Below are 55,727 nucleotides of genomic sequence, written 5' to 3' on the forward strand. Positions count from 1 at the left end.
TAGCGGTCCGCCTGACGCCAGACAGTCTCGGACTGGGGCTCAACACCGGCAACGCCGTCGAACACCGTCACGGCACCGTCGAGGACGCGGAGCGAACGCTCCACCTCGACGGTGAAGTCCACGTGGCCCGGGGTGTCGATGATGTTGATGGTGTGGTCGACATCGTTCAGCGGCCAGTGACAGGTGGTGGCAGCAGAGGTGATCGTGATGCCACGCTCCTGCTCCTGCTCCATCCAGTCCATGGTGGCGGCGCCGTCGTGGACCTCACCGATCTTGTACGACACACCCGTGTAGAACAGGATCCGCTCGGTGGTCGTCGTCTTGCCCGCGTCGATGTGAGCCATGATGCCGATGTTGCGCACCTTGGCCAGGTCAAGTGAAGTGGTAGCCATATCGGCTCAGTCTTCTCTCGGTCTCGATGTGGGTAGCGACTACCAGCGGTAGTGCGCGAAGGCCTTGTTGGACTCGGCCATCTTGTGGGTGTCCTCACGCTTCTTGACGGCAGCGCCAAGACCGTTCGAGGCGTCGAGCAGCTCGTTCATGAGGCGCTCGGTCATGGTCTTCTCGCGGCGGGCGCGGGAGTAACCCACGAGCCAGCGCAGCGCGAGCGTGTTGGCGCGACCGGGCTTGACCTCGATCGGCACCTGGTAGGTGGCGCCACCGACACGGCGGGACTTGACCTCGAGGGTCGGCTTGATGTTCTCCAGCGCGCGCTTCAGCGTGATGACCGGGTCGTTGCCCGACTTCTCACGCAGACCCTCCATGGCGCCGTACACGATGCGCTCGGCGGTGGAGCGCTTGCCGTTCAGCAGCACCTTGTTGATGAGGGAGGTCACCAGAGGAGAACCGTAGACCGGGTCGATGATGACCGGGCGCTTCGGGGCGGGGCCCTTACGAGGCATTCTTACTTCTCCTTCTTGGCGCCGTAGCGGCTGCGGGCCTGCTTGCGGTTCTTGACACCCTGGGTGTCGAGCGAACCGCGGATGATCTTGTAACGAACACCAGGCAGGTCCTTCACACGGCCGCCACGCACGAGCACGATGGAGTGCTCCTGCAGGTTGTGTCCCTCACCCGGAATGTAGGCCGTGACCTCGATGCCGCTGGTCAGACGCACACGCGCGACCTTACGGAGGGCCGAGTTCGGCTTCTTCGGGGTGGTCGTGAACACACGCGTGCAGACGCCGCGACGCTGGGGCGAACCCTCGAGTGCGGGCGTCTTGTTCTTCTCGACCTTGTCCTGCCGGCCCTTCCGGACCAGCTGCTGGATCGTAGGCACTACTTCTCCGGTTTCTGTGTGCCGAGTAGTAAAGCTAACCTGGAACATTTCCCGACCCACGCGGTCGGGTGTGTCGAATACTGTGAACTCCCGCCGCCAAGCGGGAAGGGCGCAGATTACGGTGGCCCGTCACGGACTCCCGCAGCGGCTGACGACACGCACAGGAGCCCAGGCACACCCCAGGCACAAGGTCTGAGCGTACCTACCTCATCGGGTTCGGTCAAAACAAATGCAGTCCACCGCGACACGCCGGACTTCTCGCACCCCCGAACCATCCATGCGCGGCCCGCTTCCGGCCGGTCCATGTTCATGCACCACTCGCTTGGAGCGGCAGAAGCCGCCGGTGCCCGAGGAGCGTCGTCGGGGAACCCGTAGGGGCCGCCCACGCCCGGCACGCCGTACGTCCCCCCAGCAGGCGCCCGAGGCCCCTTACGGGCTCGCCCTGGGCAGCCACCCTCCCCGGGCCGGCCGCTGTGATGCTTCGGCGACATCCGACAGGCCGTAACAGCCCATCCGCTGAGCACGGCCGAGCACTCCCGGAAACGGCGAAGGGCGCCCACCCCGCCGAAGCGGAGCGGGCGCCCTTCGTCAGACGTACGCCTTACTGGTTGTACGGACCGTAGTCGTAGTCCTCCAGCGGAACGGCCTGGCCGGAGCCCGTGCCGAACGGCGAGTAGTCGATGTCGTCGTAGCCGACGGCCGAGTACATCGCGGCCTTGGCCTCTTCGGTCGGCTCGACCCGGATGTTGCGGTAGCGGGACAGACCCGTACCGGCCGGGATGAGCTTACCGATGATGACGTTCTCCTTGAGGCCGATGAGGCTGTCGGACTTGGCGTTGATCGCCGCATCCGTCAGGACTCGGGTCGTCTCCTGGAAGGAGGCGGCCGACAGCCAGGATTCCGTCGCCAGCGAGGCCTTGGTGATACCCATCAGCTGCGGACGGCCGGAGGCGGGGTGACCGCCCTCGGTGACCACACGACGGTTCTCGGTCTCGAACTTCGAGCGCTCGACGAGCTCGCCCGGCAGCAGCTCCGCGTCGCCGGACTCGATGATCGTCACACGGCGCAGCATCTGCCGGATGATGATCTCGATGTGCTTGTCGTGGATCGACACACCCTGCGAGTTGTAGACCTTCTGGACTTCGCCGACCAGGTGGACCTGGACCGCACGCTGACCGAGGATCCGCAGCACGTCGTGCGGGTTGGTGGCACCGACGGTGAGCTTCTGGCCCACCTCGACCGCGTCGCCCTCGCCGACCAGGAGACGGGCACGCTTCGAGATCGGGAACGCCGTCTCGTCGCTGCCGTCGTCCGGGGTGACGACGAGCTTCTTGGTCTTCTCGGTCTCCTCGATACGGACGCGGCCCTTGGCCTCCGAGATCGGGGCGACACCCTTCGGCGTACGGGCCTCGAAGAGCTCGACGACACGGGGCAGACCCTGGGTGATGTCGTCACCGGCCACACCACCGGTGTGGAAGGTACGCATCGTCAGCTGGGTACCGGGCTCACCGATGGACTGGGCGGCGATGATGCCGACCGCCTCACCGATGTCGACCAGCTTGCCGGTGGCCAGCGAGCGGCCGTAGCACATGGCGCAGGTGCCGACGGCGGACTCACAGGTCAGGACCGAACGGGTCTTGACCTGCTCGACACCCGCGTTGACCAGCTGGTCGATGAGCACGTCACCGAGGTCGACGCCCGCCGGGGCGAGCACCTTCCCGTCGACGACGATGTCCTCGGCCAGGCAGCGCGCGTACACGCTGGTCTCGACGTCTTCCGCCTTGCGCAGGACGCCGTCGGCGCCGCGCGTGGCGATGTCGAGCTTGAGACCGCGCTCGGTGCCGCAGTCCTCCTCGCGAATGATGACGTCCTGGGAGACGTCGACCAGACGACGGGTGAGGTAACCGGAGTCGGCGGTACGGAGGGCCGTGTCCGCAAGACCCTTACGAGCACCGTGAGTCGAGATGAAGTACTCCAGCACCGACAGGCCCTCACGGAAGGAGGCCTTGATCGGACGCGGGATCGTCTCGTTCTTGGCGTTCGACACCAGACCACGCATACCCGCGATCTGACGCATCTGCATCATGTTTCCTCGGGCACCCGAGTCAACCATCATGAAGATGGGGTTCGTCTTCGGGAAGTTCGCGTTCATCGCCTCGGCAACCTCGTTGGTCGCCTTGGTCCAGATCGCGATGAGCTCCTGAGTGCGCTCTTCCTTCGTGATGAGACCGCGCTCGTACTGCTTCTGGACCTTCTCGTCCTGCTCCTCGTAGCCCTTGACGATGGCCTTCTTGGCCTCGGGCACGACGACGTCGGAGATGGCCACGGTGACGCCGGAACGGGTCGCCCAGAAGAAGCCGGCCGCCTTCAGGTTGTCGAGCGTCGCCGCCACGATGACCTTGGGGTAGCGCTCGGCGAGGTCGTTGACGATCTCGGAGAGCTGCTTCTTGCCGACCGAGTAGTCGACGAACGGGTAGTCCTCGGGCAGCAGCTCGTTGAAGAGCGCGCGGCCCAGCGTCGTACGCAGACGGAAGCTGTCGCCCGTCTGGTACTCCGGCTCACCCTCCTCGGCAACCGGCGGGGTCCAGCCGCGCGGCGGGATGGTGCCCACCGGGAAGCGGATGTCCACGCGCGACTGCAGCGCGAGCTCGCCGGCGTCGAACGCCATGATCGCCTCGGCGACGGAGCCGAACGCGCGGCCCTCGCCCTTGGTGTCACGGAGCTCACCGTCGGTGGTGAGGAAGAACAGACCGAGGACCATGTCCTGGGTCGGCATCGTCACCGGACGGCCGTCGGCGGGCTTGAGGATGTTGTTCGAGGACAGCATCAGGATGCGGGCCTCGGCCTGCGCCTCCGCGGAGAGCGGCAGGTGCACGGCCATCTGGTCACCGTCGAAGTCCGCGTTGAACGCGGTGCAGACGAGCGGGTGGATCTGGATGGCCTTGCCCTCGACCAGCTGCGGCTCGAAGGCCTGGATGCCGAGGCGGTGCAGCGTCGGCGCACGGTTCAGGAGAACCGGGTGCTCGGCGATGACCTCTTCCAGGACGTCGTACACGACCGTGCGGCCGCGCTCGACCATGCGCTTGGCGCTCTTGATGTTCTGCGCGTGGTTCAGGTCGACCAGGCGCTTCATCACGAACGGCTTGAAGAGCTCCAGCGCCATGGCCTTCGGCAGACCACACTGGTGCAGCTTCAGCTGCGGGCCGACGACGATGACGGAACGCGCCGAGTAGTCGACTCGCTTGCCGAGCAGGTTCTGACGGAAACGACCCTGCTTGCCCTTGAGCATGTCGGACAGCGACTTCAGCGGACGGTTGCCGGGGCCCGTGACCGGGCGACCACGACGGCCGTTGTCGAAGAGCGCGTCGACGGCCTCCTGAAGCATGCGCTTCTCGTTGTTCACGATGATCTCGGGGGCACCGAGGTCAAGGAGTCGCTTCAGGCGGTTGTTGCGGTTGATCACGCGGCGGTACAGGTCGTTCAGGTCGGAGGTCGCGAAGCGGCCACCGTCCAGCTGCACCATCGGACGCAGGTCCGGCGGGATGACCGGCACGCAGTCGAGCACCATGCCCTTGGGGCTGTTGCTGGTCTGCAGGAACGCGGAGACGACCTTGAGGCGCTTGAGCGCACGGGTCTTCTTCTGGCCCTTGCCGGTACGGATGATCTCGCGGAGGCGCTCGGCCTCCTCCTCGAGGTCGAAGGACTCCAGGCGCTTCTGCAGGGCAGCGGCACCCATGGAGCCGTCGAAGTACGTGCCGAAGCGGTCACGCAGCTCGCGGTAGAGCAGCTCGTCACCTTCGAGGTCCTGGACCTTGAGGTTCTTGAAGCGGTTCCACACCTCGTCGAGGCGGTCGATCTCGCGCTGCGCACGGTCGCGCAGCTGCTTCATCTCGCGCTCAGCACCTTCGCGCACCTTGCGGCGCACGTCGGCCTTGGCACCCTCGGCCTCGAGCTCGGCCAGGTCGGTCTCGAGCTTCTTGGCGCGGGCCTCCAGGTCGGAGTCGCGACGGTTCTCGATCTGCTGACGCTCCACCTGGACGTGCGCCTCGAGGGAGGGCAGGTCGCGGGTGCGGCGCTCCTCGTCCACGAACGTGATCATGTACGCCGCGAAGTAGATGACCTTCTCGAGGTCCTTCGGGGCGAGATCAAGCAGGTAGCCGAGGCGCGACGGAACGCCCTTGAAGTACCAGATGTGCGTGACAGGGGCGGCCAGCTCAATGTGGCCCATCCGCTCACGACGCACCTTGGCGCGAGTGACCTCGACGCCGCAGCGCTCGCAGATGATGCCCTTGAAGCGGACACGCTTGTACTTACCGCAGTAGCACTCCCAGTCCCGGGTCGGACCGAAGATCTTCTCGCAGAAGAGTCCGTCCTTTTCAGGCTTGAGGGTGCGGTAGTTGATGGTCTCAGGCTTCTTGACCTCGCCGTGGGACCAGGTCCGGATGTCGTCCGCGGTGGCAAGGCCGATCCGCAGCTCGTCGAAGAAGTTGACGTCGAGCACTGTGCGTCAATCCCTCTTTCGGGGTTGTGCCCCTCGCGTGAGCGAAGTAAGGCGCTTCATCATGGTCTGAACGGTCCCGGGGATGGCCGGGGGCTCCTTGTGCGAGCCCCCGGCCAGGCCCGTCAGACCTCTTCGACGCTGCTCGGCTCGCGCCGGGACAGGTCGATACCGAGCTCCTCCGCCGCGCGGAAGACGTCCTCGTCGGTGTCGCGCATCTCGATGGACATGCCGTCCGAGGACAGCACCTCCACGTTGAGGCAGAGCGACTGCATTTCCTTGATGAGCACCTTGAAGGACTCGGGAATGCCCGGCTCGGGAATGTTCTCGCCCTTGACGATGGCCTCGTAGACCTTCACGCGGCCGGTCACGTCGTCGGACTTGATCGTCAGGAGCTCCTGGAGGGCGTAAGCGGCACCGTAAGCCTCAAGCGCCCACACCTCCATCTCACCGAATCGCTGACCACCGAACTGAGCCTTACCACCCAGCGGCTGCTGGGTGATCATGGAGTACGGACCGGTCGAACGGGCGTGAAGCTTGTCGTCGACCAGGTGGTGCAGCTTGAGGATGTACATGTACCCGATCGAGATCGGGTCCGGGAACGGCTCGCCGGAGCGGCCGTCGAACAGGTTGGCCTTGCCGGACGGCTGGACCAGGCGGTCACCGTCGCGGTTCGGGATCGTGGCCTCGAAGAGACCGGAGATCTCGTCCTCACGGGCACCGTCGAAGACCGGGGTCGCGACGTTGGTGCCGGGGGCGACCTGGTCGGCGCCGATGGCCTGCAGGCGCTGGGCCCACTCGTCACCGAGGCCGGAGACGTCCCAGCCGCGGCTGGCGAGCCAGCCGAGGTGGATCTCCAGGACCTGTCCCGGGTTCATTCGGGACGGGACACCCAGCGGGTTGAGGATGATGTCGACCGGAGTTCCGTCCTCGAGGAACGGCATGTCCTCGATCGGAAGGATCTTCGAGATAACACCCTTGTTGCCGTGGCGGCCGGCGAGCTTGTCACCGTCCGTGATCTTGCGCTTCTGCGCCACGTAGACACGAACCAGCTGGTTCACGCCCGGCGGCAGCTCGTCGCCCTCTTCACGGTCGAAGACGCGGACGCCGATGACCTTGCCGATCTCACCGTGCGGCACCTTCAGCGAGGTGTCGCGCACCTCGCGCGCCTTCTCACCGAAGATCGCGCGGAGCAGGCGCTCCTCCGGCGTCAGCTCGGTCTCACCCTTGGGCGTGACCTTGCCGACGAGGATGTCGCCGGCGACGACCTCGGCACCGATACGGATGATGCCGCGCTCGTCGAGGTCGGCGAGGACCTCTTCGGAGACGTTCGGGATGTCCCGGGTGATCTCCTCCGGGCCGAGCTTGGTGTCACGGGCGTCGACCTCGTGCTCCTCGATGTGGATCGAGGAGAGGACGTCGTCCTGCACGAGGCGCTGCGACAGGATGATCGCGTCCTCGTAGTTGTGACCCTCCCACGGCATGAACGCCACGAGCAGGTTCTTGCCGAGCGCCATCTCGCCGTTCTCGGTCGCGGGACCGTCGGCCAGAACCTGGCCCTCGATCACGCGGGCGCCCTCGTCCACGACAACCTTCTGGTTGACGGAGGTGCCCTGGTTGGAGCGCGAGAACTTCGCGAGGCGGTACGTGGTGTACGTGCCGTCGTCGTTGGCGGTGGTGATGTAGTCCGCGGAAACCTCCTGGACCACACCGTCCTTCTCCGCCTTGAGCACGTCGCCCGCGTCAGTGGCGCAGCGGTACTCCATGCCCGTGCCGACGAGCGGCGCCTCGGACTTAATCAGCGGCACGGCCTGACGCATCATGTTCGCGCCCATGAGGGCACGGTTGGCGTCGTCGTGCTCGAGGAACGGGATCATCGCGGTCGCGACCGACACCATCTGGCGCGGCGAGACGTCCATGTAGTCGACGTCGTCGCCCGGGATGTAGTCGATCTCGCCGCCACGACGGCGGACCAGGACGCGGTTCTCGGTGAACCGCATGTCCTCGCCGAGGCCGGCGTTGGCCTGGGCGATCACGAAGCGGTCTTCCTCGTCCGCGGTCAGGTAGTCGACGTCGTCGGTGACGACACCCTCGACGACCTTGCGGTACGGCGTCTCGACGAAGCCGAACGCGTTGACGCGACCGTAGGAGGCCAGCGAACCGATCAGACCGATGTTCGGGCCTTCAGGCGTCTCGATCGGGCACATGCGGCCGTAGTGGGACGGGTGCACGTCACGGACCTCGAAGCCGGCCCGCTCACGCGAGAGACCACCCGGGCCGAGCGCCGACAGACGGCGCTTGTGGGTGAGACCCGACAGCGGGTTGTTCTGGTCCATGAACTGCGACAGCTGGCTGGTGCCGAAGAACTCCTTGATGGAGGCGACGACCGGCCGGATGTTGATCAGGGTCTGCGGCGTGATCGCCTCGACGTCCTGAGTCGTCATGCGCTCGCGGACGACGCGCTCCATACGAGCCAGACCCGTGCGGACCTGGTTCTGGATGAGCTCGCCGACGTTACGCAGACGACGGTTGCCGAAGTGGTCGATGTCGTCGGTCTCGACGACAATCGAGACACCGCTGTCGCCAACGGTCTCGGTCTCACCGGCGTGCAGCTTCACCAGGTACTTGATCGACGAGATGATGTCCTCGACGGTCAGGACGCCGGCGTCCAGCGGGGCTTCGCCGCCCAGCTTCTTGTTCACCTTGTAGCGGCCGACCTTCGCGAGGTCGTAGCGCTTCGGGTTGAAGTAGAGGTTCTCGAGCAGCGTCTGCGCGGCCTCACGGGTCGGCGGCTCGCCCGGACGCAGCTTGCGGTAGATGTCGAGGAGCGCGTCGTCCTGGCCCTGGGTGTGGTCCTTCTCCAGGGTGGCGCGCATGGACTCGTACTCGCCGAACTCCTCGAGGATCTGCTCGGTCGTCCAACCGAGAGCCTTCAGGAGAACGGTGACGGACTGCTTGCGCTTGCGGTCGATGCGGACACCGACCATGTCGCGCTTGTCGATCTCCATCTCGAGCCAGGCACCCCGGGACGGGATGACCTTGGCCGAGAAGATGTCCTTGTCGGACGTCTTGTCGATCGAGGAGTCGAAGTAGACGCCCGGCGAGCGGACGAGCTGCGACACCACGACACGCTCGGTGCCGTTGATGACGAAGGTGCCCTTGTTGGTCATGAGCGGGAAGTCGCCCATGAAGACCGTCTGGGACTTGATCTCGCCGGTCTCGTTGTTGGTGAACTCGGCGGTGACGAAGAGCGGGGCGCCGTACGTGAAGTCGCGCTCCTTGCACTCGTCGATCGAGTTCTTCGGCGGCTCGAAACGGTGGTCGCGGAACGTCAGGGACATCGACCCTGAGAAGTCCTCGATCGGGGAGATCTCCTCGAAGATCTCCTCCAGACCGGACTTCCTGGGGACGTCCTGTCCGCTGTCCAGAGCCGCCTCGACACGAGCCTTCCACGCGTCGTTGCCGAGCAGCCAGTCGAAGCTTTCGGTCTGCAGCGCAAGAAGGTTCGGAACCTCGAGGGGCTCCTTGATCTTTGCAAAGGAAATGCGCAGCGGGGCGGTGCTGGCGCCGTTGTTCGTATTCGCGGTCGAGGCAGTGCGCGAGGCGGCCAAGAGGGGGTCCTTCCGAGGGCTCGGACTCACTACGCGCGTACCGGTCCCAAGCTGGCACGGAGGCAGAAGCTTCCCGAATCGGCCGGTGAGGGCCAGGTCAGGACGGTTTCAGTCCACGGTGCTGGAGCGAGGGCATGCCCCTGGTGACGGGCAGGGAGCAGCTAACAGGCAGCGCAAAGGGTCAGTGTAGCCACTTGGCTCACTGATGTCCAGTGCGGGTTTTTTGAGACCCTCGTTGTCCTCAACGACCCTCGTCAGACCCTCGTTGTTCTCAACAGCTGCAACACGTCACCACGTCACTCGTGGCGCGCACATCCTTACTGCCCTCTTCGTCGTCGATCCATGCCTCGGATCCGGATCGTTGTGACGACGCGTCCTGAGAATTGCGCGCTGCGTGCGGTTCGTCAAGGCCCCCTCCTGTGCGAACGGGGCTGCCCCGACTCCCGCGCTCACCAGCAGGCACCCGCAGGCACCGGTTCCAGGCGCCGGTTCCAGGCACAACGAAGATCACCATACTCGTCGGGACCGTCAGTGCAAGGCAGCCGAACTGGAACGCCGGGCGGCCGTCCGGAAAGCCCGAAGGGCGACCACCCAGTTGGGTGATCGCCCTTCAGTGCGTTCGCGTTACAGCCCTGCGCGAGAGCCGCTCAGCAAGGAGTCAGCAGACTCCCGAGGTCACTTGACCTCGACGGAGGCGCCGGCGCCCTTGAGGGACTCGGCAGCCTTCTCCGCGGCGTCCTTCGCGACCTTCTCGAGGACGGGCTTCGGGGCGCCGTCGACGAGGTCCTTGGCCTCCTTGAGGCCCAGGGAGGTGAGCTCGCGCACGACCTTGATGACCTGGATCTTCTTCTCGCCGGCGCCGGTGAGGATGACGTCGAACTCGTCCTGCTCCTCGGCAGCCTCGGCGGCCGGGCCACCGGCGGCGGGGCCGGCAACGGCGACGGCCGCGGCGGCGGTGACGTCGAACTTCTCCTCGAAGGCCTTCACGAACTCGGAGAGCTCGATGAGGGTCATCTCTTCGAACTGCGCGAGCAGGTCGTCCTGGGACAGCTTCGCCATGATGGCGTCCTTCCACTAATTCGGCAGGTGCCGGAGTTACATGTAGGCGGGCGTACGTTCGGCCCGCTGCGACCGTCGCCCTGGCGGGCAGCGATCATTGCGCGAGCCGAGTTACTCGGCACCGCCCTGCTCGTCGCGCTTGACGCGAAGCGCCTCCGCAGTGCGGACGAACTTCGACGGGAGCGCCTGGAAGACCTGAGCAGCCTGAGTCTGCTTGCCCTTCATGGCGCCCGCCAGCTTGGCGAGCAGAACCTCGCGGGACTCGAGGTCCGCGAGCTTCTTGATCTCATCGGCGGACAGCGCCTTACCGTCAAGGACACCGCCCTTGATGATGAGGTTGGGGTTGTCCTTGGCGAAGTCACGAAGACCCTTCGCCGACTCCACCGGGTCACCGGTGACGAAGGCAACCGCTGTCGGACCCGTGAACAGGTCGTCCAGCGTGTTGATCCCGGCCTCGTTGGCCGCGATCTTGGTCAGCGTGTTCTTCACCACGGCGTACTCGGAGTTCTCACCGAGAGAACGGCGCAGCTGCTTGAGCTGGGCCACGGTGAGACCCCGGTACTCGGTCAGCACGGCGGCGTTCGAGCTGCGGAACTTGTCCGTGAGCTCGGCTACCGCGGCAGCCTTGTCGGGCGTCGGCATAGAGCGTCGGCCTCCTTCCGGGTGATGAGGACCGCTCAGAAGGGGCTGTACAAAACAAAACGCCCCGGCGCAGGCGCACGGGGCGTAGCTCGACCGGCTGTGCTCAATGAAGAACAGCGTCCGGGAACTTTCCACAGTCACCTGCGCAGGTCGTCTGCTTTCAGCAGATCCTTCGGTCGCCGGTTCCTCTCGCGAGGGCACGGCAACGACCAGCGGTCTTTGGCTTCCTGAGGAGATTACGTGACGGGGTCCGCCTCAGGCAAATCCGCCCTTGTCGGCCCCGCGCCGGGGCACTCAACCGCTGGTCGCGCGCGGTCCGCTCGCCCTGGCCGTCGCCCTCTCCACCGTCATGCAGTGGGCTTTCGACTGACGACGTCCTTGAAGTCGACCGTGTCCCGCGCCGGCGGGCGCTCGGCCGAGGCGCGGGCGCCGTAGTCGGCGTAGTGCACGGTCCCGGAGAAGGCCCCGGAGTCCGTACGGGCCCGCTGGACGCGCTTGACCAGGAGGTGCCCGCGGTCGATCCAGACGTCGACGCGCTGCCCGTCGGCCGTGCCCGTGTAGTGCGTGGCGCGGACGCCGCGCACGGTCTCCCGGCCCACCTCGCGCGCGTTCCGCGAGGACAGCAGCAGTTTCAGGGAGGCCGCCGGTGAGAGGTCGGCCCCGGGGTCGTACGGGTATCGGATCCAGTGCTTGCCGTCCGACAGCGCGGCGAACCTGTCGGTCATGCGCGTGTAGTACGCGTCCGGCAGGAAGCGGGACTGGGACGGGGAGCCGCCCATGAGCCGGGTCGTCGAGGCCATCGAGCCGCCGGTCGCCGTCACCCTCAGGGTGCCGCGCAGCCCGCCCGACCAGCACAGGACGCCCACGCTGCGCGACGACAGGCTGGTGCCCGTACTGCTGGTCGCCTCGATCCTCGCGGACCCGGCGGCGGCGACCTCCGAGCGGGCGGCCCGCAGCGCGCCGGTGACGCTCCCGTCGCCCGTGGGCGCCTCGTGCGCGCCGCAGGACACCAGGCCGGCCAGCGCCAGGCAGACCGTCGCGCGCCGCACCCATGTCCTGCCGTTCATACGCTCCCCCCCGCCAAGCCCCGGACCGACCCCGCACGCTAGCGGAGCCCACCGGTGCCGGAGGGCGTTAGCGGGAAAACGGGAACGGGCCCCGCACCTCGAAAGGTGCGGGGCCCGAGCCGACTTGGCTGAGCTGTCAGGCTCAGACCGCAGCCGGGTCCTCCTCGACGAGGAGGTTGCGGGTGCGGTTCGGGTCGAGCGGAACGCCGGGACCCATCGTGGTGGCGATGGCGGCCTTCTTGATGTAGCGACCCTTGGCGGCGGACGGCTTCAGACGAAGGATCTCGTCCAGGGCCGCGCCGTAGTTCTCCACCAGCTTGGCGTCGTCGAAGGACACCTTGCCGATGATGAAGTGGAGGTTCGAGTGCTTGTCGACGCGGAACTCGATCTTGCCACCCTTGATCTCGTTCACGGCCTTGGCCACGTCCGGGGTCACGGTGCCGGTCTTCGGGTTCGGCATGAGGCCACGGGGACCGAGCACGCGGCCGAGGCGGCCGACCTTGCCCATGAGGTCCGGGGTGGCGACAACGGCGTCGAACTCGTTCAGGCGGTTGCCCTTGGAGATCTCGTCGATGAGCTCGTCGGAGCCGACGATGTCGGCGCCAGCGGCTTCCGCGGCCGCAGCACGGTCACCGGTCGCGAAGACCAGGACCCGGGCGGTCTTGCCGGTGCCGTGCGGGAGGTTCACGGTGCCACGGACCATCTGGTCGGCCTTGCGCGGGTCGACACCCAGACGCATGGCGACCTCGACGGTGCCGTCGAACTTCGTCGCGGAGGTCTCCTTGGCGATACGGACGGCCTCGAGCGGGGCGTAGAGCTTGTCCCGGTCGATCTTCGCGTCCGCAGCGCGGAGAGTCTTGCTGCGCTTCACTTCTACTCCTGGAGTTCAGGTATGGAGTTCGTGGTGCGGACCAGCGCTGGCCCTACCACAGAAAGGTCAAACGGGGTGAGGATCAGCCCTCGACCGTGACGCCCATGGAACGCGCGGTACCGGCGATGATCTTCGCCGCGGCGTCCAGGTCGTTGGCGTTGAGGTCGGCCATCTTGGTGGTGGCGATCTCGCGGACCTGCGCGTCGGTGATCTTCGCGACCTTGGTCTTGTGAGGCTCGCCGGAGCCCTTCTCGATGCCCGCGGCCTTGAGGATCATCTTGGCGGCCGGGGGCGTCTTGGTGATGAAGGTGAAGGAGCGGTCTTCGTAGACCGTGATCTCCACCGGGATGACCCAGCCACGCTGCGACTCGGTCGCGGCGTTGTAGGCCTTGCAGAACTCCATGATGTTGACGCCGTGCTGGCCCAGCGCGGGACCAACCGGCGGGGCCGGGTTGGCGGCACCGGCCTGGATCTGGAGCTTGATAAGCCCCGTGACCTTCTTCTTCTTGGGAGGCATTGCTCTCTCCGGGTCCTAGTGAGAGTTTTCAGCCGACCACCCGGTCATCCGGATGGAGGCATACCGCACAACGATAACGGGTATCTGTGTGCGGCTAAAAACCGAGCAGGTCAGACAGGCTGTGAGAGCCCGTCTGACCTGTTCGGAAGTGCTTGTTCCAGAAGGTGCCGGAAGGGGCTAGTTCTTCTGGATCTGGTCGAAGCTGAGCTCGACCGGGGTCTCGCGGCCGAAGATCTCGACGAGGCCCTTGACCTTCTTCGAGTCGGCGTTGATCTCGTTGATCGTCGCCTGCAGCGTCGCGAACGGGCCGTCGGTGACGGTGACCGAGTCGCCCACCTCGAAGTCCAGGACCTGGACCTCGACCTTGCGGGACGGAGCCGGCTTGCCCTCGGCCTCTGCGGCCTCGCGGGCGGCCTTCTCCTCGGCCTCCGGGGCGAGCATCTTGACGATCTCGTCCAGGGTCAGCGGGTACGGGTCGTAGGCGTTGCCCACGAAGCCGGTGACGCCGGGGGTGTTGCGGACGACGCCCCACGACTCGTTCGTCAGGTCCATGCGCACCAGCACGTAGCCGGGGAGCTTGTTCTGACGGATGGTCTTGCGCTCGCCGTTCTTGATCTGCGCGACCTCTTCCTGCGGCACCTCGGCCTGGAAGATGAAGTCCTCGACGTTCAGCGAGACGGCGCGCTGCTCGAGGTTGGTCTTCACGCGGTTCTCGTAACCGGCGTACGTGTGGATGACGTACCACTCGCCGGGCAGCGTGCGCAGTTCCTCGCGAAGGGCGACGATCGGGTCGACCGGCTCGGACTCCTCGGCGGCTTCCTCGACGGACTCCTCGTCGGCCTCGGCCTCGGGGGCGTCCTCGGCGGACTCCTCTTCGGCGTCGTCCTCAAAGGACTCCTCGGCGGCTTCGACCTCGTCCTCGACGTGCGCGTCAGCCTCAGTGGCTGCCTCGTCGGCAGCCTCAGCCTGGACCGTGTCCTCGGCGTTCTCGGCGTCCGCCGCCTCGACAATGTCGAGCTCGTCCTCAGCGGACTCGACGGGCTCGATCGCCTCGTTCAGGTTCGGGTCAGACACTGTGGCTGCTTCTTCCTGGATACATAGGGGTGGAACACGCGAAAGGGGCGCCGGGTACGGCGCCCTTCGCTCTCGGCTCAGCCGAAGATGTACTTGACGGCGTGGTTGAAGCCATAGTCAATCACGGTCACCAGACCGATCATGATGACGACGAACACAATCACCACACTGGTGTAGGTGGTGAGCTGGTTCCGAGTCGGCCAGACAACCTTGCGGAGTTCCGCGACGATCTGGCGGTAGAAGAGCGCGAGACGGCCGAAGGGGCCCTTCTTTCCGCGCTTGCCACCCTTACGGGGCTTCTTCTGGGACTCCGGCGCCTCATCCTGGGCATCAGGCATGTCGATGGAGCCCACGGCGTCCGTCACGCGTCCTCACCTGAATTCCGGGTCGTGGCCGTGCCGCGCCCGGTTGAGCCGCACGGCGGTGCATTTGCAGTACGTACATGCGCACACGTCCTGGCGAAGGAGTGTGTAGCAGGGCCGGAGGGACTTGAACCCCCAACCGCTGGTTTTGGAGACCAGTGCTCTACCAATTGAGCTACGACCCTTTGTCTGCCCCAACGTACCGCATCCTTCCGACTGCACGTCATGTGCCGGAAGAGAGCGGCCGGTGAAGGCCAACGAGCAGTGAGTGTACGTGCTCCGCGGCCCTCCGTCGAACAGAAAGAAGCGGGCCAGTCGTTGATCGTCCGTGAAACCCGTGTGCCGGCCGGGTTTCCGGTCTGGAACGATGGGGTTATGAGCGCTGCTGCTACTCCTTCCTCTTCGCCCACCGAGCGCCGGGTCTCCGCCCGTATCGGCGCGATCTCCGAGTCCGCGACCCTCGCCGTCGACGCCAAGGCCAAGGCCCTCAAGGCCGCCGGGCGCCCGGTCATCGGTTTCGGCGCGGGCGAGCCCGACTTCCCGACCCCGGACTACATCGTCGAAGCGGCCATCGAGGCCTGCAAGAACCCGAAGTACCACCGGTACACGCCCGCCGGCGGTCTGCCCGAGCTGAAGGCCGCGATCGCCGCGAAGACGCTGCGCGACTCCGGCTATGAGGTCGACCCCTCGCAGATCCTGGTCACCAACGGCGGGAAGCAGGCCATCTACGAGGCCTTCGCCGCGATCCTCGACCCGGGCGACGAGGTCATCGTCCCGGCGCCGTACTGGACGACGTACCCCGAGTCGATCCGTCTCGCCGGTGGTGTCCCGGTCGAGGTCGTGGCCGACGAGACGACCGGGTACCGCGTCTCCGTGGAGCAGCTGGAGGCGGCGCGCACCGAGCGCACCAAGGTCGTCCTGTTCGTGTCGCCGTCGAACCCGACGGGCGCGGTCTACAGCGAGGCCGACGCCGAGGCGATCGGCCGCTGGGCCGTCGAGCACGGCCTGTGGGTTCTCACCGACGAGATCTACGAGCACCTGGTCTACGGGGACGCCAGGTTCACGTCGCTGCCAGCGCTCCTGCCCGAGCTGCGCGACAAGTGCATCGTCGTGAACGGCGTCGCCAAGACGTACGCGATGACCGGCTGGCGCGTCGGGTGGATCGTCGGCCCGAAGGACATCGTGAAGGCCGCGACCAACCTGCAGTCGCACGCCACGTCGAACGTGTCGAACGTCGCGCAGATCGCCGCGCTCGCCGCCGTGTCCGGTGACCTGACGGCCGTCGCGAAGATGCGCGAGGCCTTCGACCGCCGTCGCAAGACCATCGTGCGGATGCTGAACGAGATCGACGGTGTGCTCTGCCCCGAGCCCGAGGGCGCCTTCTACGCGTACCCGTCGGTGAAGGAGCTGCTCGGCAAGGAGATCCGCGGCAGGCGTCCGCAGAACTCCGTCGAGCTGGCCGCGCTCATCCTGGAGGAGGCCGAGGTCGCGGTCGTCCCGGGTGAGGCCTTCGGCACGCCGGGCTACCTGCGTCTGTCGTACGCCCTGGGCGACGAGGACCTGGTCGAGGGTGTCTCGCGGATCCAGAAGCTGCTCGCCGAGGCGCGCGACTGACGCGTCTTCCGCGTGGTGCGGGCCGTCTCCGGGATTCCCGGGGGCGGCCCGTTTCCTTGTTCGCCCGCTTCTTCGTTCGGGCAGGGGCACGAACGGGGAAAGCCGCTTCCCGCGCGGCGGGTGTGTGCGGCAAGATCCTTGAATGGACCGTGTACCACGTGATGTAAGGCAGCTACCCAAGGCCCATCTTCATCTGCACTTCACCGGGTCGATGCGGCCCACGACCCTGCTCGAACTCGCCGACAAGTACGGCGTCCGGCTGCCGGACGCCCTGACCGGGTCCGAGCCGCCGAAGCTGCGGGCCACCGACGAGCGCGGCTGGTTCCGCTTCCAGCGGCTGTACGACGCCGCGCGGTCCTGCCTGCGCGAGCCCGAGGACATTCAGCGGCTGGTGCGCGAGGCCGCCCTGGAGGATCTCGCGGACGGGTCGGGGTGGCTGGAGATCCAGGTCGACCCGACGTCGTACGCGCCGCGGCTCGGGGGGCTGATCCCGGCCCTGGAGGTCATCCTGGACGCCGTCGAGACCGCGTCGCGCGACACGGGTCTCGGCATGCGGGTCCTGGTCGCCGCGAACCGTATGAAGCATCCGCTGGACGCGCGCACTCTGGCCCGCCTCGCCGTGCGGTACGCGGACCGCGGCATCGTCGGCTTCGGGCTCTCCAACGACGAACGGCGGGGCATGGCGCGGGACTTCGACCGCGCGTTCGCCATCGCCAGGGAGGGCGGACTCCTGGCGGCGCCGCACGGCGGCGAGCTGACCGGGCCCGCCTCCGTGCGCGACTGTCTGGACGACCTGGAGGCGGCGCGGATCGGGCACGGAGTGCGGGCCGCCGAGGACCCCCGGCTCCTGAAGCGTCTCGCGGACCGGCAGGTGACCTGCGAGGTCTGCCCGGCGTCCAATGTCGCCCTCGGCGTCTACGAGAAGCCGGAGGACGTACCCCTGCGCACTTTGTTCGAGGCAGGGGTGCCGATGGCGCTCGGCGCCGACGACCCGCTCCTGTTCGGCTCGCGTCTGGCCGCCCAGTACGAGATCGCGCGCCGCCACCACGACTTCGACGACGCCGAACTGGCCGAGCTGGCGCGGCAGTCGGTGCGCGGTTCGGCGGCGCCGCAGGACATCAAGGCGAAGCTGCTGTCGGGGGTCGACGACTGGCTGACCGCCGCCCCCTGAGCGTGCTCACTGCTTCGCGGAGGCCATGCCGATCACGAGCGGTACGTATTTGGCGTCGAACATGCCGCCCCGCATGTCGTCCCCGAGCAGCGTGCCGTTCACGGCGAAGCCGGGCGTGCCGGGCACCTTGTCCTGCTCGTAGGCCTTCTCCGAGGCGGTGACGAAGGAGCGGTGCTTCATGCCCTTCACCGTCGCGTCGAACTCGGCGCCGCGCAGGCCCTTCACCCGCGAGGCCATGCGGAGCAGGAACGCGTCGGTGTAGCCGTCGACGGCCTCCTCGGGCTGCTCCTGGAAGAGGAGGTCGTGGTACTCGACGAACTTCCCCTTCTCCAGCGCGGCCCGCAGCGCGTTGGCCGCCTTCTTCGAGCCCTTGCCGCCGAGCCGGTCGTCGAGGAACGACGCCAGGGTGTACTCGGTCCTGACCTGGCCGTGGAGGGTCATCTTCCGCAGCGCGCCGGCGCCGCCGTCCTCCTCGAAGTCACGGCAGACGGGGCAGCGCAGGTCCTCGTAGAGCCGTACGACGGTGTCCGCCTTCGATGACCCGACGACGACCGTCGTGCCGTCGGCCGCGAGGTGTTCGGGCAGCTGCCCGGAGCTCGCGAACCGCTCGGGCTTCCTGGCGTCGGTCGCGTCCCCGCCGGACGGTCCCCGGCCGCACCCCGCGGCGAGCACTCCCGTCAGCGCCGCCACCAGCACCGGCACGGCGGCCCGGCGCCCTCTTCCACGCAGCATGATCTTGCCCTCCCCAGAAAGAAAGGGGACTCTATGCGATCCCTGTGAGCAGGGTGCGGGCGAGGCCCGCGGCGAACTCGTCCAACGGCTGCGGAGGCTTGCGGCCGGGGGCCATGTCGTACGCGAACGCGCGCTGGGCGCAGGCTCCGAGGAGGAGTGACGCGGCGGCGTAGGTGTCGGCGTCTCGGCTGACGCGGCCCGCCTCCTGCTCGGATCTGAGGTAGGCGTCCAGACCCTGGATCGGGCGGTGGGGGCCCGCGCCCATCTCGCGCAGCGCCTCCTCGTGACGGCGCTTGAGCTGGGGTTCCGCGTACAGGGAGGCGGCCATCGGAAAGGTCTGCTCGTAGAAGAGGGCGGCCTCGCGGGCGATCTCCGTGAGGTTCTCCTCGACGCTCTTCGCGCCCGGCTCCCTGGTGAGCTCGGTCAGGAGTGGTCCGAGCCTGGGAAGCCGTTCGCTGAGAACGGTCACGAACAGCTCTTCCTTGTTCGCGAAATACTTGTAGAGCGCCGCTTCCGAACAGTCCGCCGCTTTGGCGATCTCCTTGGTGGTGGCGCGGGTGAGGCCGACGCTCAGCATGAGTTCATGGGCGGCGTCGACGATGCGGACGCGGGCCGGCTTCTGATGCATGCGGACTCCAACCGAGCTTGACGAGCAGGTGAGTATCCACTCACTCTAGGGGGTGAGTGAACACTTACCCACCCTAGGAGGGTGTGCCATGAGGATCACTGTCTTCGGAGCGACCGGCGGCATCGGCCAGGAAATCGTCCGGCAGGCACTGGCATCAGGTCATCAGGTCACCGCGGTAGTCCGTGATCCCGCGCGGTTCACCGTGACGGGCGCGGACCTGGAGGTGTTCCGGGCGGATGTGCGGGACCCCGAGGCGCTGCGCCCCGCGGTCGCCGGGCGGGACGCGGTCCTGTCCGGGCTCGGCGCCCGCAAGCGCGCGGACGCGGGCATCACGGCCGAGCTGACCCGGTCGGTGCTGGGGGCGGTGGAGGCCGAGGGCGTACGGCGTCTGCTCGTCGTCAGCGCGGCGCCGGTCGGCCCCGAGCCGGAGCGCTCACCGCTCCTCGACCGCGCCATGATCGGCGTCATCAGCTCGCTGCTCAAGCCGGTCTACGACGATCTGCGGGCGATGGAGGGCGAGCTCGCGGCCAGCGCCACGGACTGGACCTCCGTGCGCCCGCCGAAGCTCACGGACAAGCCGCTCACGGGCACGTACCGGACCGTGGTCGGCGGGAATCCGCGCAGCGGCCGGAGCATCTCGCGGGCCGACGTGGCCCACGCGATGCTGGCGATGATCGACGACCCGGCGACGGTGAAGCAGGGCGTGGGGGTCGCCTACTAGCGGGACACCCGGCGGGTCAGAGGGACACGCCCACCGTGACCGGCTCGTTGACCAGCGTCACGCCGAAGGCGTCGTGGACGCCGGCCACTACCTCGCGGGCGAGCGCGAGGAGGTCGTCGGTGGTCGCCTCGCCGCGGTTGGTGAGGGCGAGCGTGTGCTTGGTGGAGATGCGCGCGGGCCCGCTGCCGTAGCCCTTGGTGAAGCCCGCCTTGTCGATGAGCCAGGCCGCCGAGGTCTTCACGCGGGCCTCGCCGGCCGGGAAGGCGGGCGGGGCGGTGTCGGGACCGAGACGGTCCGCCACACGCGCGTGGAAGGCGGCGAACTCCTCCTCGGTGAGGATCGGGTTGGTGAAGAACGACCCGGCCGACCAGGTGTCGTGGTCCTCGGGGTCGAGCACCATGCCCTTGCCCGCGCGCAGCTTCAGGACGGTCTCGCGGGCGAGGGCCGCGGGGACCCGGTCACCTGCCTCGACACCGAGGGTGCGGGCGGTCTCGGGGTACTTGACGGGGGCGCTCATGCCGCCCGCGTCCTCGAGCCCGAACCGTACCCGCAGCACCACGAAGCGGTCGGGACGGGCCTTGAAACGGCTGTGCCGGTACGAGAACGCGCACTCCTCGTTCGAAATGGTGACCGTCTCGTCGGCCTTCCGGTCGTACGCGATCACTTCGGTGATCGTCGACGAGACCTCCTGGCCGTACGCGCCCACGTTCTGGATCGGCGTGGCGCCGGCGGAGCCCGGGATGCCGGCGAGGCACTCGATGCCCGCGAGACCGGCCTCGACGGTGCGGGCGACCGCGTCGGTCCACACCTCGCCGGCCGCGAGCTCAAGGTTCGTACCGTCGAGCGAGAAGCCCTTCGTGGCGATCCTCAGGGCGGTGCCCGCGAAGCCCTTGTCACCGATGACCAGGTTGCTGCCACCGCCGACGATCAGCAGCGGGGTGCCCGCCGCGTCGGCCTCACGGACGGCGGTGATCACCTCGTCGTCGGTCGTCGCCGTCAGCAGCCGGGCCGCGGGGCCTCCGAGACGGAAGGTGGTCAGGGGGGCGAGGGGGGCGTCGTGGAGTTCCTGCACGCGCTCAAGAGTACGAGAACGGCCCCGCCGGTCGTGGCGGGGCCGTTCGTCTCCTTCGATACCTGGCGAGCTCACGTCAGGCGCCGCAGCGCCTCCGCCCAGTCGAGCGGCAGCTCGTCCGTGGTGGTCTGCCAGCGCACGAACTTCGCGTCCTTCATCTGTGAGCGCAGACCACCAGCCGTCGGGCCGTGGGGCGCCGAGCCCGCGAAGCGCTTCAGCGCGTCGGGCGACTCCCATGCGGACAGGGTCCAGAAGGTCCGCCGCAGGGGCGCCGCCTTCACGGAGGCTCCGTACGCGCCGGGCGCCTTGCTCACCTGGCGCCAGACAGAAGGGGTCTTCGCGAAGAAGCGGAGGGCTCCCCACAGGGTGCGGGTCTCGAAGCGGGAGGCCATGACGTGGGCCTCGGCGCCGGCCGGCGGGGTGTTCGGGACGGTCCAGGGCAATGTGGGCATGACGGGCTCCTTGGAAAAGTGCCGGTTCGATGTGGGGTGATCTCAGTTCGAAGCGGTCTCCAGGACGGGGGCGGATCGGGGCGCGGGCTCGCTCCCGGGACCCTCGGCCGCGCGTCGGCGGGAGGGGATGAACAGGGCCGCGGCTCCGGCGACGGCCACCGTGGCCGCGCCCACCCACAGCGCCGGCCGGATGCCGTCCACGAAGGTCTGCGCGGAGTCGTAGCCGCCCTGCGCCGCGAAGATCGACGACATCACGGCGATACCGAGCGCTCCGCCCACCTCGCGCAGCGCGTTGTTCGCGCCGGACGCGATGCCCTGCTCCTGCGGGCGGACGCTGGACATGACCAGGTTGGACGCGGGGGCGAAGTAGAGGGACATCCCGATGCCGCTGATGATCAGGGCGGGCAGCTGCGCGGTGTACGAGGCGTCGGCGGCGACCACTGAGGCGTAGTAGGCGAGGCCCGCGGCCTGGAGGAAGAGGCCGGTGGCGACGACCAGGCGGCCGCCGATCCGGTCGGACAGGTATCCCGCGACCGGCGAGACGAGCATCGGCATGCCGGTCCAGGGCAGCATCCGCAGGCCCGCCTCGGTGGGCGAGTAGCCGAGGACGCCCTGCATGTACTGGCTGAGCAGGAAGATCGAGCCGAACATCCCGAGGAACATCAGCAGGCTGGCCGCGTTGATCCCGGCGAAGGCGCGGGAGCGGAAGAGGCGCATCGGCAGCATCGCGTTCCTGGCGCGGGTGCCGTGCAGCGCGAAGGCGACGAGCAGGGCGCCGCCGGCGAACAGGCCCAGCAGGACGAGTCCGCTGGTCCAGCCGTCGCGGGGAGCGCGGACCAAGGCGTACACGATGCCGAAGAGGCCGCTGCTGGCAAGCACTGTGCCGACCACGTCGAGCCGGGCGCCGGTGCCGTACGACTCGCTGAGGCGCAGCCGGGCGAGCGGGAGAAGGGCGAGGCCGAGCGGGACGTTCAGCCAGAAGATCCAGTGCCAGGAGACGTGCTCGGTGAGGCTGCCGCCGATCAGCGGCCCGCTCGCGACGGCGAGCCCGTTGACGGCGCCCCAGATCCCGTACGCCATCCCGCGCTTCGCCGCCGGGACGGCCGCGGTGAGCAGGGTGAGGGTCAGCGGCATCATGATCGCGGCGCCGACGCCCTGGACCGCGCGGGCGGCGATCAGCGAGTCGATGCCGGGCGCCATGGCCGCGGCGGCGGACGCGCCGGTGAAGACGGTGAGGCCGACGAGGAAGAGCCGGCGGCGGCCGAACCGGTCACCCAGGGCCGCGCCGAACATCAGCAGCACGGCGAAGGTGAGCGTGTAGGCACTGACCGTCCACTCCAGGTCGTCGAGCGCGCCGCCGAGGTCCTTGCGGATGGAGGGCAGCGCGGTGGTGACGACGAGGTTGTCGAGGGCCGCCATGAATCCGGCGACGCTGCTGATGACGAGGGCCCAGACGGCTCCCCCGCGGCGTGCTGTCTGCTGTGACATCGTTCCCCCAGAACGGTGGTTAGTTATTGATGACTAACTTTCATGGGCGCGAAGAGGCCAAGAACCTCCCCCCGACACCCACCCCTGATTCCCCTTGCTCAGCCGCTGACTACTGCTAGTGCTCCAGGCGCCCCTTGGCGCGCGCCGAGGGGTACAGCCCTTCCCAGATCCGGTGCTCCGGGGGGAACCCCATGGAGACCAGGACATTGATCAGCATTCCGTAAGCCATGAAGGTCGTCGTCGTGTCCACGTCCGCCCCCAGAGGCAGATGCGCCGCCTCCCAGAGCTTCACCCACTCGGCGCGGACCGCCTCGCCGAACTCATGGTCACCGGCCGCCTCGGCGGCGGCGACCGCGACGTACACCTGCATCTGCATCATGAGCCGCTCGGGATCCTCGGCGATGACGTCGGTGTACGCGTTCGCCATGGCGTCCAGGGCTTCCTCGCCCTCCAGCCCTTCGGCGGCCTCGGCGAAGAGCCGCGTCGTGTCCTGTACGCAACGGGTCGCCGCCGCGAGGAAGATGGCCTTCTTCCCCGGGAAGAGCCGGAACAGATACGGCTGCGAGACACCCACCCGCTTGGCGATCGCCTCAGTGGAGGTGCCGTAGTACCCACCCCTGGCGAACTCGCTCACCGCCGCGCGGATGACGCTCTCACGTCGCTCGTCTGCGCTCATCCTGACCATGCGGCTAAGTTAGTGGTCAATCACTACCTATGTCAAGCGCCACATCTCGGCCGCCACGAAGGCGTACGACTCCTGCCTACGAGCAGCTGCCCACGAGTAAGGGGCACCCCGCAATGGAGGGTGCCCCTTACTCAGGTTCCTACGGAGCAGCCGTTACGCCAGCTGCACGACCGCCCGCGACATGCCGAGCACCTTCTGGCCCGCGCTCGTCGCGACGAGGTCGACGCGGACGCGGCCGTCGTCGAGCTTGGCGGCGACCTTGCCGCTGACCTCGATCGTCGCGCCCTTGTCGTCGTTCGGGACGATGACGGGCTTGGTGAAGCGCACGCCGTACTCCACGACAGCGGCCGGGTCGCCGACCCAGTCGGTCACGACGCGGATCGCCTCGGCCATGGTGAACATGCCGTGAGCGATGACGTCCGGGAGCCCGACCTCGACCGCGAACTTCTCGTTCCAGTGGATCGGGTTGAAGTCGCCGGAGGCGCCCGCGTACTGCACGAGCGTGGCGCGGGTCACGGGGAACGTCTGGGCCGGCAGCTCCGTGCCGATCTCCACATCCGCGTACTGAATCGTCGTCGTCATGGTCACGCCCCCTCGGCCGCGCGCGACACGAGCTTGGTGTAGGCGGTCACGACGTGCTCGCCGGCCTCGTCGTGGACCTCGCCGCGGATGTCCAGGATGTCGTTGCCCGCCAGGGACTTGATCGCCTCGATCGTCGAGGCCACGGTGAGCCGGTCACCGGCGCGCACCGGGCGCGTGTACACGAACTTCTGGTCGCCGTGCACGACGCGGCTGTAGTCGAGACCCAGCTGCGGGTCCTCGATCACCTGGCCCGCTGCCTTGAACGTGATGGCGAACACAAAGGTCGGCGGAGCGATGACATCGGGGTGGCCGAGCGCCTTGGCCGCCTCCGGATCGACGTAGGCGGGATTGGCGTCCCGCACCGCCTCCGCGAATTCACGGATCTTCTCCCGGCCGACCTCATAGGGGTCGGTGGGCGGGTAGGACCGTCCCACGAAGGACTGGTCGAGCGCCATGGACTCGGCACCTCCTGGATTTGCGCTGTTGCCGGATGTTGCCGGATCTTACGGCCGGCCGCCCACACGCGATAACGACATGAGGCCGCCCCCTCGGAAGGGGGCGGCCTCATGTACGAGCCTGAGTCAGCGCGTTTCGCGGTGCGCCGTGTGCTGGTTGCAGCGCGGGCAGTGCTTCTTCATCTCAAGACGGTCCGGGTCGTTACGCCGGTTCTTCTTGGTGATGTAGTTCCGCTCCTTGCACTCCACGCAGGCCAGCGTGATCTTCGGGCGGACGTCGGTGGCAGCCACGTGAGTGCTCCTTGGACGGACGGTTGACGGATGAACGCATGAATAGTAGCCGACCGGAGGACCGACCCCACAATCGGCTACTGTGTGTAGCGGTGACCGGACTTGAACCGGTGACACAGCGATTATGAGCCGCTTGCTCTACCGACTGAGCTACACCGCTTTGATGCGATGCCCCTCACCCGAAGGTGAGGGAACTTCACACCAGAGCCCCAATACGGAATCGAACCGTAGACCTTCTCCTTACCATGGAGACGCTCTACCGACTGAGCTATTGGGGCGAGCGATGAAGACATTACACGCTCGCCCGCCGATCGCCCAAATCCGTTTCGCCGCCGCCCCCCAGGGGCAGGACCACGGCCGTTCCGGAGCCGTAACAACCGCCCACGACCGCCTCATCGACACCACGCACCACAGCAGTACGACTATTGCGCTCCTCCGCGAAGAGGGCCTGCCACAGCTCTAGGCTCGACCCGCGCTGCGTGATCTTGTACGCCCCTTCCGGCCCGCCTCCGGTCCGGGGCGGCCCCCGCCCACGCGGCCGCCGCCCCCGAACCCCAGGAGCGCGATGCCCGACAGCCAGCCGCAGCACCCCCGCTCCCCCGGCAACGACTCCGCCGCCGAGGGCACCGCCCTCCTCCTGTGCGGCGCCCGGCTCACGGACGGCCGGACCGTGGACGTGCGGCTCGACGACGAGCGCATCGAGGCCGTCGGCACGGCCGGCAGCCTCACCGCCGCCTCCGCGCGCGTGGACCTCGGCGGCTACCTCCTGCTCCCCGCCCCCGCCGAACCCCACGCCCATGGCGACACGGCGCTGTCCGAGGAGACGGAGGGGCCGGTGTCGTACGACGGGCCCGACGTGCAGCGGCGGGCCACCGAGGCCGCGCTGCTCCAGCTCGGGCACGGGGCCACCGCGCTGCGCGCACATGTGCGGATCGGTGATCTGCAGGGCCTCGGCCCGATGGAGGCGGTGCTCCAGGCGTGGCGGTCGCTGCGCGGCCTGGCCGATCTGCGGACCGTGGCGATGCCCCGGCTCCTGACGGGCCTCGCGGGGGCCGACGGCCTGTCGATGCTGCGGGACGCGGTGAAGATGGGCGCGTCCGTGGTCGGCGGGTGCCCGGACCTCGACCCCGACCCGACCGGCTACGTGGAGGCGGTCCTCGAGGTCGCGGCGGAGCACGGCTGCGCGGTGGATCTGCATACGGACGGCAGCGATCCGGCACGGCTCGGGCGGATCGCGACGATGGCCGGAGGGCTGCGGCCCGGCGTCTCGATCGGACCGTGCGGCGGGCTCGGGCGGCTGCCGCGCGAGGTCGCCGCACGCACCGCCGACCGACTCGCCGCCGCGGGCGTCACGGTGGTCTGCCTGCCGCAGGGCGGCTGCGCGGGCGTCGACCGTCGCGGCACGGCTCCCGTACGGCTCCTGCGTGCGGCCGGCGTGCGGGTCGCGGCGGGCAGCGGGGCGCTGCGCGACATGGCGAACCCGGTGGGGCGCGGCGATCCGCTGGAGGCCGCGCACCTGCTGGTCTCGCGCTACGGGCTGCGCCCCGAGGAGGCGTACGACTGCGTCAGCGGGGCGGCGCGGGCAGCGCTCGGGCTGCCCGAGGTGCGAGTGGAGGCGGGCTTCCCCGCGGAGCTCGTCGCCGTGCGCGGCGACCGGCTCGCAGGTGCGCTCTCACTCGCGTACAGCCGGATCGTGGTGCACCGGGGGCGGGTGGTGGCGCGCACCAGTGCGGTGCGGGAGTACTGCGACTCGGCGTCGGCGCTCGATCTGCCGCGGCAGGGGCGGTCGGGGACGCCGACGGAGGGCGGGGGCTGCGGGCAGGAGCGACAGGAGTGAAAGGGCCCGCCCGCGCGCGGGACCCTTTGCCTCCTGTACTGCCCGTCTGCCGCCCTCACTCAGGGCATTGACCAACCGTCAGAAGCTGCTCATCGGGGTACCCATCATGAACGGGTTGCCGCCCGCGAGCTCGCCGAGCGGGACCTCGGTCGCGCCGGACGGCGCGCTGATGTCGCCCGCCTTGCCGAACTTGAGCACCAGCGGGACCTTGGCGCCCTTCTTGCCGTCGGCGAGGGTCGCGAGGTCGAAGGAGATCTTCGACAGCGTGCCGTTGGTGATGGAGAAGTCGACGGCCACCTTCTTGGCGGGGGCGTCCTTGAGGTCCTTGGCAGTGGGAAATCCGGCGCCGGGCGGCAGCTCGTCCTTCAGGGGGCCGAGCTTGTCGAAGAGGTCCGTCAGCAGCTCGCGGAAGGACGCCTTGGCGACGATGCGCTCCGTGCCGTCCTTGGTGCCGGCGCTGCGGAGCGTGACATCGTCGGCGATGACGCCGCGCAGGGCCTTGAGGACCTTCCGCTGGGTGCGCTCGTCCACGCCGCCGGAACCCTTGGAGCCCTCGCCGGAAGCGTTCTTCCTCGCGTCCGAGACGTCCACCTTGACCCACTCGCCTTCGAGAGCCTTCGCGAGCCCCTCCTCGCCCTTGGGGAGGTCCTTCGGCGAGGGGAGGGGGAAGCCCATGAGCTCCGACGACTTCTCCATGTCGAGGCGGAAGTAGACGAAGTCTCCGGCGAACCGGTACTCGGCCAGGGTTCCGCCCTGGACCGACACCTTCGCGCCCATCCCGACGAAGTCCTTCGCGCCCGACTCGGACAGCGGCTTCTTCGACCGTACGGAGAAGGTGACATGGGCACCGGCGAACGCCTTGGCGACCGTCGGCGGCATGGCCTCGTCGCCCTGTCCGCCGGCCAGCTCCGAGAGCGCGTCCGGCTTCGCGTCGAGGCCCAACTCGAAGGACAGCGACTTCTGTTCGCCGAGCTTGTCGGCGGCCTTTTCGATCTTCTGACCAGCCGTCAGGTTCTCGACGGTGCCGCAAGCGGAGGTGGTCGCGAGCAGCAGGGCGGCGCAGCCGGCCGCGGTGAGGGTGGTGGTGCGTATGGCGCTGATGTCTGTCTCCCGCAGAGGTCCGATGAGAGACCCGGCGGCCGTCGGCGGCACGGGTCGCTGATGAGACCCACGAGGCACCCGCAAGGTTGCGCGGCGAACGGGGGCGGCCCGGCGTACGGTCGGAAGCATGCGCATTGTCATCGCTGGTGGTCATGGTCAGATCGCGCTGCGGCTCGAGCGTCTGCTCGCCGCACGCGGAGACGAGGTCGCAGGCATCATCCGCCGCGCCGAGCAGGCGGACGACCTGCGGGAGGCCGGGGCCGAGCCCCTGGTGTGCGACCTGGAATCGGCGTCCGTGGAGGAGGTCGCCGGGCTTCTGGAGGGCGCGGACGCGGCGGTGTTCGCGGCCGGCGCGGGGCCGGGCAGCACGGCCGGACGCAAAGACACGGTGGACCGCGGGGCGGCCGTGCTGTTCGCGGACGCGGCGGAGCGGGCCGGGGTCCGGAGGTACGTCATGGTGTCGTCGATGGGCGCGGACCCGGCCCATCAGGGTGACGGCGTCTTCGACGCGTATCTGCGGGCCAAGGGCGAGGCGGACGTGTCCGTACGGGCACGGTCCGGCCTGGACTGGACGATCCTGCGTCCCGGGATGCTCACGGACGACGCGGGCACCGGACTCGTACGTCTGGAGGCGTCCACCGGGCGGGGTCCGGTGCCGCGGGACGATGTGGCGGCGGTGCTCGCGGAGCTGGTGGACACGCCCGCCACGGCGGGGCTGACGCTGGAGCTGATCTCCGGGTCGGCGCCGGTGATGGTGGCGGTCAAGTCGATCGCGGGGAACTGAGCGCGGATCAGAAGAGCGGGAGCTGGCCGGGCACCGCCGGGACCACGTAGCCGTCGAGGGACGGCTGCGCGGCGCCGAGCTGCGCGAGCCTGCGGGAGCCGGGACAGGACACGAGTTCGCCCGCGCTGCGGGCCCCGGGCGGGTCGTGGCGGGCGAAGCGGCCGGCCACGACGGCGATGTCGCGGCGGCACTCGGGGCAGTTTCTGCGGCGAGACGCCGACGGTACGGACATGGGGATCAGTCTGCGCCACGGGGTGCCCGAGGATCCGAAGAAGCCCCCGTCCGGACGGCGATGCCGCGGTCCGGAGGGGGCTTCTCAGGGACTTCCCTGAGACCTTCCCTGAGACCTTCTCTGGGGGCCTCCCTGAGACCTTCTCTGGGGACTTGTCGCCATGTGGCGGAGCCGGGGCACAGCCTGCCTCGTCCACGCCCCGTCCACGCCTCGTCCCGGGCATCCTGCACCCCCTGGCCCCCCGGGCACCCCCAGTAAGGTGGGCGCGACAGAACCCCATGAACCGGAGCAAGGAGCAGACGTGAGCGAGTCGGCGTCTAACGACCTGCAGCAGGAGATCGCCCGGGAACTCCAGGTCGCCGAGATCTTCGAGCCCGAGCGTGAGGTCGAACGCCGTGTGGCCTTCCTCACCGAGCGGCTGACCTCCACCGGCCTGCGCTCCCTCGTGCTCGGCATCAGCGGCGGTGTCGACTCCACCACCGCCGGCCGGCTGTGCCAGCTCGCCGTGGAGCGGGCCCGGGCCGCCGGACACGAGGCGCGGTTCTACGCGATGCGGCTGCCCTACGGGATCCAGGCCGACGAGCACGACGCCCAGCTCGCGCTCTCCTTCATCCGGGCCGACCACGTACTGACCGTGGACATCAAGCCCGCCAGCGACGCCGCGCTCGAGGCAGCACTGGCCGCCGCCGTGAGCTTCCGCGACGAGGGCCACCAGGACTTCGTGCACGGCAACATCAAGGCCCGGCAGCGCATGGTCGCCCAGTACGCGGTGGCCGGCGCGCACAACGGCCTGGTCGTCGGCACCGACCACGCCGCCGAGGCAGTCTCCGGCTTCTTCACGAAGTTCGGTGACGGCGCCGCCGACCTGGTCCCGCTGACCGGCCTGACCAAGCGCCGGGTGCGCGCCGTCGCGGACTCGCTGGGCGCACCCGCCGAGCTGGTGTGGAAGGTCCCCACGGCCGATCTGGAGACCCTCGACCCGGGCAAGGCCGACGAGGACGCGCTCGGGGTCACCTACGACGACATCGACGACTTCCTGGAGGGCAAGCCGGTCGACGGGCGGGCCTTCGAGACGATCGTCCACCGCTACCGCCTCACCGACCACAAGCGCCAACTCCCCATCGCGCCCTAGAGGGCTCTGCGTGGGGGCCGTATGGGGGCCTGCAGGTACGAGACCGTCCGAGATCGCTTGAGACAGCCTGTTCAACGCGGTCTCGTACCCCTCCGCGCACGGGGCCCGACATACAAAGAACCCCTCCGAACTGCGGAAACGCAGTTCGGAGGGGTTCTCCACCATGTGGCGGCGCCAGGATTCGAACCTGGGAAGGCTGAGCCGGCAGATTTACAGTCTGCTCCCTTTGGCCGCTCGGGCACACCGCCATGGGTTTGCTGCTTTGGATCTCCGCTGTGGGGCGGTGCTCCGTGGCAACGACGTAAACGATACCTGATGGACGGGGGTGCTTCGCCACCCGATTGATCGGCACCCGGGGGCGGGGTGGTGGCTAGGCTTTGCGGATGCGGCCCAGGGAGCCAGGGCCGTGGATGACGCATCCAGACGCAAGCCGTTTCACAACCCGATACAAGGAGCCACAGGACATGGCCGACTCCAGTTTCGACATCGTCTCGAAGGTCGAGCGGCAGGAGGTCGACAACGCCCTCAACCAGGCCGCCAAGGAGATCTCGCAGCGCTACGACTTCAAGAACGTCGGCGCCTCGATCTCGTGGTCCGGCGAGAAGATCCTGATGGAGGCGAACTCCGAGGACCGCGTCAACGCGATCCTCGACGTCTTCCAGACCAAGCTGGTCAAGCGCGGGATCTCGCTGAAGGCACTGGACGCGGGAGAGCCCCAGCTCTCCGGCAAGGAGTACAAGATCTTCGCCTCCATCGAGGAGGGCATCTCGCAGGACAACGCCAAGAAGGTCGCGAAGCTCATCCGTGACGAGGGCCCCAAGGGCGTCAAGGCACAGGTCCAGGGCGAGGAGCTGCGGGTCAGCTCGAAGAGCCGCGACGACCTCCAGGCCGTGCAGGCGCTGGTCAAGGGCCACGACTTCGACTTCGCGCTGCAGTTCGTGAACTACCGGTAGGAACAGCGGCCAGGACAGCGGGTTACCGCAACTGTCGCTGAAGCAGGGGCAATCGCCCTGACGTGATGGTCTGCCGCCGCTCCCGGTGTGAGACCGGTGGGACGGAAATCCCACCGGCCACAAGGCACTGGAGGTCGTTGCGGCGGCAGAACCCACACGGTCAGCGCAGGTTCCACCCTCGAGGTCCGGTGGCGGACGTCCGGCCGGCTACCGCGACGCGAACGGCTGGTCCGTGCGGACGATTTCGCGGCCGAGCGGCATCAGGGAGACCGGGATCAGCTTGAAGTTGGCGATGCCCAGGGGGATGCCGATGATCGTGATGCACTGCGCGATGCCCGTCACGATGTGGGCGAGGGCGAGCCACCAGCCGGCCAGGACCAGCCACAGCACGTTCCCGATACAGGACGGGGCGCCCGCGTCCCGGCGCTCGACCGTCGTATAGCCGAACGGCCACAGCGCGTACACGCCGATCCTGAACGCCGCGATGCCGAACGGGATTCCGATGATCGTGATGCAGAGGATCAGGCCCGCGAGCATGTAGCCGAGGAACAGCCAGAAGCCGCTCAGCACTAGCCAAATGATGTTGAGGATTGTCTTCACGAGTGACGACCTGCCATCTGCTCGAGCCGGGCGATGCGCTCCGCCATCGGCGGATGCGTGGAGAACATCTTGGACATGCCCTGCCCGGGACGGAAGGGGTTCGCAATCATCATGTGACTTGCGGTCTCGATCCGCGGCTCCGGGGGCAGGGGCAACTGCTTGGTGCCCGCGTCGAGTTTGCGCAGGGCGCTCGCCAGGGCCAGCGGGTCGCCGGTGAGCTGGGCGCCCGACGCGTCCGCCTCGTACTCCCTGGAGCGGCTGATGGCGAGCTGGATGACCGTGGCCGCGAGCGGGCCCAGGATCATGATCATCAACATGCCGAGAAGGCCCGGGCCGTCGTCGTCGCTCGACCGGCCGATGGGGATCAGCCAGGCGAAGTTGACCAGGAACATGATCACCGAGGCGAGGGCGCCGGCGACCGACGAGATCAGGATGTCGCGGTTGTAGACATGGCTCAGCTCGTGCCCGATGACACCGCGCAGCTCGCGCTCGTCGAGGATCCGCAGGATGCCTTCGGTGCAGCACACCGCGGCGTTACGCGGATTGCGTCCCGTCGCGAAGGCGTTGGGGGCTTCCGTCGGCGAGATGTACAGACGGGGCATCGGCTGGCGGGCCTGCGTCGACAGCTCGCGGACCATGCGATAGAGCGCGGGGGCCTCGAACTCGCTCACGGGGCGCGCGCGCATCGCGCGCAGGGCCAGCTTGTCGCTGTTCCAGTACGCGTACGCGTTCGTCGCGAGGGCGATGCCGAGGCCCACGATCAGCCCCGTACGACCGAAGAAGCTGCCGATGACGATGATGAGGGCGGACAGTCCCCCGAGGAGTACGGCGGTCTTCAGCCCGTTGTGCCGGCGGTGCACGGTACGCCCTCCATGTGGTGCGGCAGGGGAACCCTCTGCTTGCTGGTGCTGGGTGCTTCCACGGTCCAGTGGACCCTCCTGTACTGGTCAACGCCAGACGAGGAGGACGAGTTCCCTTGTGCGCGCGGAGGGCGAGGAGGGCACGTGTAGGCCGTACGGGTGGGGGTGGCCCGCCGGTCAGGGTCAGCGCTGTTCGGGGAGCCTGGCGAGCGCGAGGGCCTCGGGGTCGGCCTTGAGCTCGCTGGTGCAGTGGGAGCAGCGGGTGGCGATCGCGGGGATCTGACTGAAACAGCGCGGGCAGTCGCGCAGGGCGGCCTTGATGTCGACCGGCTTGCCGCGGTCGAGGCGCGCCTGGAACTTCATCATCGGGACGACGACGAGGAAGTAGAGCACCGCCGCGGTGATCACGAAGGCGATCGCCGCCGCGACGAACTTGCCGTACGGGAAGCGCGTGCCGTCGACCGTGAAGTACGCGTCACTGAAGTCGCCGGTCGAGGCCGTGGCGAGCCCGATGAGAGGGGCGATGAACGCCGTGCTGAAGCCCGTGACGACGGCCGTGAAGGCGGCACCGACGGCGAGGCCGATCGCCATGGTCACGATGTTCCCGCGAAGGATGAAGTCCTTGAACCCGCTCAGCACGGCAGTCTCCCTGGTGTACGACGTTGGGGGGTCGCTATGAGGGTGCCTAGAAAAGGCCCGTCGAGGCAAAACGGAGCACCATCTGAGGTGCGCCCGACAGGGCGACCCCGATGACGGCGGTGAGTCCGATCGCCGCGGTGATCGGGGCCGGAATCCGGTGGACCGCCTGCTCGCCCTCGGTGGAGCGGAACAGGGTCGCCGTCCACTGAAGGTAGTAGTAGAGGGCGATCACGACGTTGACGGCCATGACGACGGCGAGCCAGCCGAGGCCCGCGTCGACGGCCGCCGAGAAGACGGTGACCTTCGCGAAGAGGCCGATGATGCCGGGCGGCAGGCCCGCGAGGCAGAGCAGGAAGAAGCCGAGGACCAGGGCGGCCAGCGGCCGGGACCGGTACAGGCCGCGGTAGTCGCTGATGCGGTTCAGGGGCTTCGTACGGGCCACGAGGGCGGCCACGGCGAAGGCACCGAGGTTCACGGCGGCGTACATGAGGGCGTACGCGACGGTGGAGCCGATGGCCTTGTCGGCGTCCTTGGAGTAGGCGGCCGCGGCGATCGGGACGAGGAGGTAGCCGGCCTGGCCCACCGAGGACCAGGCGAGCAGGCGTACCGCGCTGTACGCGCGCGTGGCCTGCTGGCGCAGGGCCGCCACGTTGCCCACGGTCATGGTGAGCGCGGCGAGCGCGGCCAGCGCCGGGCCCCACACGTCGGCGTAGGACGGGAAGGCGACGACGGTGACGAGGATGATCCCGGAGAAGCCGACCGCCTTCCCGATCACCGACAAGTAGGCGGCGACCGGGAGGGGGGCTCCTACGTAGGTGTCGGGCACCCAGAAGTGGAAGGGGGCGGCGGCGGTCTTGAAGGCGAAGCCGACGAGGGTGAGGGCGACGCCCGCCTGGGCCAGGGTGTGGAACTGCCCGTCGACGTGCGTCAGGGCGGTGGCGACCCTCGTGAGGTGCAGGGTGCCCGTCGTCGCGTAGACGAAGCTCACGCCCAGGAGGGTGACCGCGGTCGCCGTGACCGAGGACAGGAAGAACTTCAGGGCCGCTTCGGAGGAGCGCCGGTCGTCGCGCTTGATGCCGACGAGGGCGAACGCCGGCAGGGACGCCACTTCCAGGGCGACGACGAGGGTGGCCAGGTCGCGCGAGGCGGGCAGCAGGGCGGCGCCCGCGGCGGAGGACAGGAGCAGGAACCAGAACTCTCCCTCGGGGAGCGCCCTGGGCGTGTTCTTCGCGTCCTTGATGCCGGTGATGGACAGCAGCGCGGTCAGCAGGGCGCCGGCCAGGACGAGGAACTGGATGACGAGCGTGAAGTGGTCGGCCGTGTAGCTGCACGCGGCCTGCTCGCCCTTGAGCGTCTTGAGGCAGAAGGTCGAGCGGTCGCCGTCCAGGAGCGGCAGCAGCGCGAACGCGGCTGCGGCGAGGCCCGCGACGGAGACCCAGCCGAGCAGCGCCTTCCCGCGCTCGCCGAGGAACAGGTCCGCGACGAGCACCACGAGGGCGACGACCGCCGCGATGGTGGGCGGCGCGATCGCGAGCCAGTCGACGGACTGGACGAGGGACGCCACGGACGGCGCGGCGACGGCGGTCACTGGATGCCTCCTGCGAGGAGCTTCTGCACGGCCGGGTCGGTGAGGCCGATCAGGGCCGCGGGCCAGAGCCCGCCGACGACGGTGAGGGCGACGAGCGGGGTCCAGGCGGCGAACTCGTAGCCCTGGGCGTCGGCGAGTTTCGGCGCCTCGGCCTCGTGCGGGCCCATGCAGACCCGGCGGACGACGGCGAGCATGTACGCGGCGGTGAGCAGGGTGCCGAACGCGGCGATCGACATGAACGTGAGGAACGCGGGGCGGCTCAGGTCGGCGGCCGGCTTGAACGCCCCGAACAGGGCGAGCATCTCGCCCCAGAACCCGGCGAGGCCCGGCAGCCCGAGGGACGCGACGGCGGCGAAGGCGAGGAGGCCGCCGAGGCGGGGCGCCTTGCCGTAGAGCGCCATGCCGCCCTGCTGGGCGAGTGTGTCCAGGTCCGTGCTGCCCGCGCGGTCCTTGAGGGCGCCGACGAGGAAGAACAGCAGGCCGGTGATGAGGCCGTGGGCGATGTTCGCGAAGAGCGCGCCGTTGACGCCGGTCGGGGACATCGTCGAGATGCCGAGCAGGACGAAACCCATGTGCCCGACGGACGAGTACGCGATGAGGCGCTTGAGGTCGCCCTTGGCGCCGGGCCGTGCGAGGGCCAGGCAGGCAAGGGACCCGTAGATGATCCCGACGACGGCGAACGCGGCGAGGTACGGCGCGAAGGTGTGCATGCCGTCGGGCGTGACCGGCAGCAGGATCCGCACGAACCCGTACGTGCCCATCTTCAGCAGCACGCCGGCGAGGAGGACCGAGCCGACGGTGGGCGCGGCGGTGTGGGCGTCCGGCAGCCAGCTGTGCAGCGGCCACATCGGCGTCTTGACGGCGAGCCCGATCCCGATCGTCAGAACGGCGGTGACCTGCACGGACGTGCTCAGGCCCCGGCCGTTGTCAGAGGCGAGTGCCACCATGTCGAATGTGCCGGACTTGAGTCCGATGAGGAGGAGGCCGAGCAGCATCACGACGGAGCCGAGGAGCGTGAAGAGGATGAACTTCCAGGCCGCCTTGGCCCGTTGCTCACCGCCCCAGCGGGCGATGAGGAAGTACATCGGGATGAGGACCGTCTCGAAGGCGAGGAAGAACAGCAGCAGATCGAGCACGGCGAAGGTCGCGAGGGTGCCGGACTCGAGGACGAGGATCAGCGCGACAAATGCCTTGGGAGACGGGCCCGTTGGCATTTTGAAATAGCTGTACAGCGCGCAGAGGAAGGTCAGCAGCGCGGTCAGGACCAGGAGGGGGAGCGAAATGCCGTCGACGCCGAGGTGGATGCGCACGTCGAGTGCGGGGATCCAGCTGATGTCGGTCGTGGCCTGCATCTTTGACGGGTGGTCATGGTCGAAGCCGAGCGCGAGGACGATCGCGGCGATGAGGATCACGCCGGTCACGGTCACGCCGTGGCGGAGCACGGCCTGGTCCGGGGACTTCCCCTTCAGCCCGGGCGGGGCGGGGAGAAGAGCGGCGGCGGCGCCGATGAGCGGGCCGACGACGATCAGTGCGAGAAGGAACTGCATCACGGATTCGCTGATATCGATCACGGCTGCTCACGCTCCGGCGGTGGCGACGAGGACGACGGCGATCGCCAGGACGACGGTCCCTGCGAGCAGGGCGCTGAGATAGGTCTGCACGTTGCCGGTCTGGGCACGGCGGACGGCCCGGCCCAGCCAGTTGGGTACGGCGGCGGCGCCGCGCACATAGGTCTCGACGACCTCGCGGTCGAGGAAGCGGACCAGTGAGGCCGCGGCCAGGACGGGCCGGACGAACAGGGCCGAGTAGACGGCGTCCAGGTGGAAGCCGGTGGCCGCGTGGCGGTGCAGCGGGCCGAGCAGGAGACGGCCCGGGTCCGCAGGGTCCGGGGCGTAGGCGATGTCCCCGTACACGGCCGCGTGGGCGGCGATGGCCTCGGCCTCGACGAGGCCGCCGTCCGCGTCGGGGTGGGCGGCGACGGCGCCGAGCGGGACACGGGCGGCGAGGGCCGTGGTGTGGCGCCAGGCCGCGTAGGTGACGATCCCGCCGACGAGGGCGACGCCCGTGCCGAGGACGGAGGTGGTGAGGGTCGGGGTCAGCGAGCGGCCGTCGAACCAGTCGGGCAGGACGCCCACGGTGAGGCCGAAGGCGAGCGAGGGGATCGCCAGGACCCACAGGACGGCGTTCATCGCGACGGGCTGCTTGCCGTGGTCCGGGGCCTCGGCTCCGTGGCCCCGGAAGGCGAGGAGCCACAGGCGCGTGGCGTACGCGGCGGTGAGCAGGGCCGTGAGGAGGCCGGACACGAGGACGATCCAGCCCGCGGAGGGCGGGATCGCCCCGGCGTGGCCGGTCGCCGCGTGCTCGGCGGAGCCGAGGACGGCCTCCTTGGAGAAGAAGCCGCTGAACGGCGGGATCGCGGCGAGCGCGAGGAGCGCCACGGTCATCGTCCAGTAGGCGTCGGGGACGCGGTCGCGCAGGTCCTTCATGCGGGACATGGCGGCGAGCGAGTTCGTGCCGGCGGCGTGGATGACCACGCCCGCCCCGAGGAACAGCAGTGCCTTGAAGGCGCCGTGCGACAGGAGGTGGAAGACGGCGGCGCCGCGGTCGCCGACGGCGAGGGCGCCGGTCATGTAGCCGAGCTGACCGATCGTCGAGTACGCGAGGACGCGCTTGATGTCGTCCTGCGCGAGGGCGGCGAGCGCCGAGCCGGTCATCGTGACGGCGGCCATGACGGCGAGGACGACCAGGGCGGCGCCGGAGGCGGCGAAGACGGGGAGGAGCCTGGCGACGAAGTAGACACCGGCGGCGACCATCGTCGCGGCGTGGATCAGCGCGGAGACCGGCGTGGGGCCGGCCATCGCGTCGGGCAGCCAGGTGTGCAGCGGGAACTGCGCGGACTTGCCCGCCACGCCCGCGAGGAGCAGCAGGGCGATCAGCGTGGGGTGGTCGAGGCCGCCGCTCGCGACGGCACCGAGCACCGTCGTGATGCGGAAGGACCCGGCGTCCACGGCGAGCGCGAACAGGCCGATCAGGAAGGGGACGTCGCCGAGCTTGGTGACCAGGAACGCCTTGAGGGAGGCGGCGCGCGCCTGTGGGGTCTCCCAGTAGTGGCCGACGAGGAAGTACGAGCAGATGCCCATGACTTCCCAGCCGACGAGCAGCACCATCAGGTCGCCCGAGTAGACGACGAGGAGCATCGCGGAGGTGAAGAGCGAGACGAGCGCGGCGTACGAGGGGTAGCGCGGGTCGTCGCGCAGGTAGGCCGTCGAGTAGATCTGCACGCACGACGCGACGACGCAGACCAGTACGGCGACGAGCGCGGCGAAGCCGTCGATGTGCAGGGCGAGCTCGATGGGGACCGAGCCCGTCGGGGTGAGTTCGGTGGCCGCGTCGATGCTGCGGCCGCCGCCCTGGCGCACGGCGACGAGGACGGCGAGGGCGAGCGCCGCGAGGGTCGGCAGTACGGCGAGGGGCCGTACGAAGCCGGGGGCGGTGCGGCCCAGGAGCAGTCCCGCCGCGGCGGCGAGGAACGGGAGGAGGGGGACGAGTACGGCGAGGGTCGTGGTGGTCACGCGGTGGCCTCGGCCTTCTCGTCCGTCACGGCCCCGGCGCCGGCGTCCGCTGCGGATCCGTCCGGTGCAAAGCCGTCGGGTCCGCCGTCGTCCGGGGACTCGGCGGTGTCGCGGAGCTTGTCGATGTCGGAGGTGCCGCGGCCCCGGTACACGGCGAGCACGATCGCCAGGCCGATGCCGATCTCGGCGGCGGCGATGGCGATGGTGAAGAGGGTCAGCGCCTGGCCGGAGTGGAGGGTGTCGCGGGCCGCCTTGCTGAGCCAGACGTCGAAGGCGACGAGGTTGAGATTGACGGCGTTGAGCATCAGCTCGACGGACATCAGGACCAGGATCGCGTTTCGGCGGGCCAGCACTCCGTACAGGCCCGTGCAGAAGAGCAGGGAGGAAAGGACGGCGGGATAGGCGAGGTGCATCAGCGGTTCCCCTCCCGGGCCTTGGAGTTCATGTCCTGTGCCTTGGCGGTCCTGCGGGAGAGGACGATCGCGCCGACCAGGGCCGCGAGGAGCAGGACCGAGAGGGCCTCGAAGGGGAGCACCCAGTGCTGGAAGAGGATCGATCCGGTCACCGCGGTGGTGCCCTGGGGGGCGCCGTCGAGGTCGACCCAGGTGGTGCGGAAGGCGTCCACGACGACCCAGACGAGGGCGGCGGCCGCGGCGACGGCGACCGTCAGCGCGGCCCACCGGTTGCCCGAGTCGGCGTCCGGGGAGCGGCCGATGGGCGCCCGCGTGAGCATCAGCCCGAACAGGAGGAGGACGACGACGGAGCCGACGTAGATGAGGACCTGCACCCAGGCGATGAACTCGGCGGTGAGCAGCAGGTATTCGACAGCGAGGCCGCCGAGGGTGACGACCAGCCACAGGGCCGCGTGCACCAGCTGCTTGGTGGTGACGGTGACGATCGCGGCGCCGAAGGTGACCAGGCCGACGAGGAGGAACGCGATCTCGACGCCGGTCGGCGAGAGGAAGCCGTGGGTCTGCGTGGCCGCGGTGGCGGCCGCTGCGACGGGGGTCACGCGGGTCCCTCCTCTCCGGGGGCGGGTTCGTCGGGCGCGGGTTCTTCAGAGGCGGAGGCGGGTGTTTCCGAGGCCGGTTCCCGGGCGGCTGCGGCCTGGGCGGCGGCCAGCTTCTCGGCGGCCTTGCGGGCGGCGGCGAGTTCCTTGGGTTCCTCGGCCGCCGGGTCGAGCGCGGGCGGGGCCGGGACCGTCCACATCCACTCGCGCAGCCGGTCGCGCTCGTGGGTGAGTTCGAGGATGTCCGTCTCCGCGTACTCGAACTCCGGGGACCAGAACAGCGCGTCGAAAGGACACACCTCGATGCAGATACCGCAGTACATGCACAGGGCGAAGTCGATGGCGAAGCGGTCGAGGACGTTGCGGCTGCGCTCGCGGCCGCCCTCGACGGCGGCCGGCACCGTCTCCTTGTGGGAGTCGATGTAGATGCACCAGTCGGGGCACTCGCGGGCGCACAGCATGCAGACCGTGCAGTTCTCCTCGAACAGGCCGATGACGCCACGCGTGCGGGGCGGCAGTTCGGGCTGGACGTCCGGGTACTGCGCGGTGACGGTCTTCTTCGTCATCGTGCGGAGGGTGACGGCGAGGCCCTTGGCCAGGCCTGCCCCCGGGATCGGAGCCATTAGTTGATCGCCACCTTCACGATTCCGGTGAGCGCGATCTGCGCGAGTGCGAGGGGGACGAGGAGGGTCCAGGAGAGCTTCTGGAGCTGGTCCTCGCGAAGACGGGGGTAGGTGACGCGCAGCCAGATCACGACGAACGCGAGGACGGCCGTCTTCAGCAGCGTCCAGACCCAGCCGAGGCCGCCGGCGCCCCACGGCCCGTGCCAGCCGCCCAGGAACAGGACGGTGGTGAGGCCGCACAGGACGACGATCCCGGCGTACTCGGCGAGCAGGAACAGGGCGAAGCGCAGGCCCGTGTACTCGGTGTACGCGCCGAAGATGATCTCGGAGTCGGCGACCGGCATGTCGAAGGGCGGGCGCTGGAGTTCGGCGAGGCCCGCCACGAAGAAGACGAGGGCGCCCACGATCTGCCACGGCACCCACCACCACTCGAACGCGTCGACGATGCCGGGCAGGGAGACGGTGCCCGCGGCCATCGCGACCGAGGCGGCGGCGAGCAGCATCGGCAGTTCGTAGGCGAGGAGCTGAGCTGCGGTGCGCAGGCCGCCCAGGAGGGAGAACTTGTTGGCCGACGCCCAGCCCGCCATGAGCGAGCCGAGCACTCCGACGCCCATGACGGCGAGCACGAAGAAGATGCCGGCGTCGACGACCTGGCCGACCGCGCCCTCGCTCGGCCCGATGGGGATGGCGAGGAGGACGAGGAGGTACGGCAGGAGGGCGACGGCGGGTGCGAGCTGGAAGATGCGGCGGTCCGCGTCGGCGGGAACGACGTCTTCCTTCTGCGCGAACTTCACTCCGTCGGCGACGAGCTGGGCCCACCCGTGGAAGCCGCCCGCGTACATGGGACCGAGTCGGCCCTGCATGTGCGCCATCACCTTGTGCTCGGTCTGGCCGACGACAAGGGGCAGGACGAGGAAGGCGACGAAGACGACGATGAGCCGCAGAGCGACGTCGAGCACGTCGTTCACTCCGTTCCTCCTGTGGTCTCGGGGTTGTCGGGGCCGTCGGGGCTTTCGGGGGCGTTGGCCTCCGCCGGTTCTGCGGGCTCCGCCGGTTCTGCGGGCTCCGCCGGTTCTGCGGGCTCCGCCGGTTCGGGCTTCGCCTCCGGCTCACGCCGGGGTTCGGCCTCGGGTGTGTCGAAGGCCGGGCGCGCGTGGTGCCACGGCGCGTCGCCGGTGCCCTTCGGCTCGGGTTTCGCGGGCGTCTCGGGGGTCTCGGCCGGCGTGGGCTCCGGCGCCGCGGGAGCCGCGGGCGTCTGTGAGGCCGACCCCTGCGAGGCGCTCCGCGAGCGGCGCGGCGGTGCGGCGGCGGCCGCCGCGTCCGGTCCCGCCTGGCTCGCCGACCCCTCCCCCGCTGTACGGGCGCGCCGCACCGGGCGCTCGCCCGCCGCGCGGCCCGCGCCGCGTGCCGGACGGGCCGGCGCGGGCGGGAGCTGGCCCTTGAGCGGGCCCCATTCGTTGGGGTCGGGGACACCGGGCGGCAGCATCTGCCGCCGCTTGGGCCCGCCGTGCCCCGCACCCGCCGCAGGCTCCCCTGGCTCCTTGGCCCCCGGCCACGCCTTCACGACGCGCGCCGCGAGCACGAAGTCCTTGCGCAGCGGGTGGCCCTCGAAGCCGTCGGGAAGGAGGAGCGGCACCAGGTGCGGGTGGCCCTCGAAGCGGACGCCGAACATTTCGTGCGTCTCGCGCTCGTGCCAGCCCGCGCCCGCGTACACGTCGACCGCGGTGGCCAGGACGGGGGCGTCGTGCGGCACGGTGGTGCGCAGGAGCAGGCGGCGTACGGGAGACAGGGCGACGACGTGCGCGCAGACGCGGAAGCCCGTGCCGGGCTCGTCGACCGCGCTCAGCCAGTCGAAGTAGGTGCAGCCCAGCGTGGTGCGGGCCGTTTCGAGGGCGGCGGTCCACGTGTCCGCGGGAACGTCGACGGTGAGGACCTCGTACGACTCCTCGGCCGTGGCGTCCGGGCCGAAGAGCTCCTCGACGGGGCGGGGCAGCCAGCCGGTCACCGCTCGCCCTCCCCGGAGTCGTCGCGCGTGGGGACCGGCGGCTTCACGAGACCGCTGCTGAGCGCGGCCGCGGAAGGCCGCCCGGCCGCCGCGTCGGCCGACGCGTACCGCTCGCCCAGCGACTCGCGCGCGATCTTCTCCTGAAGCTTCAGAATCCCCTGGAGCAGCGCCTCCGGCCGCGGCGGGCACCCGGGCACGTACACGTCGACCGGAATGATCTGGTCGACGCCCTTGGTGACCGAGTACGAGTCCCAGTACGGCCCGCCGCAGTTGGAGCAGGCGCCGAACGAGATGACGTACTTGGGCTCGGGCATCTGCTCGTACAGGCGCTTAACGGCCGGGGCCATCTTGTCCGTGACCGTGCCGGAGACGACCATCAGGTCGGCCTGGCGCGGGCCCGGTGCGAAGGGGATGACGCCGAGGCGGATGAAGTCGTGCCGCGCCATGGACGCCGCGATGAACTCGATGGCGCAGCAGGCCAGGCCGAAGTTGAAGACCCAGAGCGAGTAGCGGCGGCCCCAGTTGAGGACCACCTTCATCGGCTCGGGGGCCAGGCGGGACAGCACACCCAGCTTCTTCGGGCTCACCGGCTCCGGCAGGAGCACCGGCTCCGAGGGGGGCACGTCCGGGGTCACGTCCATGTCAGGACGCCCTTCTTGTATGCGTACAGCAGGCCCACGGCGAGGAAGCCGAGGAAGATGAACATCTCCACGAGCGTCGCCGCGCCGAACTGCGGATCGGCGAAGACGGTCGCCCACGGGAAGAGGAAGATCGAGTCGACGGCGAAGATCACGTAGAGGAACGCGTAGACGTAGTAGCGGACCTGGGTGTGGGCCCAGCCTTCACCGACGGGGTCGACGCCGCACTCGTACGTCAGGAGTTTCTCGGGGGTCGGGACCACCGGCCTCAGAAGCCGCCCCGCGCCGAAGGCGACGGCCACGAACAGGACGCCCACCACGGCGATTGCGCCGACTACAGAGTACGTCTGGAAGTAGCCCGCGGCGACGATGGTCGATTCCGGCACGTCCGCCCCTCGCTCCGTGGTGTTCGACGATCTGTACGCACGGGAGTCTAGGGCCTGTTAAAGAGACGGTAAGCAGGCGTCCAGGGTTGAGGTGGGGTTATCCCCCGCCGGGTCCGGCAGCCCGCCTCATGGCGCCCCGGCGCCCGGCCGGGCACGCTGGCGCATATGACCGCTCGCATCATCACCACAGAGCCGGACGCGGACCGCCCGCCGGCCCCGCGCTTCGCCTTCGGCCGGCACACCTGGAAGGAGATCGCGTATCTCCTCAGCAATCTGCCGGTCGCCGTGCTCGGCTTCACGTATGTCGTGACGATGCTGGCCACCGGCGTAGGCCTGGCCGTGACGGTGATCGGCCTGCCCGTGCTCGCGGCCGGTCTGCTCGGCGCGCGTCAGCTCGGGAAGGCGGAGCGCGGGCGGGCCCGCGCCCTGCTCGGGCTGCGCATCGAGGAGCCGAGCCCGCTGCCGCGCCGGCGCGACGAGGGCTTCTTCGGCCGGCTGTGGTCCCGCCTGAAGGACCCGGTGGGCTGGCGGGCGATGCTGTACGAGTTCATACGGCTGCCGTGGGGCGTGCTCACGTTCGCGATCACGCTGACCGGGCTCTTCGTGCTGTGGCCGGTGCTTCCGTTCATCGTGCGGAGTCTCACCAACGCGGACCGGGCGATGGCGCGGGCGCTCCTGTCGCCCTCGGACGAGCTGGAGCGGCGGATCGCCGAGCTGGAGTCGGACCGCGGCGTCGTCGTCGACACGGCCGCCGCCGACCTGCGCCGCATCGAGCGCGACCTGCACGACGGCGCACAGGCCCGCCTGGTCAACCTCGCGATGGGCCTCGGCCTCGCGAAGGAGAAGCTGCTCGAGGACCCGGACGCCGCTGCCGCGATGGTCGACGAGGCGCACGGCGAGGTGAAGCTGGCCCTTCAGGAGCTGCGCGATCTGGCCCGCGGCATCCACCCGGCGGTCCTGACCGACCGCGGCCTGGACGCGGCCCTGTCCTCCGTGGCCTCGCGCTGCACGGTCCCGGTGAAGGTCACGGCCGACCTGCCTCAGCGGCCCGCCGCGGCGATCGAGGGCATCGCGTACTTCACGGTGTCCGAGCTGCTCCAGAACGTCAGCAAGCACAGCGGGGCACGGTCGGCGTCGGTCGACGTGTGGCGCTCCGGGGACCGGCTGCTGATCCAGGTGAGGGACGACGGGCACGGCGGCGCGAGCCTCGACAAGGGCACGGGCATGTCGGGCCTCGCGGACCGGCTCGGCGCGGTGGACGGCCTGTTCGTCGTGGACTCGCCGGAGGGCGGCCCGACGACAGTGACCGCCGAGCTGCCCTGGCGCGACCGCACACCCGCCTGAGAAGCACCGCGGGGGTAGGGAAAACCCCCGGTCCAAGACGCCGACCGGCTCCATGGCCGCGAGGCGCCGCCGCGAGGAGTCTGGACGTACCAGGCGGACGAGCAGAACGGACGGACCCCACCGATGATCACGCCCACGCAGTACGGACAGGGACACGGCTACCGCGACGACGCGGTGGCCGGGGAACGGCGTCACCGTCTCCCGGCCGGGCTGCGCGCGCCGTTCGAGGGCCGTACGTTCCGCGAGTTCGGCTATCTGCTCCTGAGCCTCCCGATCAGCATCATCACGTTCGTGTACGCGGTGACGATGGTGTCGCTCGGCGCCGGCCTGCTGATCACGTTCCTCGGCATCCCCGTGCTGGCCGGCGCCCTCGCCGGGGCGCGCGGGTTCGCCGCGATGGAGCGGGCCAGGGCGCGCGCGCTGCTCGGCGTCGACGTCGGCACCCCTGCTCCGCTGCGGCCCCGCGCCCACGGCCCGATGGCGTGGACGGGCGCCCTCCTCAAGAGCGGCGAGTCCTGGCGCAACCTGCTGTACACGGTCGTGCACTTCCCGTGGGCGGTCTTCGCGTTCAACGTCGCGCTGGTGTTCTGGACGGTCGGCTGGTCCCTGCTCACGTATCCGCTGTGGCAGTGGGTCTTCCCCATGTACGCGGGCCAGGGCGGCATCCAGTTGTACGGCGACGGCGCGCACAACGTGTACCTGGACAACCCCTTCGAGATCACCGTCACCGCGGCGGTCGGCCTGCTGATCACGCTCGCGACGCCGTGGATCATCAGGGCGCTGGCCTCCGTGGACCGGGCGCTGGTGAGCGGGCTGCTCGGCCCCTCGCGGCTGGCCACGCGGGTCGTGGAACTCGAGTCGGACCGCGGCGTCGTCGTCGACACGGCCGCCGCCGACCTGCGCCGCATCGAGCGCGACCTGCACGACGGCGCACAGGCCCGCCTGGTCAACCTCGCGATGGACCTGGGCCTCGCCAAGGAGAAGCTGACGGAGGACCCGCGGGCGGCGGCGCGCATGGTGGACGAGGCGCACGGCGAGGTGAAGACGGCGCTCCAGGAGCTGCGGGACCTGGCCCGTGGCATCCACCCGGCCATCCTGACCGACCGCGGCCTGGACGCGGCCCTGTCCTCCGTGGCCTCGCGCTGCACGGTCCCGGTACAGGTCGAGGTCGACCTGCCCGCGCGGCCCGCGCCGGCCATCGAGGGCATCGCGTACTTCACGGTGTCCGAGCTGCTCCAGAACGTCAGCAAGCACAGCCGGGCGACCCGCGCCACGGTCGACGTGTGGCGGGTCGAGGACCGGCTGATGCTCCAGGTGATGGACAACGGTGTGGGCGGCGCCGACGCCTCCGCCGGTTCCGGCCTCGCGGGGCTCGCCGAGCGGCTCGACGCCGTCGACGGGATCCTCCTGGTGGACTCGCCGGCGGCGGGCCCGACGCGGATCACGGCCGAACTGCCGTGGCGGCGCGCCTGACGGCCGGCTCACGCGTGTGCGGTGCACCCTTCCCCGGGGCGCACCGCACACGCGTGTCCTCCCTCTTCCCGGCCAATCCCGGCACCACTGCCCGGGACCGTCCGGATGCTGGGATGCTGGTGACTGCTGAACGGGTGGGACGGGCTGTGGGGGGCCGAGAAACGTGGAGGACAGAGTGCGAGTGGTCATCGCCGAGGATTCAGTGCTGCTCAGGGAGGGCCTGACCCGGTTGCTGACCGACCGCGGGCACGACGTGGTGGCGGGCGTGGGAGACGGGGACGCGCTGGTCAAGACCATCACCGAGCTGGCCTCGCAGGACGCGCTGCCGGACGTGGTGGTCGCCGACGTGCGGATGCCGCCGACGCACACGGACGAGGGTGTGCGCGCCGCGGTCCTGCTGCGCAAGCAGCACCCGGGGCTCGGGGTGCTGGTCCTTTCGCAGTACGTGGAGGAGCAGTACGCGACCGAGCTGCTCGCCGGTTCCAGCCACGGTGTGGGCTACCTGCTCAAGGACCGGGTGGCCGAGGTGCGCGAGTTCGTGGACGCGGTGGTGCGGGTGGCGCAGGGCGGTACGGCGCTCGACCCCGAGGTGGTGGCCCAGCTCCTGGGGCGCAGCCGTAAGCAGGACGTGCTGGCGGGGCTGACTCCGCGTGAGCGCGAGGTGCTCGGCCTGATGGCCGAGGGCCGGACGAACTCGGCGATCGCGCGTCAACTGGTCGTGAGCGACGGCGCGGTGGAGAAGCACGTCAGCAACATCTTCCTGAAGCTGGGGCTGTCCCCGAGTGACGGGGATCACCGGCGCGTTCTGGCGGTGCTCACCTACCTGAACTCGTGACGACCTGACAACCTGTCAGATATGGCGGGAATCGACCGGTGGACTCCAGGACGATCCGGGACCGGCTTCCGGGCCGGCTCGGAGTCGACCCGGATTCGACCCGGATTCGGTCCTAGAACCAAAGGATGAGTGGGCGCGTCTTCGAACAGGGGGCCGTAGGGGTGGGTAAATCGTGACAAACAAGGTCATCAGGGTGTCTCATTGTCGCGTCCACCATGCGAACCATCCAGGGAAGGCGACCCTTACCGACGTAGGGTGGGCCATGGAGAGGCCGGTCGGCCGGCCGCTCCCGCAGAGCCGCCTCGAGGGAGGTCCAGTTCAGTGACCAGCCAGGTCAGTAGCCCGGCCGAGCAGGCCGATGGGGCAGTGGTCGGAGAGCAGCGCAAACACGCGAACGACAAGGACGTACGGCGTCTGGACCGGGTGATCATCCGGTTTGCGGGTGACTCGGGCGACGGGATGCAGCTGACGGGTGACCGGTTCACCTCGGAGACTGCGTCGTTCGGGAACGACCTGTCCACGCTGCCGAACTTCCCCGCCGAGATCCGGGCGCCCGCAGGGACACTGCCGGGCGTTTCTTCGTTCCAGCTGCATTTCGCGGACCACGACATCCTCACGCCGGGCGACGCGCCGAACGTGTTGGTGGCGATGAACCCGGCCGCCCTGAAGGCGAACATCGCGGATGTGCCGCGCGGCGCGGAAATCATCGTCAACACGGACGAGTTCACCAAACGGGCGATGCAGAAGGTCGGTTACGAGACCTCCCCGCTGGAGGACGGCTCGCTGGACGGGTATCACGTCCATCCGGTGCCGCTGACGACGCTCACGGTCGAGGCGCTCAAGGAGTTCGAGCTGTCCCGCAAGGACGCGGGCCGCTCGAAGAACATGTTCGCGCTGGGTCTGCTGTCGTGGATGTACCACCGGCCCACCGAGGGCACGGAGCGGTTCCTCAAGTCGAAGTTCGCGAAGAAGCCGCAGATCGCCGCGGCGAACATCGCCGCTTTCCACGCGGGCTGGAACTTCGGTGAGACGACGGAGGACTTCGCGGTCTCCTACGAGGTCGCGCCCGCGTCGTCCGCGTTCCCGACCGGCACCTACCGCAACATCTCCGGGAACCTGGCCCTGTCCTACGGGCTGATCGCGGCGTCCAAGCAGGCGGATCTGCCGCTGTACCTGGGCTCGTACCCGATCACGCCGGCCTCGGACATCCTCCACGAGCTGTCGAAGCACAAGAACTTCGGCGTGCGCACGTTCCAGGCGGAGGACGAGATCGCCGGGATCGGCGCGGCGCTGGGCGCGTCGTTCGGCGGCAGCCTCGCCGTCACGACCACCTCCGGCCCCGGAGTGGCCCTGAAGTCGGAGACGATCGGACTGGCCGTCTCCCTCGAACTGCCGCTGCTGGTGGTGGACATCCAGCGCGGCGGCCCCTCCACCGGGCTGCCCACCAAGACGGAGCAGGCGGACCTGCTCCAGGCGATGTACGGGCGCAACGGTGAGGCGCCGGTTCCGGTGGTCGCGCCGCGCACGCCCGCCGACTGTTTCGACGCGGCGATCGAGGCGGCCCGGATCGCGATCACGTACCGCACCCCGGTCTTCCTCCTCTCCGACGGCTACCTGGCCAACGGCTCGGAGCCGTGGCGCATCCCCGAGATCGACCAACTCCCCGACCTGCGCACCCAGTTCGCGTCCGGCCCGAATCACACCGAGGCCGACGGCACCGAGGTGTTCTGGCCCTACAAGCGCGATCCGCAGACGCTGGCCCGTCCGTGGGCGATCCCGGGCACGCCGGGTCTTGAGCACCGTATCGGCGGGATCGAGAAGCAGGACGGCACGGGCAACATCTCCTACGACCCGGCCAACCACGAGCACATGGTCCGCACCCGCCAGGCCAAGATCGACGGCATCGAGGTCCCGGACCTGGAGGTCGACGACGCCTCGGGCGAGGCCCGCACCCTGGTCCTCGGCTGGGGTTCGACCTACGGACCGATCACCGCCGCCGTACGCCGGCTGCGCACCGCCGGCGAGCACATCGCGCAGGCCCATCTGCGCCATCTGAACCCGTTCCCGCGGAATCTGGGCGAGGTCCTGAAGCGTTACGACAAGGTGGTGATCCCCGAGATGAACCTCGGCCAGCTGGCCACCCTCGTCCGGGCGAAGTACCTGGTGGACGCCCGCTCGTACAACCAGGTCAACGGCATGCCGTTCAAGGCTGAGCAGCTCGCCACGGCTCTCAAGGAGGCCATCCATGGCTGACACCGGCACGAAAGGCACGGGCGCGATCGAGGCGCTCTCGCTCGTACCCAAGGCCGAGGCCGAGCAGTCCATGAAGGACTTCAAGTCCGACCAGGAAGTGCGCTGGTGCCCCGGCTGCGGCGACTACGCGATCCTGGCGGCCGTCCAGGGCTTCATGCCCGAGCTCGGCCTGGCGAAGGAGAACATCGTCTTCGTCTCGGGCATCGGCTGCTCGTCCCGCTTCCCGTACTACATGAACACCTACGGGATGCACTCCATCCACGGCCGCGCCCCGGCCATCGCGACCGGCCTGGCCTCCTCGCGCCGCGACCTGTCCGTGTGGGTGGTCACCGGTGACGGCGACGCCCTGTCCATCGGCGGCAACCACCTCATCCACGCCCTGCGCCGCAACGTGAATCTGAAGATCCTCCTCTTCAACAACCGGATCTACGGCCTCACCAAGGGCCAGTACTCGCCCACCTCCGAGGTCGGCAAGATCACCAAGTCGACGCCGATGGGCTCTCTCGACGCGCCCTTCAATCCGGTGTCCCTCGCGCTCGGCGCGGAGGCGTCGTTCGTGGCCCGTACCGTCGACTCCGACCGCAAGCACCTCACCGACGTGCTGCGCCAGGCGGCCGCCCACCCGGGCACCGCCCTGGTGGAGATCTACCAGAACTGCAACATCTTCAACGACGGCGCCTTCGAAGTCCTGAAAGACAAGCAGCAGGCCGAGGAGGCGGTGATCCGCCTGGAGCACGGGCAGCCGATCCGCTTCGGCACCGGCCTCGCCAAGGGCGTCGTGCGGGACCCGCAGACCGGTGACCTGGAGGTCGTCGACGTGAGCGAGGACAACCAGTCACAGATCCTCGTCCACGACGCGCACGCGGCCTCGCCCACGACGGCGTTCGCCCTGTCCCGCCTGGCCGACCCGCACACCCTGCACCACACGCCCATCGGTGTCTTCCGCTCCGCCGAGCGGCCCGTCTACGACGTGCAGATGTCCGAACAGCTCGACGAGGCGATCGAGCAGAACGGCAAGGGCGACCTCGGCTCGCTGCTCGCCGGGGGCGACACCTGGACCGTGGTCGGTTAGGCGGATCCGCCCGATGACACAGCCCGCGCCCCTCAGGGGGTGCGGGTTTCGTCGTATGCCGCCCTGGCCTCCGTCACCGCTTCCATGCGGCGCTCCGTCCACGTCGCGAGCGTTCTCACCTGTTCCGCCGCCTCGCGGCCGAGACCGGTGAGCGAGTAGTCCACGCGCGGCGGGATGACCGGCTTCGCGTCGCGGTGCACCATGCCGTCACGCTCCAGGGTCTGGAGTGTCTGCGTGAGCATCTTCTCGCTGACGCGGCCGATCTCCCTTCGCAGCTCGCTGAACCGGTACGAGCGCTCCTCGAGGGCGATCAGGACGAGGACGCCCCAGCGGCTGGTGACGTGTTCGAGCACGAGCCGGTACGGGCACATGTCCTCGCCGCCGGAACTCCCCTTACTTACTGCCATGCCAGTACCTTACTTCAAAGTGGGTACTTTCCAATAGTTAGCGCCCGGCGTAAGCTCAGCGCTATAACCAGCCACTAAGGGAGATTTCAGACATGAGCATCGTCGTCACCGGAGCCACCGGACACCTCGGCCGTCTCGTCATCGACGGCCTCCTCGCCGCCGGCGTCCCGGCGGAGCGCATCGCCGCCGTCGTCCGCGACAAGGAGAAGGCCGCCGGCCTCGCCGCCCGCGGCGTCGAGCTGCGGATCGCCGACTACAGCGCGCCCGAGACGCTGACCGGGGCCTTCGCCGCCGGGGACCGGGTCCTGCTGATCTCCGGCAGCGAGGTCGGGCAGCGTGTGGCGCAGCACCAGGCCGTGATCGACGCCGCGAAGGGCGCGGGCGTCGCGCTGCTCGCGTACACCGGCGTACTCGGCGGGCCCGCCGCCGACTTCGACCTGGCGGCCGAGCACAAGGTGACCGAGCAGGCGATCCTCGACTCCGGCCTGACGTACACGTTCCTGCGCAACGGCTGGTACCACGAGAACTACACCGAGAACCTCGCCCCGGTCCTGGAACACGGCGCCGTCACCGCCTCCGCGGGCGAGGGCCGCGTCGCCTCCGCCTCCCGCGCCGACTACGCCGCCGCCGCGGTCGCCGTCCTCACCGGCGAGGGCCACGAGAACCAGGCGTACGAGCTGAGCGGCGATGTCGCCTGGTCGTTCGCCGAGTACGCCGCCGAGCTGTCGAAGCAGACCGGCCGCACGATCACGTACAACTCCGTCACGCCCGAGCAGAACCGGGAGATCCTGCTCGGCGCCGGACTGCCCGCACCCGTCGCCGGCATCTTCGTCGGCGTCGACACCGCCATCGGGCAGGGCCTGCTCGCCTCCGCCAATGGCGACCTGTCCCGGCTGACCGGCCGCCCCACGACCCCGCTCGCGGACGCGATCAAGGCCGCGCTCGCCTGAGAACGGACGGTCTCCCACCCGCACGGACGTGCTGTCATGACCGTATAGGGATACGGACATGACAGCTGGTGCCCCGCGGCGCTACCTTCATGGGTGGCCGCCACGGGGCGTCCGCGTGTGTGAAGGAGGGGCCGTGGAGGCTGGGCAGTCGAGGAGCGAACAGCGCACAGGACTGTTGAACGGCATCGCCGCCTACGGGATGTGGGGCCTGGTGCCCCTGTTCTGGCCCCTGCTCAAGCCCGCCGGCGCCGGTGAGATCCTCGCCCACCGCATGGTGTGGTCGCTGGCGGTGGTCGGCATCGCCCTGCTCTTCGTACGCCGCTGGGCCTGGGCCGGTGAGCTGCTGCGCAACCCGCGCAGGCTGGGTCTCGTCACCGTCGCCGCGGCCCTCATCACGGTCAACTGGGGCGTCTACATATGGGCCGTGAACGCGGGCCATGTCGTCGAGGCGTCACTCGGCTACTTCATCAATCCGCTGGTCACCATCGCCATGGGCGTCCTGCTCCTGGGCGAGCGGCTGCGGCCCGCGCAGTGGGCGGCGGTCGGCGTCGGCCTCGCCGCGGTCCTCGTCCTCGCCTTCGGATACGGGCAGCCGCCCTGGATCTCCCTCTGCCTGGCCTTCTCCTTCGCCACGTACGGCCTGGTGAAGAAGAAGGTGAACCTCGGCGGCCTGGAGTCGCTCGCCGCCGAGACCGCGATCCAGTTCGTGCCCGCGCTCGGCTACCTGCTGTGGATCGGCTCGCAGGGCGAGTCCACGTTCGGCAACGGCGCGGGCCACGCCACGCTGCTCGCGGCGACGGGCCTGGTCACCGCGATCCCCCTGGTCTGCTTCGGCGCCGCCGCCATCCGCGTACCGCTGTCGACGCTGGGGCTGCTCCAGTACCTGGCGCCGGTCTTCCAGTTCCTGCTCGGCATCCTGTACTTCCACGAGGCGATGCCCGCCGAACGCTGGGCGGGCTTCGCTCTCGTATGGGTGGCGCTCACGCTCCTGACGTGGGACGCCCTGCGGACGGCCCGGCGGGGGCGGATCGCGCTGGCCGAGCAGGAGGCGCGGGCGACGGCTCCGGAGACGGTGCCGGAGTCGGCGACGAGTCCCCAGGCACAGAGCCGGCGGCAGGCGCAGCCGGATCCGCGGCGCGAGCCGGCCGCCTGATCCCGCGCGCCGACACGAGCGCGCCCAGCGTCACCATCACCACCGGCACCACGAGGGCCGCGCGGAAGGCGGAGAGCGTGTCCGGGCCGGCCCCCTTCGAGGCGAGCCCGTACACCGCGGTCACCGCCGAGATGCCGAGCGCCGAACCGAACTGCGTCGACGTGTGGAGCAGCCCGCCCGCGAGCCCCTGCTCCTCCTCCGCGACCCCGTCCGTCGCCGCGATGGTCAGCGGACCGTAGGCGAGCGCGAACGCGGTCCCGGCGAGGATCAGGGTCGGGAACATCGCGGCGTACGTCCAGTCCGTGCCGACCGGCAGGAAGAGCCCGTACGCGAGGATCGCCAGCAGGAAACCGCCGAGGACGACGCGCGCGTTGCCGAAGCGCTCGACCAGACGCGGGGTGAGCGTCGGCGCGAGGACCGCGTCGCAGCCCATCACGACGAGCGCGATCGCCGTCTGCAGGGACGACCAGCCGCGCAGTTCCTGGAGGTACAGGGTCAGCACGAACTGGAACCCGAAGAACGCGCCGACGAACAGCAGTGCCCCCAGGTCGGCGCGGACCACCGTCCCCGTACGAAAGATGCCGAGCCGCACGAGGGGCGCCGCGCTGCGCCGCTCCACTGCGACGAAGACACCGACGAGTGCGAGCCCCAGGGCGACGGCGGCGGCCGTCAGCGGCCAGTCCGCGAGCCCGTGTTCGAGCCGCACGACGCCGTAGGCGACCAGCAGCATGGCGCCCGCCGCCGCGGCCGCTCCGGCCACGTCGAAGCCGCCGCGCCGCCGCCCGGGCGCGGCCTGCGCCGGAATCAGCCGCACCGCGGCGGCCAGGATCACGCCGGCGAGCAGCACGGGCGCGAAGAACACCCACCGCCAGCCGAGCTCGGTCAGCAGCCCGCCGATGACGAGCCCGAGGGAGAAGCCGCCCGCGGCCGTGCCCGCGAAGACGAGGAGCGCCTTGTTGCGCTGCGGCCCCTCGGCGTACGAGGTGGTGATGAGCGACAGCGCGGCCGGCGTCATGAACGCGGCGGAGACGCCGGTGACGAAGCGCGCGACGATCAGCATCCACCCCTCGGTCGCGAAGCCGCCGAGCCCGGAGAAGGCCAGGAAGACGGCCAGCGAGAACAGGAACATACGGCGCCGCCCGAGCAGATCGGCCGCCCGGCCGCCGAGCAGCGTGAATCCGGCGTAGCCGAGGACGTAGGCGCTCATGACCCACGCGGCCGTTCCGGTGCCGAGCGCCAGATCGGACCGGATCGAGGGGATCGCGACGGCGAGCATGGCGACGTCGACGCCCTCCAGAAAGATCGTTCCGCAGAGGACCAGCAGCAGTGCCCAGGCGCGAGTACCCATGACGGGTCGGCTCCTCAAGTCGCATACAGGAATGGGTGGTTACGCGGCGGAGGGTCGGTTCCCTCTTGTAACCACATCGATCCTGCGGCAGCATCGACGGGCATGGAAGAAGGCACTTCAAAGTCACCGAGTAACTGCGCGAGCACCGTCTCCGGCGACGGCTACGGCGATACGGACCCCTTCCAGTGGGACACCCGTGAGGACTGCGAGGTGCGCCAGATCCTCGACCGGGTCGCCGACAAGTGGTCCCTGCTCGTCATCGCGCTCCTCGAACACCGGCGGCTGCGCTTCACCCAGCTGCGCCGCGAGATCGACGGGATCAGCCAGCGGATGCTGACGGTCACGCTGCGGCAGCTGGAACGGGACGGCCTGGTGAAGCGGACCGTGCACCCGGTGGTGCCGCCCCGGGTCGAGTACGAACTGACACCGCTCGGCGGCACGCTGCACGAGACGATCCGGTCCCTGGTGACGTGGACCGAACGCCATCAGGGCGAGATCGCCGCGGCCCGCGCCGCGTACGACACCCGGACGCAGGAGGAGCTGGCAGCGGCAGCCGCCGGAGCGGCGGTCGGCGCGAGCGCCCCCTGAGCCGCGGCCCGGGGCGGGCCCCCTGTCCCGCCCGTTCCTCTTTCTGCTCGGCAGCAGCCGCGGCGAAGGCAACACCGAGATCCTGGCCCTCCCCCAAGCTCTTGAGGAGCAGGGGGACCCCCATGGCCGCCGAGCAGCTCTCCCCCGAGGTCGGGCAGCGGTGGATCGACCTCGCCGCGCCCCCGCTCCCCGACTTCGAGGACCTTCGCCACGACAGCGACCACACCCGGCCCGCCGGCGACAACACGGCGCTGCTCCTGGACGCGACCCTCGAAGCCACCGACATCGTCATCGCGTCGCCGCTGTACTGGTACTCCGTCTCGGCCCCCACCAAGCGCTACCTCGACTACTGGTCGGGCTGGCTGCGCACCCCCGGCATCGACTTCAAGGCGACGCTCCAAGGGCGCACTCTGTGGGGCGTGACGGCGCTCGCCCACGAGGAACAGGTCGTCGCGGACCCGCTGGTCGGCACGCTGAGCAACTCGGCCGCGTACATGGGCATGCTCCCCCACTGCCTTAAGGGCGTGGGCGGTACCCCCAGGCGGTGTCCTGCTCGGCAACAGCAGCAAGCCCGGCGACGTCCTCAAGGACGAGGAGGCGCTGCTGCGCGCCAAGACGTTCTTCGGGCCCGAACGGCAGCCGGAGATCGCCCGCTTCCCGTACGAGGCGTAGCAGTGCGGCGGTTGGCTACGCCGTGATGTCCTTCGTCGTGAAGCGCGCCCACGCCGCCGAGCCGAACACGGCCGCGTACAGGCCCTGCAGGCCCAGGTTCCTGAGCAGGTCGTCCCAGTAGACCGGCTCGCGCATCAGGTCGGCGAAGGACAGCCAGTGATGCGAGAACAGATACGGCTGGATCGCGTGCAGCTGGGGGATCTGGTCGAGGATCTGGACGGTGATGAGCAGGCCCACCGTCGTCGCCATCGCCGCGATCCCGCTGTTCGTGAGCGTCGAGACGAACAGTCCGAGCGCGGCGATCCCCACGAGTGACGCGGCCACGACGAGGGCGATCAGCAGGGCCCGTACGAGACCCTCGCCGAAGCCGATCCGCGTGCCGGAGATCGTGACGAGGTCGCCGAGCGGGAAGAGCAGGGCGCCCGTGGCGAGCGCCGTCGCCGCCACGACCAGCGTCGCGACCAGGCAGAACGTCATCGTGGTCGCGTACTTGGTGAGCAGCAGGCGGGTGCGGCCCGCGGGGGCGACGAGCAGATAGCGCAGCGTCCCCGCGTTCGCCTCGCCGGCGATCGCGTCGCCCGCGATCACCCCGACCGCCATCGGCAGGAAGAACGGGAGCGTCGCGGCGAGCGCGGTGAAGACCAGGAACAGGCCGTTGTTGGTGATCTGCGCGATGAACGCGGGCCCTCCCCCGCCGCGGCCCGCGGCCTGTGAACCGCCGCTCGTCTCGATCTTGACGGCGATCCCCACGAGGATCGGCACCCCGGCCAGGACCGCGAGCAGGGCGATCGTGCGCCAGCGGCGG

Annotated in this window: 53 protein-coding genes, 4 tRNA genes and 2 pseudogenes (2 of these 59 only partly in view); 16 read left to right on the forward strand and 43 right to left on the reverse strand. The window is 69.4% G+C overall.

The window, feature by feature from the left end; translation table 11 throughout:
• The 13 genes from fusA to ACWIGU_RS22740 all read right to left on the reverse strand — a co-directional run.
• On the reverse strand, positions 1-392 hold the beginning of the coding sequence (gene fusA, locus ACWIGU_RS22680) for an elongation factor G (protein ID WP_356279198.1). It extends 1,735 nt beyond the left edge of the window; the window shows 392 of its 2,127 coding nt (coding positions 1-392); the start codon lies at positions 390-392; its stop codon lies beyond the left edge, outside the window.
• Positions 393-431: 39 nt separating this feature from the next.
• Positions 432-902 (reverse strand): 30S ribosomal protein S7, encoded by a 471-nt coding sequence (gene rpsG / locus ACWIGU_RS22685; RefSeq protein ID WP_116511074.1) that lies wholly within the window; start codon positions 900-902, stop codon positions 432-434.
• A gap of 2 nt (positions 903-904) precedes the next feature.
• Positions 905-1,276 carry a 30S ribosomal protein S12 gene (gene rpsL, locus ACWIGU_RS22690; protein ID WP_003948652.1) on the reverse strand — a complete coding sequence of 124 codons (372 nt, stop codon included), beginning with the start codon at positions 1,274-1,276 and terminating at the stop codon, positions 905-907.
• A 601-nt stretch (positions 1,277-1,877) separates the two neighbouring features.
• Positions 1,878-5,777, reverse strand: a complete 3,900-nt coding sequence (locus tag ACWIGU_RS22695) for a DNA-directed RNA polymerase subunit beta' (RefSeq protein ID WP_454403437.1) — start codon at positions 5,775-5,777, stop codon at positions 1,878-1,880.
• A gap of 122 nt (positions 5,778-5,899) precedes the next feature.
• Positions 5,900-9,385, reverse strand: coding sequence for a DNA-directed RNA polymerase subunit beta (gene rpoB / locus ACWIGU_RS22700; protein WP_356279192.1), 3,486 nt, complete (start codon positions 9,383-9,385; stop codon positions 5,900-5,902).
• 675 nt (positions 9,386-10,060) lie between these two features.
• Positions 10,061-10,444, reverse strand: coding sequence for a 50S ribosomal protein L7/L12 (rplL, locus tag ACWIGU_RS22705; protein WP_100594898.1), 384 nt, complete (start codon positions 10,442-10,444; stop codon positions 10,061-10,063).
• Positions 10,445-10,555: 111 nt separating this feature from the next.
• Positions 10,556-11,086 carry a 50S ribosomal protein L10 gene (gene rplJ, locus ACWIGU_RS22710; protein WP_100594899.1) on the reverse strand — a complete coding sequence of 177 codons (531 nt, stop codon included), beginning with the start codon at positions 11,084-11,086 and terminating at the stop codon, positions 10,556-10,558.
• 347 nt (positions 11,087-11,433) lie between these two features.
• The gene (locus ACWIGU_RS22715; RefSeq protein WP_454403439.1) at positions 11,434-12,153 is read right to left on the reverse strand and encodes a hypothetical protein; all 720 of its coding nucleotides are present in this window, start codon (positions 12,151-12,153) and stop codon (positions 11,434-11,436) included.
• A gap of 142 nt (positions 12,154-12,295) precedes the next feature.
• The gene (gene rplA / locus ACWIGU_RS22720) at positions 12,296-13,024 is read right to left on the reverse strand and encodes a 50S ribosomal protein L1 (protein ID WP_454403441.1); all 729 of its coding nucleotides are present in this window, start codon (positions 13,022-13,024) and stop codon (positions 12,296-12,298) included.
• Positions 13,025-13,106: 82 nt separating this feature from the next.
• Complete coding sequence (gene rplK / locus ACWIGU_RS22725) at positions 13,107-13,541, reverse strand: 50S ribosomal protein L11 (RefSeq protein WP_100594902.1); 435 nt, start codon at positions 13,539-13,541, stop codon at positions 13,107-13,109.
• Between the two features lie 177 nt (positions 13,542-13,718).
• Entirely contained in the window at positions 13,719-14,615 is an 897-nt protein-coding gene (gene nusG, locus ACWIGU_RS22730) for a transcription termination/antitermination protein NusG (RefSeq protein ID WP_454403443.1), read from the reverse strand.
• Positions 14,616-14,692: 77 nt separating this feature from the next.
• Complete coding sequence (gene secE, locus ACWIGU_RS22735) at positions 14,693-14,980, reverse strand: preprotein translocase subunit SecE (protein ID WP_100594904.1); 288 nt, start codon at positions 14,978-14,980, stop codon at positions 14,693-14,695.
• 109 nt (positions 14,981-15,089) lie between these two features.
• Positions 15,090-15,162, reverse strand: a tRNA-Trp gene (locus tag ACWIGU_RS22740).
• Positions 15,163-15,352: 190 nt separating this feature from the next.
• On the opposite strand from ACWIGU_RS22740, the gene ACWIGU_RS22745 reads away from it, so the two are divergent.
• Both ACWIGU_RS22745 and ACWIGU_RS22750 read left to right on the forward strand, forming a co-directional pair.
• On the forward strand, positions 15,353-16,591 hold the full coding sequence (locus ACWIGU_RS22745; protein WP_454403445.1) for a pyridoxal phosphate-dependent aminotransferase: 1,239 nt from the start codon (positions 15,353-15,355) through the stop codon (positions 16,589-16,591).
• A gap of 142 nt (positions 16,592-16,733) precedes the next feature.
• Positions 16,734-17,762 carry an adenosine deaminase gene (locus tag ACWIGU_RS22750; protein ID WP_454403447.1) on the forward strand — a complete coding sequence of 343 codons (1,029 nt, stop codon included), beginning with the start codon at positions 16,734-16,736 and terminating at the stop codon, positions 17,760-17,762.
• 6 nt (positions 17,763-17,768) lie between these two features.
• Here the strand turns inward: ACWIGU_RS22750 and ACWIGU_RS22755 are convergent, their stop codons facing one another.
• The gene (locus tag ACWIGU_RS22755) at positions 17,769-18,494 is read right to left on the reverse strand and encodes a DsbA family protein (RefSeq protein WP_454403449.1); all 726 of its coding nucleotides are present in this window, start codon (positions 18,492-18,494) and stop codon (positions 17,769-17,771) included.
• 31 nt (positions 18,495-18,525) lie between these two features.
• On the reverse strand, positions 18,526-19,122 hold the full coding sequence (locus ACWIGU_RS22760; protein WP_454403451.1) for a TetR/AcrR family transcriptional regulator: 597 nt from the start codon (positions 19,120-19,122) through the stop codon (positions 18,526-18,528).
• Between the two features lie 88 nt (positions 19,123-19,210).
• Between ACWIGU_RS22760 and ACWIGU_RS22765 the strand changes: the two genes are divergently transcribed.
• Positions 19,211-19,843 (forward strand): NAD(P)-dependent oxidoreductase, encoded by a 633-nt coding sequence (locus tag ACWIGU_RS22765; protein ID WP_454403453.1) that lies wholly within the window; start codon positions 19,211-19,213, stop codon positions 19,841-19,843.
• A 16-nt stretch (positions 19,844-19,859) separates the two neighbouring features.
• Here the strand turns inward: ACWIGU_RS22765 and ACWIGU_RS22770 are convergent, their stop codons facing one another.
• From ACWIGU_RS22770 to ACWIGU_RS22810, 9 genes are all read right to left on the reverse strand, one after another.
• A complete protein-coding gene (locus ACWIGU_RS22770) occupies positions 19,860-20,975 on the reverse strand; it encodes a UDP-N-acetylmuramate dehydrogenase (protein ID WP_454403664.1) in 1,116 nt (371 codons plus the stop codon).
• An 11-nt stretch (positions 20,976-20,986) separates the two neighbouring features.
• Entirely contained in the window at positions 20,987-21,367 is a 381-nt protein-coding gene (locus tag ACWIGU_RS22775; protein WP_356279168.1) for a DUF3291 domain-containing protein, read from the reverse strand.
• A 42-nt stretch (positions 21,368-21,409) separates the two neighbouring features.
• Positions 21,410-22,855, reverse strand: a complete 1,446-nt coding sequence (locus tag ACWIGU_RS22780) for a DHA2 family efflux MFS transporter permease subunit (RefSeq protein WP_454403455.1) — start codon at positions 22,853-22,855, stop codon at positions 21,410-21,412.
• A 115-nt stretch (positions 22,856-22,970) separates the two neighbouring features.
• Positions 22,971-23,540, reverse strand: a complete 570-nt coding sequence (locus ACWIGU_RS22785; protein WP_454403457.1) for a TetR/AcrR family transcriptional regulator — start codon at positions 23,538-23,540, stop codon at positions 22,971-22,973.
• A gap of 153 nt (positions 23,541-23,693) precedes the next feature.
• Complete coding sequence (locus ACWIGU_RS22790) at positions 23,694-24,122, reverse strand: MaoC family dehydratase (RefSeq protein ID WP_356279159.1); 429 nt, start codon at positions 24,120-24,122, stop codon at positions 23,694-23,696.
• A gap of 2 nt (positions 24,123-24,124) precedes the next feature.
• Positions 24,125-24,577 (reverse strand): FAS1-like dehydratase domain-containing protein, encoded by a 453-nt coding sequence (locus ACWIGU_RS22795; RefSeq protein WP_454403459.1) that lies wholly within the window; start codon positions 24,575-24,577, stop codon positions 24,125-24,127.
• A 126-nt stretch (positions 24,578-24,703) separates the two neighbouring features.
• Complete coding sequence (gene rpmG, locus ACWIGU_RS22800; protein ID WP_100594914.1) at positions 24,704-24,868, reverse strand: 50S ribosomal protein L33; 165 nt, start codon at positions 24,866-24,868, stop codon at positions 24,704-24,706.
• An 87-nt stretch (positions 24,869-24,955) separates the two neighbouring features.
• Positions 24,956-25,028: transfer RNA gene (locus tag ACWIGU_RS22805), tRNA-Met, on the reverse strand.
• Positions 25,029-25,073: 45 nt separating this feature from the next.
• Positions 25,074-25,146, reverse strand: a tRNA-Thr gene (locus ACWIGU_RS22810).
• Between the two features lie 287 nt (positions 25,147-25,433).
• On the opposite strand from ACWIGU_RS22810, the gene ACWIGU_RS22815 reads away from it, so the two are divergent.
• Positions 25,434-26,705 carry an amidohydrolase family protein gene (locus ACWIGU_RS22815; protein ID WP_454403461.1) on the forward strand — a complete coding sequence of 424 codons (1,272 nt, stop codon included), beginning with the start codon at positions 25,434-25,436 and terminating at the stop codon, positions 26,703-26,705.
• 78 nt (positions 26,706-26,783) lie between these two features.
• On the opposite strand, the gene ACWIGU_RS22820 is transcribed toward ACWIGU_RS22815, so the two are convergent.
• Positions 26,784-27,857: a hypothetical protein gene (locus tag ACWIGU_RS22820; RefSeq protein ID WP_454403463.1), complete on the reverse strand. Its 1,074-nt coding sequence runs from the start codon at positions 27,855-27,857 to the stop codon at positions 26,784-26,786.
• Between the two features lie 76 nt (positions 27,858-27,933).
• On the opposite strand from ACWIGU_RS22820, the gene ACWIGU_RS22825 reads away from it, so the two are divergent.
• A complete protein-coding gene (locus ACWIGU_RS22825) occupies positions 27,934-28,590 on the forward strand; it encodes an SDR family oxidoreductase (protein WP_454403465.1) in 657 nt (218 codons plus the stop codon).
• Between the two features lie 7 nt (positions 28,591-28,597).
• Here ACWIGU_RS22825 and ACWIGU_RS22830 read toward each other — a convergent pair whose 3' ends face one another.
• The gene (locus ACWIGU_RS22830; protein WP_454403467.1) at positions 28,598-28,822 is read right to left on the reverse strand and encodes a hypothetical protein; all 225 of its coding nucleotides are present in this window, start codon (positions 28,820-28,822) and stop codon (positions 28,598-28,600) included.
• A 301-nt stretch (positions 28,823-29,123) separates the two neighbouring features.
• On the opposite strand from ACWIGU_RS22830, the gene nadE reads away from it, so the two are divergent.
• Positions 29,124-29,954, forward strand: a complete 831-nt coding sequence (gene nadE / locus ACWIGU_RS22835; RefSeq protein WP_454403469.1) for an ammonia-dependent NAD(+) synthetase — start codon at positions 29,124-29,126, stop codon at positions 29,952-29,954.
• Between the two features lie 166 nt (positions 29,955-30,120).
• Here the strand turns inward: nadE and ACWIGU_RS22840 are convergent.
• Positions 30,121-30,202, reverse strand: a tRNA-Tyr gene (locus tag ACWIGU_RS22840).
• Positions 30,203-30,418: 216 nt separating this feature from the next.
• Between ACWIGU_RS22840 and ACWIGU_RS22845 the strand changes: the two genes are divergently transcribed.
• Positions 30,419-30,907, forward strand: a complete 489-nt coding sequence (locus tag ACWIGU_RS22845) for a YajQ family cyclic di-GMP-binding protein (RefSeq protein ID WP_100598068.1) — start codon at positions 30,419-30,421, stop codon at positions 30,905-30,907.
• 207 nt (positions 30,908-31,114) lie between these two features.
• On the opposite strand, the gene ACWIGU_RS22850 is transcribed toward ACWIGU_RS22845, so the two are convergent.
• The 13 genes from ACWIGU_RS22850 to ACWIGU_RS22910 all read right to left on the reverse strand — a co-directional run bounded on the left by ACWIGU_RS22850 (position 31,115) and on the right by ACWIGU_RS22910 (position 42,827).
• On the reverse strand, positions 31,115-31,507 hold the full coding sequence (locus ACWIGU_RS22850) for a YccF domain-containing protein (RefSeq protein WP_356279139.1): 393 nt from the start codon (positions 31,505-31,507) through the stop codon (positions 31,115-31,117).
• Entirely contained in the window at positions 31,504-32,367 is an 864-nt protein-coding gene (gene htpX, locus ACWIGU_RS22855; RefSeq protein WP_100598066.1) for a zinc metalloprotease HtpX, read from the reverse strand. Before htpX ends, ACWIGU_RS22850 begins: the two co-directional genes overlap by 4 nt.
• A gap of 183 nt (positions 32,368-32,550) precedes the next feature.
• A complete protein-coding gene (locus tag ACWIGU_RS22860) occupies positions 32,551-33,006 on the reverse strand; it encodes an MscL family protein (protein ID WP_454403471.1) in 456 nt (151 codons plus the stop codon).
• A gap of 46 nt (positions 33,007-33,052) precedes the next feature.
• Positions 33,053-34,594 carry an NADH-quinone oxidoreductase subunit N gene (locus ACWIGU_RS22865; protein WP_454403473.1) on the reverse strand — a complete coding sequence of 514 codons (1,542 nt, stop codon included), beginning with the start codon at positions 34,592-34,594 and terminating at the stop codon, positions 33,053-33,055.
• Positions 34,591-36,165 (reverse strand): complex I subunit 4 family protein, encoded by a 1,575-nt coding sequence (locus ACWIGU_RS22870; RefSeq protein ID WP_454403475.1) that lies wholly within the window; start codon positions 36,163-36,165, stop codon positions 34,591-34,593. The genes ACWIGU_RS22865 and ACWIGU_RS22870 overlap by 4 nt, the downstream gene beginning before the upstream one ends.
• Positions 36,166-36,171: 6 nt before the next feature.
• Complete coding sequence (locus ACWIGU_RS22875) at positions 36,172-38,166, reverse strand: NADH-quinone oxidoreductase subunit 5 family protein (RefSeq protein WP_454403477.1); 1,995 nt, start codon at positions 38,164-38,166, stop codon at positions 36,172-36,174.
• Complete coding sequence (gene nuoK, locus ACWIGU_RS22880) at positions 38,163-38,579, reverse strand: NADH-quinone oxidoreductase subunit NuoK (RefSeq protein WP_454403479.1); 417 nt, start codon at positions 38,577-38,579, stop codon at positions 38,163-38,165. Before nuoK ends, ACWIGU_RS22875 begins: the two co-directional genes overlap by 4 nt.
• Complete coding sequence (locus ACWIGU_RS22885) at positions 38,579-39,178, reverse strand: NADH-quinone oxidoreductase subunit J family protein (RefSeq protein WP_454403481.1); 600 nt, start codon at positions 39,176-39,178, stop codon at positions 38,579-38,581. Before ACWIGU_RS22885 ends, nuoK begins: the two co-directional genes overlap by 1 nt.
• Entirely contained in the window at positions 39,175-39,798 is a 624-nt protein-coding gene (locus tag ACWIGU_RS22890) for a NuoI/complex I 23 kDa subunit family protein (protein WP_454403483.1), read from the reverse strand. Before ACWIGU_RS22890 ends, ACWIGU_RS22885 begins: the two co-directional genes overlap by 4 nt.
• Positions 39,798-40,766, reverse strand: a complete 969-nt coding sequence (locus ACWIGU_RS22895) for a complex I subunit 1/NuoH family protein (protein WP_454403485.1) — start codon at positions 40,764-40,766, stop codon at positions 39,798-39,800. Before ACWIGU_RS22895 ends, ACWIGU_RS22890 begins: the two co-directional genes overlap by 1 nt.
• Positions 40,763-41,803, reverse strand: coding sequence for an NADH-quinone oxidoreductase subunit C (locus ACWIGU_RS22900; RefSeq protein WP_454403486.1), 1,041 nt, complete (start codon positions 41,801-41,803; stop codon positions 40,763-40,765). Before ACWIGU_RS22900 ends, ACWIGU_RS22895 begins: the two co-directional genes overlap by 4 nt.
• Positions 41,800-42,444 (reverse strand): NADH-quinone oxidoreductase subunit B, encoded by a 645-nt coding sequence (locus ACWIGU_RS22905; protein ID WP_454403488.1) that lies wholly within the window; start codon positions 42,442-42,444, stop codon positions 41,800-41,802. The genes ACWIGU_RS22900 and ACWIGU_RS22905 overlap by 4 nt, the downstream gene beginning before the upstream one ends.
• The gene (locus tag ACWIGU_RS22910; protein WP_329571295.1) at positions 42,435-42,827 is read right to left on the reverse strand and encodes an NADH-quinone oxidoreductase subunit A; all 393 of its coding nucleotides are present in this window, start codon (positions 42,825-42,827) and stop codon (positions 42,435-42,437) included. Before ACWIGU_RS22910 ends, ACWIGU_RS22905 begins: the two co-directional genes overlap by 10 nt.
• A gap of 165 nt (positions 42,828-42,992) precedes the next feature.
• On the opposite strand from ACWIGU_RS22910, the gene ACWIGU_RS22915 reads away from it, so the two are divergent.
• The 5 genes from ACWIGU_RS22915 to ACWIGU_RS22935 all read left to right on the forward strand — a co-directional run bounded on the left by ACWIGU_RS22915 (position 42,993) and on the right by ACWIGU_RS22935 (position 49,804).
• Positions 42,993-44,171 (forward strand): sensor histidine kinase, encoded by a 1,179-nt coding sequence (locus tag ACWIGU_RS22915; RefSeq protein ID WP_454403491.1) that lies wholly within the window; start codon positions 42,993-42,995, stop codon positions 44,169-44,171.
• 123 nt (positions 44,172-44,294) lie between these two features.
• Complete coding sequence (locus ACWIGU_RS22920) at positions 44,295-45,644, forward strand: sensor histidine kinase (protein WP_454403493.1); 1,350 nt, start codon at positions 44,295-44,297, stop codon at positions 45,642-45,644.
• A 175-nt stretch (positions 45,645-45,819) separates the two neighbouring features.
• Positions 45,820-46,479, forward strand: a complete 660-nt coding sequence (locus ACWIGU_RS22925; RefSeq protein WP_454403495.1) for a LuxR C-terminal-related transcriptional regulator — start codon at positions 45,820-45,822, stop codon at positions 46,477-46,479.
• 321 nt (positions 46,480-46,800) lie between these two features.
• Positions 46,801-48,732: a 2-oxoacid:acceptor oxidoreductase subunit alpha gene (locus ACWIGU_RS22930; protein ID WP_454403497.1), complete on the forward strand. Its 1,932-nt coding sequence runs from the start codon at positions 46,801-46,803 to the stop codon at positions 48,730-48,732.
• Positions 48,725-49,804 carry a 2-oxoacid:ferredoxin oxidoreductase subunit beta gene (locus tag ACWIGU_RS22935; protein ID WP_454403499.1) on the forward strand — a complete coding sequence of 360 codons (1,080 nt, stop codon included), beginning with the start codon at positions 48,725-48,727 and terminating at the stop codon, positions 49,802-49,804. Before ACWIGU_RS22930 ends, ACWIGU_RS22935 begins: the two co-directional genes overlap by 8 nt.
• A gap of 32 nt (positions 49,805-49,836) precedes the next feature.
• Here the strand turns inward: ACWIGU_RS22935 and ACWIGU_RS22940 are convergent, their stop codons facing one another.
• Positions 49,837-50,211, reverse strand: coding sequence for a winged helix-turn-helix transcriptional regulator (locus tag ACWIGU_RS22940; RefSeq protein WP_454403501.1), 375 nt, complete (start codon positions 50,209-50,211; stop codon positions 49,837-49,839).
• Positions 50,212-50,303: 92 nt separating this feature from the next.
• Here ACWIGU_RS22940 and ACWIGU_RS22945 point away from each other — a divergent pair, with 92 nt between their 5' ends.
• Complete coding sequence (locus ACWIGU_RS22945) at positions 50,304-51,161, forward strand: SDR family oxidoreductase (RefSeq protein ID WP_454403503.1); 858 nt, start codon at positions 50,304-50,306, stop codon at positions 51,159-51,161.
• 199 nt (positions 51,162-51,360) lie between these two features.
• On the forward strand, positions 51,361-52,314 hold the full coding sequence (gene rarD, locus ACWIGU_RS22950) for an EamA family transporter RarD (protein ID WP_454403665.1): 954 nt from the start codon (positions 51,361-51,363) through the stop codon (positions 52,312-52,314).
• On the opposite strand, the pseudogene ACWIGU_RS22955 reads toward rarD, so the two are convergent.
• A pseudogene (locus ACWIGU_RS22955) lies at positions 52,301-53,662 on the reverse strand (MFS transporter); the annotation flags it as partial. The gene rarD and the pseudogene ACWIGU_RS22955 sit on opposite strands and share 14 nt — an antisense overlap.
• Positions 53,663-53,764: 102 nt before the next feature.
• Here ACWIGU_RS22955 and ACWIGU_RS22960 point away from each other — a divergent pair.
• Both ACWIGU_RS22960 and ACWIGU_RS22965 read left to right on the forward strand, forming a co-directional pair.
• On the forward strand, positions 53,765-54,250 hold the full coding sequence (locus tag ACWIGU_RS22960; protein ID WP_454403505.1) for a winged helix-turn-helix transcriptional regulator: 486 nt from the start codon (positions 53,765-53,767) through the stop codon (positions 54,248-54,250).
• A 22-nt stretch (positions 54,251-54,272) separates the two neighbouring features.
• A pseudogene (locus ACWIGU_RS22965) lies at positions 54,273-54,922 on the forward strand (flavodoxin family protein).
• A gap of 15 nt (positions 54,923-54,937) precedes the next feature.
• Here the strand turns inward: ACWIGU_RS22965 and ACWIGU_RS22970 are convergent.
• Positions 54,938-55,727, reverse strand: the 3' portion of a protein-coding gene (locus ACWIGU_RS22970; RefSeq protein WP_454403507.1) for an ABC transporter permease. Its footprint extends 116 nt past the window's final position; only the last 790 of its 906 coding nucleotides appear in the window; its start codon lies off the right edge, out of view; it ends in the stop codon at positions 54,938-54,940.

It is taken from the genome of Streptomyces sp. NPDC055400, assembly GCF_053644375.1.

What these genes read in the sequence shown, in the direction of transcription:
- ACWIGU_RS22755 (WP_454403449.1), bottom strand. Translation starts at nt 18,494, where the DNA reads ATGCTGCGTGGAAGAGGGCGCCGGGCCGCCGTGCCGGTGCTGGTGGCG.
- rplJ (WP_100594899.1), bottom strand. Translation starts at nt 11,086, where the DNA reads ATGCCGACGCCCGACAAGGCTGCCGCGGTAGCCGAGCTCACGGACAAG.
- ACWIGU_RS22940 (WP_454403501.1), bottom strand. Translation starts at nt 50,211, where the DNA reads ATGGCAGTAAGTAAGGGGAGTTCCGGCGGCGAGGACATGTGCCCGTAC.
- ACWIGU_RS22825 (WP_454403465.1), top strand. Translation starts at nt 27,934, where the DNA reads ATGCGCATTGTCATCGCTGGTGGTCATGGTCAGATCGCGCTGCGGCTC.
- ACWIGU_RS22920 (WP_454403493.1), top strand. Translation starts at nt 44,295, where the DNA reads ATGATCACGCCCACGCAGTACGGACAGGGACACGGCTACCGCGACGAC.
- ACWIGU_RS22815 (WP_454403461.1), top strand. Translation starts at nt 25,434, where the DNA reads ATGCCCGACAGCCAGCCGCAGCACCCCCGCTCCCCCGGCAACGACTCC.
- ACWIGU_RS22760 (WP_454403451.1), bottom strand. Translation starts at nt 19,122, where the DNA reads ATGCATCAGAAGCCGGCCCGCGTCCGCATCGTCGACGCCGCCCATGAA.
- ACWIGU_RS22945 (WP_454403503.1), top strand. Translation starts at nt 50,304, where the DNA reads ATGAGCATCGTCGTCACCGGAGCCACCGGACACCTCGGCCGTCTCGTC.
- ACWIGU_RS22960 (WP_454403505.1), top strand. Translation starts at nt 53,765, where the DNA reads ATGGAAGAAGGCACTTCAAAGTCACCGAGTAACTGCGCGAGCACCGTC.
- ACWIGU_RS22785 (WP_454403457.1), bottom strand. Translation starts at nt 23,540, where the DNA reads ATGGTCAGGATGAGCGCAGACGAGCGACGTGAGAGCGTCATCCGCGCG.
- rpsG (WP_116511074.1), bottom strand. Translation starts at nt 902, where the DNA reads ATGCCTCGTAAGGGCCCCGCCCCGAAGCGCCCGGTCATCATCGACCCG.
- ACWIGU_RS22780 (WP_454403455.1), bottom strand. Translation starts at nt 22,855, where the DNA reads ATGTCACAGCAGACAGCACGCCGCGGGGGAGCCGTCTGGGCCCTCGTC.
- ACWIGU_RS22790 (WP_356279159.1), bottom strand. Translation starts at nt 24,122, where the DNA reads ATGACGACGACGATTCAGTACGCGGATGTGGAGATCGGCACGGAGCTG.
- ACWIGU_RS22775 (WP_356279168.1), bottom strand. Translation starts at nt 21,367, where the DNA reads ATGCCCACATTGCCCTGGACCGTCCCGAACACCCCGCCGGCCGGCGCC.
- ACWIGU_RS22915 (WP_454403491.1), top strand. Translation starts at nt 42,993, where the DNA reads ATGACCGCTCGCATCATCACCACAGAGCCGGACGCGGACCGCCCGCCG.
- ACWIGU_RS22845 (WP_100598068.1), top strand. Translation starts at nt 30,419, where the DNA reads ATGGCCGACTCCAGTTTCGACATCGTCTCGAAGGTCGAGCGGCAGGAG.
- nuoK (WP_454403479.1), bottom strand. Translation starts at nt 38,579, where the DNA reads ATGCACCTCGCCTATCCCGCCGTCCTTTCCTCCCTGCTCTTCTGCACG.
- ACWIGU_RS22750 (WP_454403447.1), top strand. Translation starts at nt 16,734, where the DNA reads ATGGACCGTGTACCACGTGATGTAAGGCAGCTACCCAAGGCCCATCTT.
- ACWIGU_RS22830 (WP_454403467.1), bottom strand. Translation starts at nt 28,822, where the DNA reads ATGTCCGTACCGTCGGCGTCTCGCCGCAGAAACTGCCCCGAGTGCCGC.
- ACWIGU_RS22905 (WP_454403488.1), bottom strand. Translation starts at nt 42,444, where the DNA reads ATGGACGTGACCCCGGACGTGCCCCCCTCGGAGCCGGTGCTCCTGCCG.
- ACWIGU_RS22715 (WP_454403439.1), bottom strand. Translation starts at nt 12,153, where the DNA reads ATGAACGGCAGGACATGGGTGCGGCGCGCGACGGTCTGCCTGGCGCTG.
- rplK (WP_100594902.1), bottom strand. Translation starts at nt 13,541, where the DNA reads ATGCCTCCCAAGAAGAAGAAGGTCACGGGGCTTATCAAGCTCCAGATC.
- rarD (WP_454403665.1), top strand. Translation starts at nt 51,361, where the DNA reads ATGTGGGGCCTGGTGCCCCTGTTCTGGCCCCTGCTCAAGCCCGCCGGC.
- ACWIGU_RS22935 (WP_454403499.1), top strand. Translation starts at nt 48,725, where the DNA reads ATGGCTGACACCGGCACGAAAGGCACGGGCGCGATCGAGGCGCTCTCG.
- ACWIGU_RS22745 (WP_454403445.1), top strand. Translation starts at nt 15,353, where the DNA reads ATGAGCGCTGCTGCTACTCCTTCCTCTTCGCCCACCGAGCGCCGGGTC.
- rplL (WP_100594898.1), bottom strand. Translation starts at nt 10,444, where the DNA reads ATGGCGAAGCTGTCCCAGGACGACCTGCTCGCGCAGTTCGAAGAGATG.
- ACWIGU_RS22765 (WP_454403453.1), top strand. Translation starts at nt 19,211, where the DNA reads ATGAGGATCACTGTCTTCGGAGCGACCGGCGGCATCGGCCAGGAAATC.
- ACWIGU_RS22890 (WP_454403483.1), bottom strand. Translation starts at nt 39,798, where the DNA reads ATGGCTCCGATCCCGGGGGCAGGCCTGGCCAAGGGCCTCGCCGTCACC.
- ACWIGU_RS22795 (WP_454403459.1), bottom strand. Translation starts at nt 24,577, where the DNA reads ATGGCGCTCGACCAGTCCTTCGTGGGACGGTCCTACCCGCCCACCGAC.